Genomic DNA, 55,917 nt, shown 5'->3' with positions numbered 1-55,917 from the left:
TCTCCACGGGCGCGTCGCCGGCGACGAGGTTGTCGTGCACGTCCAGGCACTGGCCCGACCCCTGCCCGACCAGCGAGTGACCGGCGTAGGCCGAACCGCCCGAGACCCGGTAGACGACCGTGCCGTGCGCCGGGACGGTAGCGCTGATCGTCCCCGAAGTTGTGGTGGTGCTGCCGCTCCACAGGTCGCGCAGGGTGTAGCTGCCGGCGGCGTTCATCCCTGCCTGGGCCGCACTGGTGCTGATGGTCGTGGCGCTGCCGTTCTCGTTGAAGAGCGCCACCGCACGATCGCCGTTGGCGAGGACCTTGCTGAAGACCCACTGCCCGCCGGAGTTGCGCACGACGTAGGCCGCCTTGCCCAGCGGATCCTGGTCGATCGCGATGACGGCGGTGTTGGTCAGGATGCTCAGCGTCGAAGCGGAGGCCGTGCGCAGATCGGAGCCGATCAGCAACGGCGCGGACATCATCGACCACAGCGAGAAGTGCGTCCGATATTCGGTGTCGGTCATTCCCCCGTTGCCGACCTCCAGCATGTCGGGGTCGTTCCAGAAACCCGGCTTCGCGTACGCGGCCAGCACACTGTTCTGCCGGATGATGTTCAGCACCGAGCCCCAGTTGTCCTCGATGTCACCCGTGGTCCGCCACAGGTTGCCGACGGCACCGGCCCAGCGCCACGGCTGGTTCTCACCCCACTCGCACAGCGCAAGGATGATCGGCCGGCCGGTGGCGGCGAGCGCGTCGCGCATCCGGGTGTACCGCTGCACGGCGTCGCGGCCCTGGTTGTTGCAGTTGTCGTACTTGAGGTAGTCGACGCCGTACGAGGCGAACAGCCGGGCGTCCTGGTCCTCGTGATCGAGGCCGCCGGGGAAGCCCTCCGGCGCACACGTCGCCGTCCCGGCGCTGGTGTAGATCCCGAACTTCAGGCCCTTGCCGTGGACGTAATCAGCGAGCGCCTTGATGCCGTTGGGAAAGCGGGTCAGGTCCGGCACGAGGTTGCCCTGCGCATCGCGCTGCCGCTGCGCCCAGCAGTCGTCGAGGTTGACGTACTGGTAGCCGGCGGCCTTCAGGCCCTTGTCGACGAAGAGGTCGGCGATCCCCTTGATCATCGCCTCGTTGAACTCGGCCCGGCACCACGTCGAGTTCCAGTTGTTGAAACCCATCGGTGGTGTCCGGGCGAGGCCGTTGTCGATGGCGGCGGCCGGTGACTGCAGCGCCGGGACGGCCGCGACCACGAGCAGCAGGGACAGGACGATCCGGCGTATCCGCATGCAAGACCTCCATCAAAAGCTATTGATGAAGATCTATCTATTTGGGTCAGTTGTCAACAGTGTTGCCAATGGCCGGTTCGCAGCCGTGGCAGTGGCGCCAGCGCCAGCCGTCCGGGGCCGGCTCGAGCAGACCGGAGATCCGGTACGCGAACGGAATCGTCTCGCCCGCGTCGGTGTGCGCGACGGCATCCGCTTCCGCGATCAGGTAGGCGCAGTCGCCGTACTCGCGGACCGACGCTGTGGTCACCTGCCAGGAATACGCCTCGTCGCGGCTGAAGACGTCCTTGAACAACACGGTCAGGACATCGCGGCCGGTGGCCGACTCCGAGTGCTCCGATCCCACATACGAGATGTCGTCGTCGGCCACAAAACAGGCCAGGGCCGCGGTGACGTCGCGGGCCGCGAAGGCCGCGCTGAGCTCCGCCACCGCGGCCAGGACCGCGCTCACGCCGCCGCTCCGACCGGAACGCGGGCCTCGTCGGCCGGTACGGGTGCTTCCGGCGCCCGCATACCCGGCAGGAACAGGAAACCGAACGTCACGATCGCGCCCAGCACACCGGCACCCACCAGGGTGTTGCGGACGCCGATCCACGACGCGACCGGCGCCGCGAGGGCGTACGACAGCGGGAGCAGGGCAGTCGAGACGAACCAGTCCACACTGGAGACGCGGCCGAGCAGGCGCCCGGGGACCAGCCGCTGTTTGGCCGTCGCCCACGCCACCGTGCCGGCCGCCTCGAGCCCGTTGACCAGCACACACGCGGCCGCGAGCTGCCAGGTCGCCGTGGCCAGCCCGTAGCCCGCCACCGCAAGCGTGGCGATCGCCCAGGTGCCGTACATGAAGGTCATGAACCGGCGCGGGATGCCCGCCCAGCCGACGCTGATCGCGGCGACGATCGCACCCAGGCCGCCCGAGGTCAGGATCAGGCCCAGGGCGGTCGCGCTGCCACCCAGTTCGGTCTTCACCACGTACGGGAGCAGCACCTCGGTCGGGCCGACGAACAACAGGTACGTGAAGGTGGCCGACAGGAACGTGCCCCAGAGCCAGACGTGGCTGCGGACGTACCGGATGCCCTCGCGCAACTCGGTCCAGAGCGACTCCGCGGACCCCTGATCGGCCACGACCGCGGGCGCGGCGATGCGGCGCATGGCCAGCAGGCACGCGACCGAGATCACAAACGTGGCCGCGTCGGCCGCGAAGGCCCAGCCAGCGCCGCCGATCGCGATGACCGCGCCGCCGAGCATCGGGCCGAAGATCTGCATGCCCGCGGGCCGGATGAACTGGTCCAGCGCGTTGGCCGCGACCAGGTCCTCCTCCGCCACGATCTGCGGCACCAGCGCGTCGAATGCCGGACCGAAGAAGCCGGCCGCGGCGCCGTACACGGCGGTCAGGGTGATGATCTGCCACAGCTGGATCGCGCCGGTGATGCTCAAGGCGGCGAGGGCGGCCATCACCGCCGCACGGACGAGATCCGAGAACAGCATGACCCGCCGCGGATCGAAGCGGTCGCTGACCACTCCCCCGATCAGCAGCGTCACGACCTGCGGGAGCGACAACGCCACGCCGACGGCGGACATGGCGGCGGGCAGGCCCGACAGGTCGTAGACCTGCCAGGCCAGCGCCACCAGCAGAATGCCGTTGCCGATCAGCGACGTGGTCATGCCCGTCCACAGCAGCCGGAACTCACGGTTCCGCAGCGGGGCGAGGGCTCCCACGTCAGCCTGCCTTACGCAGCCGCCCGGCCGCCGCCAGCTCGGTGATGACCGCGTTGAGCTCGCCGATCTCCGCGTCCGTGTTGGCCGCGGTGACCTGGGCGCGGAAGCCGACCTGATCCCGCGGGACCAGCGGGTACGCCGCCAGGGTCACGTAGATGCCGCGCTCCCAGAGCAGCTTGCCGACGACGTCGATGTCCTCACCCTCGGCCAGCGGCAGCTCGATGACCGGCGTGCTGCCCACGTTGGGTGTGTAGACGCCCAGTGCGCGGACGTGGTCGAGCACCAGCATGCTCTTGCGGTACAGGTCGGCCCGGATCGCGTCGCCGCGTTTGGCGTTGACCTCCATGCCGGCCAGCACCGTCGCCAGCGAGGCGGTCGGGGCCGGACCCGAGTACAGGTACGGCGGTGCGGAGACCTTGAGGTGGTTCTTCAGCCATGTCGGGAGGGCCAGGAAGGCCAGCAGCGACGAGTACGACTTCGAGAAGCCGCCGACGAGCACGATGTTGTCGTACGTCTCGCCCGCGTACTTCACGATGGCGTTGCCCTTGATGCCGTAGGGGGACATCTCGTTGGCGGCGCGCTCACCCAGGACGCCGAAGCCGTGCGCGTCGTCCACGTAGAGCAGGGCGTCGTACTCGCGGCAGATGCGCGCGAACGTCGCCAGGTCCGGGGCGTTGCCGGTCATGCTGTTGACGCCGTCCATGCAGACGAGCTTCGGCATCCCGGCGGGCGCGTCGCGCAGCATCTCGGCCAGCTGTTCGGCGTCGCCACTGCGGAAGCGCTTGAGGGTCGCGCCCATGCCGCGGGCATAGACGGCACCGTCGTAGATGGTCTTGTGCGCCTGCGAGTCCAGGAGGATCAGGCCCTGGCCGGCCAGGATCGGCAGCACCGACATGTGGATGTGCGTGATGGTCGGCAGGACCAGGGTGTCCGGCGCGTCGAGCAGCTCGGTCAGCTGCTCCTCGATCTGCGGGTACAGCGCGGGGTTGCCGAGCAGCCGCGACCAGCTCGGGTGGGTGCCCCAGCGGCGGACCTGCTCCCCGATCGAGTCCATGATCTCGGGCTCGAGATCAAAACCGAGGTAGTTGCAGGAGGCGAAGTCGGCCAGCCAGTGCTCGCCGACCCGGATGCGGCGGCCGTCGATCTCCTCGATCGTGGCGTCGTACATCGGGTTGCCGCTGCGCAGGCGTTCGAGGTCGGCCCACTTGGCGTTGCCGAGGACGTGATCCATGACTTCCTTTCGGTGGTGCGGGTGAGGGGGACGGCTCAGGAGACGACGGCTTCGGGAGCGAGCCAGGCGGTCACCTGATCCGGGGGAACCGGACGGGAGAAGAGGTAGCCCTGGCCGTACGGGCAGCCGAGGCGGAGCAGCACGTCGTGGTGGTCGCGGTGCTCGATGCCCTCGGCGACGACCGCCAGCTTGAGGGTGCGGGCCAGGCTGACGATCGCCTCGACCAGCGCGAGCTGCTCGTCGCTGTGCAGGATGTCGTCGATGAAGGACTTGTCGATCTTCAGGACGTCGACGGGCATCTGGCGCAGGTAGCTCAGCGAGCTGTACCCGGTGCCGAAGTCGTCGATGGCGATCCGGACACCCCACTCCCGCAGCTCCCGCAGGTCGGCCCAGACCTTCTCGGCGTCGCGCAGCACGAGGCTCTCGGTGATCTCGAGCAGCAGCCACTCGGGACGGGCGCCGGTCTCGGCCAGCGCGTCGCGGACCTGGGCGACAAAGCCGGGCGTACGGAACTGCCGGGCGGAGACGTTGACGCTGACGTACCGCATCGGCCGGTCCGGCGCGGCTTCCCGCCAGCCGACGAACGCCCGCAGGGCCTCCCGGAGCACGGCGTTGCCGATGGCCACGATCGAGCCGTTCTCCTCGGCCAGGTCGATGAACTGGTCCGGGCCGAGCAGGCCCCGGGTCGGGTGTTCCCAGCGCACCAACGCCTCCAGCCCGACGACGTCCTCGCTGCCCAGCTCGACGATCGGCTGGTAGCGGAGGACGAACTGGCCGGCGGCGGCCGCATCGTTGAGCGCGGCGCGCAGCTCCAGCCGCTCGACCACACCGGAGTGCAGGTCGCCGCGGTACCGCTGCCACGTGTTCTTGCCCTCGCCCTTGGCCAGGTACATGGCCAGGTCCGCCTGACGCTGCAACTCGGACGTGCTGCCCGCCTCCGCGGTGGTCGCGACGCCGATGCTGGCGTTGCCGCTGACCACGTGCGTACCGCCGGCGCCGTCACCGACCTCGACCGGGACGCCCAGCGCGGCGACGATCAGACCGGCGAGCTCGTCCACGTCGTCCGGCCCGGCCGCGTGCTCGACCAGGACCGCGAACTCGTCACCACCGGTACGCGCGGCCGTGTTCAGCGGGCCGATCGCGCGGGTGATGCGCTCGCCGACCGCGATCAGCAGCTGGTCGCCGACGGCGTGCCCGAGCGTGTCGTTGACCTCCTTGAAGTCGTCCAGGTCGACGAAGAGCACACCGATCGTCGAGCCGTCGTTCTCGGCCCGGACCGCCGCGTGCTCGAGCCTGTTCTGGAACAGCACGCGGTTGGCCAGACCGGTCAGCCCGTCGTGGAAGGCCTGATGCGTCAGGTCGTTCTCCAGCTGGCGACGCTCGGTGACGTCGCGCATCGTCAGCACGTAACCGTTGACGGTCGGGTCGTCGCGCAGGTCCCGGCAGCCGCTCTCGACCTGCAGGAGGCGGCCGTCGGCGCGGATCGCGGTCAGGTCGATGCCGTCCTGGCGGCCCCGGCCCAGGTGCGCGCGGGAGAGCAGGTCTCGCAGCTCGGCGTGGTCGGTGCCCGCGAACAGCCCGGTCAGCGGGGAGCCGACCAGCTCCGGACGGCCGAAGACGTGCTCGGCCGACGGGCTCGCGTACCGGATCTCCTCGTCGCCGCCGACGATGAGGATCACGTCGGAGGCGCTCTGCACGAGCGTCCGGAAGTAGTCCTCGCTGCTGCGGCGGCTCACCTCGTCGGTGAGGCCGATCCGGCCGATCGCCATGGCGCCCTGCGCCATCAGCGCGTCGAACGACGGGCGCAGCGAGTGCAGCCGGCCCGGCGCGGCGGCCAGGTAGGTCTGCTTGCTGCGGGCCGGGCTCGTCGCGGTGCGGCCGCTGCCGAGCACCGTCGCGTGCAGCGCGAACTCGAACCCCGCGAACTCCGCCGCGAGGGACTCCGGCAGGCTCGCCACCTCGACCATCACGGCCAGGTGCGGCGGCGGGGTGTCACCGAAGAAGTCCTCGGCCACGAAGTGCAGGCGGTACGGCTCGCCGTCCGGCACGAGGTCGTCGACGGCCTGCCGCAGTGCCGCCGCGGCGTCCTTCTCGGTCGACGCGGCAACCAGCAGGGCGCCGGCCTCCCGCAGCGCACGCTCGCGGGCGCCGGCCTCGCGCTGGGCCCGGAGCAGGTCCACCACCCGGGCGATGACCAGCAGGAACATCGAGGCGCAGGCGACGGCGATGACGAGCGCGTCGTGGACCTCGTTGCGCAGGTCCTCGACGAGGAGCATGACCGGCGCGATCAGCGCGGCGAACGACATCAGCGCGATGCGACGGCCGCTGGCGTGGACCGCCACCGGCGCGGTCTGCCGGTCGAGGGTCAGCTGCGTCATCGACGGGTGCAGGGCGCACACGCCGATGGCGGCGTAGAAGAAGACCCAGCCCGCGTCGGTGGGGCCGCCGGTCGCCCAGGTGCCGGCGAGCTGCCGGAGGCCGTACAGGACGTCGGTGACGAGCAGGCCGGAGACGCCCGCGCCGAGCACGGTGATCGCGAGCGGCTTGCGGCCCGGCGCGATCAGCAGGCGCAGCAGCATGGCCAGCGCCAGCACGTCACCCAGCGGGTAGCTGACCGAGGTGAGCTTCTCCATGATCGTGAGATCGGTGTCCCGCACGTACGGGGCGATCAGGAAGACCCACGACAACAGGCCCAGACCGGCCGTCGGCACGAGGGCGTCGAGCAGGGCCGCCCGGTTGCCGCTGCCGGACCGCGCCCGGATGAAGATCAGCAGCGCGGCGGCGAGCAGCGGGTAGGACGCGAGGTAGAAGCCGTCCGCCAGGCAGGGGAACGGGTTCTCCTGGTGGAGGTGGTCGGTGAGGATGTTGTAGGTGGTGTCACCGGCGGTGAAGCTGACCAGCACGCCGGCAAGCAGCCACCACGGCAACCGCCTCGACGGCTTGTGCTTGCGCACGCCGACCAGCACGGCCGCGGCAGCGGACAGCCCGATCGCCGCCCACGTGTACATGCGGTATTCCGGCAGCGCGTAGAACGCCGCGGTGAGCACGAGCATCCCGATCACGAAGCGGGCATGCGCAGTACGCAACAGCATGGCGCTCCGATCTCCAGGACGGCAGGGGGTTGCCGTAGCCCGCCGTATCGGCTCCGGGAGGCCACCACTGAAGGACTTGTGCCGTTTTTCAACGTGCGCGAGGCTGGCGGGATGGCTGACCCACTGCACGACGAGGCCGCCACGGTCGCGGCATTGGCGCAGGTCGGAGCCGCGGCGGGCCCGTACCTCGGCTCGCTCGCCGACCGGCCGGTGCACGACCCGGCAGCGGCCGGCAAGCTGGCCGGTCTGACCGGCCCGCTGCCGGAGGACGGTGAGGGCACGGCCGAGGCGGTCCGGCGGCTCCTCGACATCGGTACGGCCACAGCAACGGCCTCGTCGGGCCCCCGGTTCTTCCACTTCGTGACGGGCGGGGCCACCCCGGCCGCGCTGGCCGCCGACTGGGCCGCGTCGCTGCTGGACCAGAACAGCTTCGCCCGGGTCTCGTCGCCCTTCGCGCACGAGACGGAGACGGTGGCGCTCGACTGGCTGCGGGATCTCTTCGGGCTGCCGGCGGGCTGGGGTGGCGCGCTGGTCGCCGGTGCGACGTTCGCCAACTTCACGTCACTCGGGTGCGCGACGCAGTGGTGGGGCGAGCGGCAGGGTGCCGACACCGTCCGCGACGGCCTCTCGGGGCTGCCCCGGATGCCCGTGCTGTCCGGCGGCTACGTGCACGCGAGCGCCCGCAAGGCGCTGCAGATGCTCGGTCACGGACGCGCCGCGGTCGAGGTCTTCTCCCGCGACGACGTGGGCCGGGTCGACCTCGACGCCCTGGAGGCGCGGCTGGCCGGTCTCGCGGGCGCCCCGGCCGTCATCATCGCGAACGCCGGTGAGGTCAACGCCGGTGACTTCGACCCGGTGGACGCGCTCGCCGGCCTCGCCGAGCGCTACGGCGCGTGGCTGCACGTGGACGGCGCTTTCGGCCTCTTCGCGGCACTGTCACCACGCAGCGCTCCCCTGGTCCGCGGCATCGACCGCGCGCACTCGATCGCCGCGGACGGGCACAAGTGGCTCAACGTGCCCTACGAGAGCGGGTTCGCCCTGATCCGGGAGCCGGCGCGGCTGGGCACGGCGTTCGGGATGCCCGGCGCCGCGTACCTGCCCGGGCCCCAGGACCCGGGTGGTGGTTACGGCCTCTACGGGCCCGAGTCGTCCCGGCGGGCGCGGTCGCTACCCATCTGGGCGACCCTCGCCGCGTACGGGCGGCAGGGCTACCGGGCGATGGTCGAGCGGCACCTCGACCTGGCCCAGCACCTCGCGGCGCGGGTCGACGAGGCGCCCGAGCTCGAACGCCTCGCCGAGGTGCCGCTGTGCATCGTGTGCTTCCGGGTGAGTGCTCCGGGCGTACCGGAGGAGGAGCTGGACCGGTGGAACCGCGCGGTGGGCGAGGCGCTGATCACGGACGGCCGGGTCTTCTGCGGCACGACCGTCTACGGCGGGCGGGTGGCACTGCGGCCCGCGATCGTCAACTGGCGCACCACGGAGACCGACATCGACCTCTTCGTCGACGTGGTCCGCGAGCTCGCCGCCCGCACCCGCCCTCAGCTGCCGTAGGTGCCGAACCGCGCGGGCCCGGCCGGCTCGTAGACCTGGATCGCGAGCCCGCCCGGCGTGGTGTCGTGGCTGGTCAGGCGCAGCCCGGCCGGCTCGCTGCCGGCCGGGAAGAGCCGACGGCCCTGACCGACCACCACGGGCGCGACGACCAGCCGTAGCTCGTCGACCAGACCGGCGGCGAGCATCGCCGCGCCGAGCCGGGCGCTGCCGTGGATCTGGAGCTCCCGGCCGGGCTGCTGCTTGACCTCGGCGACCCGGGCGGCGACGTCACCCGAGAGGATCGTGGTCGGCTCCCAGTCCGCCGCGGTCAGGGTCTGCGAGGCGACGAACTTCGGCCGCCCGTTGAGCTGCGTGGCCACGGCGTCGTCCGGGTCGGTGTTCTTCGGCCAGTCACGGGCGAAGTTCACGTAGGTGTGGCGGCCGAAGAGGAACGCGTCGGCCTCGTTCGTCCAGGCCGTGGCCAGGCGCAGGAAGGCGTCGTCGACGAACGGCACGAACCAGCCGCCACGCTCGAACCCGCCGCTGGTGTCCTCGTCCGGTGCTCCCGGGCCCTGCGAGACGCCGTCCAGGGAGACGAACTGCATCAGTGTCAGCTTCATGGGTGTAACGTACTACCACATGGTTGTAGGTGAGGTCGACCTCGATCAGGTGTTCCACGCCCTGGCCGACGGCACACGACGCGACATCGTGGTGCGCACGCTGCGCGACGAATACTCGGTGTCGGCGCTCTCCCGGCTCTATCCGATGACGTTCGCCGCGGTGCAGAAACACGTCGCCGTGCTCGAACGCGCCCACCTGGTCACCAAACGCCGCAGCGGCCGCGAGCAGCTGGTCACCGGCAACGTCGAGACCATCCGCCACGCGGCCCGCCTGCTCGACCAGCTCGAGATCGTCTGGCGGGACCGCCTGGACCGCTTCGGCGACCTGCTCGCCGAGGAAGACGGAGGAGATCCCGCATGACCGTGCTCAGCGTCCACAAGGACCCCGAGGCCCGCCGGATGACCCTGACCGCGGAGTACGACGCACCCGTCGACCGGGTCTGGCTGCTGTGGTCGGACCCGCGCCGCCTCGAACGCTGGTGGGGCCCGCCGACCCACCCGGCCACCGTGGTCGACCACGACCTGCGGCCCGGCGGCAAGGTCTCGTACTACGTGACCGGCCCCGACGGCGAACGCTCCCCCGGCTGGTGGCACGTCCGGGCGGTGGACGCGCCGCGACGGCTCGACTTCGAGCTGGGTGACGCCGGCATCCCACCGCTGGCCGTCCGTGTCCGGATGGACGACCGCCCCGGCGGGGGAACGCTCATGGTCGTCGAGACCACGTTCCCCACCACCGGGGCGATGGACCAGCTCATCGTGATGGGCTACGAGCAGGGCCTCTCCACCGCGGTCGGCCAGGCCGACGCCGTACTCGCGGCGGACTGACCCGTCACTTCAGCCGTACCGTCTTCTTGGGCTTGTCGAGCTGGTGGAAGTCGGCCTTGGGTGCTGCCTTCGTGCTCTTCGCGGCCGTGCCGGCGGCGAAGGTGTAGACGACCGGGAGATCGAGGTCGTCGACACTCTGGAACGCGATGCCGAAGCTCGCGCCGGACGGGACGTCGTAGGCGAACGTCGTCGGGTCGCTCGCCGCGACGGTCTCCGGGTAGTCCTCCGGCTCCGAGATCTGGACCCAGTCACCGAACTGGCCGCTACCCTGAACGGTCTCGTACGCCAGGTAGATCAGGTTGTCGGTGCCGCGGGCGGCCAGGGCGATCCGGCCCGGGTTGACGTTCATGACCGCCGACGGCGAGCCGACGATCCTGAAGTCGCCGACCGGGGTCCAGTCCGCCGGGAACGCGCCCCCGGCCGCCTGACGCTTGGTGACGACGGTGCCGTCCGCTGCCCGGATGAAGACCGACGAGGTGTAGCCCGGGTTGACCACCGCGGTCGGGGTGCCGGTGAGACCGGACCCGCCGAGGTTGATCCAGTCCGACAGGACGCCGGCCTCGAAGACGGCGCTCATCAGCTGGCCCGTGGTGTTCAGCGCGAAGATGCGGGCGCCGGCACGGGTGATCACGCTGACCGGCGTACCGGTGAGGCCGGTGCCCCCGAGGTTGCGCCAGGCGCCGTACGGGGTCTGCGGGTTGTTCGCCGCCTGCGGGGCGACCCAGAGGGCGCCGCCGACGATCGCGTAGGCCGCCAGACGGCCGTCGTTGACCAGGGGCCCGACCGAGGGCTGCCCGGCGACGGCGCCGCCGAGATCCGCCAGGTCGCCGTACTCGCCGGTGCCGCGGGTGACCTCGTCGGCCAGGACCACGTCGCCGGCCGCCGCATCGTGCGACACGACCTGCACACGGCCGTCCTGCAGCGGCGCCGAGTAGGTACGCCCGGTGTAGCCGTAATCGAAGGTCTGCGCGAAGACCGGCTCCGGCGCGTTCGGGTCGTCGTTGTACGGGTCCGGGTTGCGGTCCGTCAGCATCGTCAGCTGGTTGTCCGCGCTGATGTAGCTGTAGTACACCGGCGCGACCGCTGCACCCGTCGGCGGCACACCCTGGACCACGGAGATCGGCTGCTTGCTCGTGAACGGCCGGTGCACGGCCGTCCGCGACGTCGTCGGCGGCAGGTAGAACTGCTCGTTCGGCGCGGTCTCCGCAGCGGTGCAGCCGTACTGGATCAGCCCGGTGTTGTCGGCGGTCGAGGCGTTCGGGATGTTCAGGCAGCGACCCGAGCCGACCGACACGATACGGATCGTCGGCTGCTCGAGGACCTCGTCGATGCGCCACAGCGCATTGGGTGACATCGCGCAGCCGTACTGGATGATCGCGGCGTTGTTCGCGGTCGAGCCGCCCTTGACGTTGAGACACTTGCCGGAGCCGACACCCTGGATCCAGTAGGTGCCGTTGCCCTTGGGCACGATCCGGAACTTGTCGTTCGTCGCCCCCGCGGAGCAGCCGTACTGCACGATCCGCGCGTTGTCCGCGGTGCTGCCACCGGAGACGTTCAGGCACTTGTTGCTGTGCCCGATCTTGATCTGGATGCCCGCGGCCGGTGTGGTCGCCGCCTGCGCCATCAGTGCCGGCGTCAGGCCCGCGGCCAGAGCAAGGACGGCCAGACCGGCCATGGTGGACAGCTTCCTGCTGCTTACCTTCATCGATTTCCCCCGTTCGGAACCGACACGGTTTCATCGCTCGCGGTCGGCCCGGCGGACACAGGGGAAACAACCGGTGACAAAAAGTAGGACGCCGCTGCGAATTCCACGGGGGAAGAACTCGCAACGGCGTTGAAGCGACCATAGTCGATATCCCCCGGTACGTCCACGCGGGGGCACCCCCGACGGGCGGCCGGATCAGCGGTTCGCGCGTTCGATGCCCCGGCGGACGAGCCCACGGACGCCGCGCAGGGTCATGGCACGGATGGCCAGTTCACCCATCCAGACGTGGAAACGGGTGGGCGGGACGTACTGGGCCATCCCACGGCGGGCGCTCTCCTGGCGTCCGGTGACCTCAGGGCGCAGGCCGGCCTCCCACCGGGCCAGAGCGGCGCCCAGGTCGCCGGGATGGTCGAGCAGGGCGGCGCCGAGCCGGTCGGCGCCGGCCAGGGCGAGGGCCGCTCCGTGACCGGCGAAGAGGGTGACACACCACGCCGCGTCGCCCAGCAGGACAACCCGGCCATTGCTCCAGCGTGGAAGCACCACCTGACTGACCGCATCGAAGTACACGCCGGCCGGCAGGACTTCGAGGGCCTTCGCGACCGGGCCACCCAGGTCTCCGAACGCCGCGGTGAGCGCGTCGGCCGCTCCGCGCCGCAGCTCGGCGGCCGGGTCCGCGCACCGGTAGGTGAAGAAGGCCGCCGCCCTCTTCCCGCCGAAGGTCGCCGCCGTGCGGCCGGGTCCGATGTACGTGGTGGCGGTGTGTTCCGCCGCCGGGCCGGGCAGGGGAAACGCCGCCACGACGTACGGGAGGTCGACCTGCCCACCGGCGCCGAACACGGTCCCGCGGGTGCCGGACCGGACACCGTCCGCGCCGATCAGCAGATCGCCGTGCAGCGTCGTGCCGTCGCTGAGCACCACGCGGACTTCATCGGCGTCCTGGTCGACGGCCGCCACGGTGGTGCCGAAACGGAAGTCGGTGTGGTCGGCGACGGCGTCGTACAGCGTGGACTCGAGGTCACCGCGGAACACCGTGAGCGCCCGCGCGCCGAGGGCGGCCTCGGCCACCGCGGACGGCACGGTGAGCTTGGGACGACCGTCGGCGTGGACCAGCACGGTGGTGAACAGACCCACATCGTGCGACGCGAGCTCGGGGATCAGCCCGAGGCCCTCGGCGGCGTCGTAGCCGGGCCCGAGCAAGTTCACCAGGTAGCCGCCGGTGCGCCGCTGCGCCGCACGTTCCACCACGGTCGTGCGCCAGCCGTCCCGGCCGAGCCGCAGAGCCGCGGCCAGCCCGGCTATCCCCGCGCCGATGATCACCGCGTGTGGCATCGCGACCTCCCGGTAAGAATGAACAGTTGCTCAAAGCAGTATGAGCAGTTGTTCATTCTGATGCAAGGCCGGGCTTAGACTGCGGTCATGCCCCGTGGAGTTGCCATCCCCGAGCTGCGGCAGCAGCTCTTCGCCGCCGTCGAGCGGGTGATCGCCGGAGACGGGCCGGGCCGGCTCACCGGCCGGGCCGTCACCCGCGAGGCCGGTGTCGCCACGGGGCTGCTGCACGCCCACTTCACCACCTTCGAGGACTTCCTGACCGGGTACGCGGTCGACCGCGCCTTCCTGATCTCCGGCGAGGTGGCCGGGCTGCCCGCCCGCGCCGGGACGGGTTCGGTCGCCGGCAACGTGGCCGACGCCCTGCTGGCAGCACCCCCGGCCACCCTCCTGTCGCTGACGCGGCTGCTGGCCTACCGCCCGGAACTGACAGCGGGGATCGAGGCAGTGCTCGGCGACGGCAGCGCCGGTCTGCAGGCGGCCGAACGCGCGATCGCGGCCTATCTCGCCGCCGAACGGGGTCTCGGGAGGCTGCCCGACAACACGGACACGGAGTCCCTGGCGCTGGCCGCAGTGGCCGTTCTGCACCATGTGGCGCTCACGGGCGAGTCGGGTGCCTCCGCGGAGGCTCGCATCCGCCGGGCGACGGCCGCTCTCACCGGCACCACCCGGCTCCCCGAAGAACACCGCTAGAACGCCGGCCCGGGCTTCGCCGGCCGTCACGGTGGCGGAGCCGAGGCTCCCGTCATCGATCGACGGTGTCCAGCGGGGCCATCACCCGCAGGGCGTTGGCGTCCAGCCCGATCCGCATCGGGGTCGAACCGCACGGTTCGCCGTCGACCTCGACCAGCGCCGGCCGGTCGGTCTCCAGCAGCAGCTCACCGACGGCGATGAACGGGTCGTCACCCAGCGTGCGCCGGTCACCGCTGGCGGCGTTCCGGGCCGTCTCCCGCAGCAGGGTCCGGCGTGTCGGACCACCCACCGGGTACGCGACCAGCAGCCGGTCGTCCGCGTCGGCGTCCGCGGTGATCGGGCGCCCGGCGTGGAAACCGCCGTTCGCGACGTACAGCTGGTGGGTCAGGAACTCATGCTCGCGCCCGCCCGCGCGGACCGTCGCCCGCAGCGGCCGATGCCGGGTGAGCAACGCCAGGGCCGTCGCCGGGTACGCCAGCCGCCCGGTGAGCCTCTTCAGCGATCGCGGCGCCTTCCGCATCACCTCCGCGGACAGCCCGACACCGACGTGGTTGGTGAAGAGCATGTCGCCCGCGAGCCCCAGATCGACGTCGACCACCTTGCCGCCCGTCAGCGTCGCGACGGCGTCACCGAGGTCGAGCGGCACGTTGACGGTCCGCGCGAAGTTGTTCGTCGTGCCCAGCGGCAGCAGGCCCATCGCGATGTCCCGGTGGGCCAGCACGCGCGCACCCGTGCTGATCGTGCCGTCGCCGCCTCCGACGACCAGCAGGTCCGGACCCAGCCCGATCCCCCGCTCCAGGGTCCGCTCCAGCTCACCGGGCCGATCCACCGGGTACGCCCCCAGCAGCGTGAACCCGGCTGCCGTGAGCCCGGCGAGGGCAGTGTCGTAGAGCTTGCGACCGCGCCGGGCATGGGCGTTGACCACCAGCACCGCCCGCCGCTCGTTCCGGATGTCGTCGGTGAGCTGCTGCTTCGTACGCATTGCCGCAGACCTTATCGAAACTGGCGTCCGGGGCGCATGCTCGGCACATGGAAACGCCGGACGTCGAATCCCTGGTCCACTCGGCGTCGTCCGGCGACCGCCGAGCCCTCGACACCCTGCTGACCGTGTTACGCCCCGAAGCCCTGCGGTTGTGCGCCCGCTTTCTGCCGTACCGGGAGGACGCGGAGGAGGCCTGCCAGGACACGCTGCTGGCCGTCGCGAACGGCATCGGCCAGTTCCAGGGCCGGTCGTCGTTCCGCACCTGGTTCTACCGTGTCGCCGCCAACCGCTCCCGCTCGACCTACCAGCGCCTGCGCCGCCGCTTCGACGCCGAAGCCGCCGGTGTCCCCCTCCCCGACCACCCGGACCCGCAGCGCACGAGCGTGGTGGCCGGCACTCGCCTGGACCTGCTGGATGCCCTGGAGTCGCTCGCACCGGACCACGCCGAGGCCGTGGTGCTCCGCGACGTGCTCGGCCTGACCTACGGCGAGATCGCCACCCTCCTCGCCGTCCCCGACGGAACGGTGAAATCCCGCATCCACGAAGGACGCCGCCGCCTGCGCGAGAGGCTGACCTGACGTGCGCGGGGTTGTGGCTTTCTGCTCTGCGCTCGCCATCGCCTCACTGGCTGCGTGTGGTGGTGAGGCCCTCGCGCCGCTGCCCGGCCAGCCGGTCGCCGGAGTGACCGCGTCGGCGTCTCCGTCCTCTTCGCCCTCCGCGCCCCCGCTCAGCGCCAGTCCGTCGCCGTCCGCCTCGCCGTCTCCGAAGGCGAGGCGGACCCGCACCTCCCGGCCGCCGCAACCGAAAACCTCGTCGCCGAAACCGACGGACTCGACCGGCAACTGCCTGGGCGCGGTCCGCTACGACCTGAACCTCCAGGACACCGAACTGGCCCTGGTCAGATCGATGTGCTTCCACCTCGGCGGAACGCTGCGCCTGCAGGGCATCGGCCCGGGCCTGGTCACCGCGACACCCGAGTCCCTGGTCTCGCAGTTCTACGAGGCCGGGGTCGTGGACATCCGCTTCGTCCGCCCCGGCACAGTCACCGTGACAATCCCCCAGGACACCCAGACCTACACGATCACCGTCGTCGTGATCACCTAGCCCGCCGAATTCAGGGAACACCTCCAGCGATACCTACATTGGTGACATGACCAGCGGCTCCCCGACGAAGCCCAGCTGCCCCGGCAGCTGAAAGTGCAGGTAGACCAACCGTTGTGCGAGGACAGTCGGTCTCGCCGACTGGTTGGGCGACGTCTGCGGCCGGGTTTGACCGAACGGGGCCCGAGGCTGGACATCATCCGAAAAGTCATCGCCTTGGTGATGGCCCCGGCCGAGCCTGTTGAAGAGTCGAACACCACACCCGAGGTCGACTACTTTTTCCTTCACCGCACGTTTCTGGAACGGTTCGTCGAGGAAGCCATAACCGGGTCTCGACCGGCTGACTTCTCGCGTGACCCTGGTCTTTCGCCGAAGGACCAGAAGCGGGCGTTGCGAGTGCGACGCAAACTCCAACGGGTCTCCGCGGCGATCCGGAACGCCTACGAGCATGTCCGGGCCCGGCGTGAGCGGTTGAATCTGCGGGCGTTCAGCGCGCTGCTGATTCGGTCCGTGACCGAGATTCTCACCAGGACGGCGACCAGCTCGGCGCTCGCTGTCCGGTTGCACGTTGATCATTCGCCTTCGCCGGGCACGCGCGTGAACACCACCCGTCGAAAACTTCGTGGTCCGAGCACTGCCGGCCAGCCATCTGCTGACATCGGCTTGCGGGACCGTCGGCGTGCTTTCAAGGCACGGGACTCCCGCCCCTTCCTGGGAGTTTTCCGTGCTGGACCGGTACCTGCCCTCGTTACCTGACCTGTTCGACCCCACTCCGCTGGTGTGGATCGTCGGCGCCTTTACCCTCTATGTCCTGTTCTTGCTACCCTTTGCCCTGCTCAAGGGTGAGGTCGGGAAGAACGCGCGAGCGATTCTCAAGGACCTGTTCGCGCTCTTTCACGCGCTGCTCGACGTCTTCAAGGGTCGCGGTGGTCAGGCATGAGCCGGCCTCGCGCCTGCTCGGACGACACGTTGCTACTGGTCGTTCAGCTTGTCCGGGCCGGATGGTCGCAGCGCGCGATCAGCGAAGTGCTGAATGGGCTCGATATTCCGACCCCGAACGACTGTTCGCACTGGTACGCCTCGTATGTGTGCCGGCTTCTCCAGACCCGCGACGGAAGGAGGTTGCTCGCCGTGATCAGCTGACGGGTGGGTCCGGGAGCCAGGACAACAGGCGGCCTTTTGACCAGCAGCGGCCGAGGGCTTCGATCTGCCGGGTGGGGCCGTCGAAGAGGGCCACGCCGATGATGCTGTGGCCGGAGGCGGGGCGGTCGCCGTAGGTGGGTACGGATGGTGCGACGCCGACTCCCTCGGCCGACACCCAGGCCACCGGGCGGACGGCTTCCTCGAGGTGGTGCAGGAAGGCCAGGCGTTTTGCGGGCGACAGGCGCGACAGCGCCCACGTCGTCGTCACCACGGGCAGCACGTCGGCGGGGATGCGGCTCAGCGCCTCGGGCAGCAGCGAGACCGGATCACCGCGCAGCAGCACCGGAGGAGCCGATGCCGCGAGCGCGATCTCGGCGTCGTGCGTGGCGGCCAGTTCCGGGGGGAGGCTGGCCCGCAACCATCGGGTGTCCGCTTCGTCGGTCAGGTCCAGCGGATGCCGGTCGACACCGATCCGGGCGACGACCTCGGGCATCACCTGCGCCGGGACCGGCCGCCTCCCTACCAGAGAGGCCTTCACCTGCACCGGGGATGACCGATCGCCGAGCAAGAGTCCGTCGCTGTAGGTGATGCCGGTGCGGTTGACGTTGAGGTTGAGGCCGGCCGGGTTGCCCACGTCGATCAGACCGATGGTCGCCGCGCCGGCCCGGTGGGCTGCTTCGGTGATGGCCGGGTACAGCACGGTGTGGCGTCCGGTCTGGTCGGCCGGGACCTTGCGGCGGGTGGCGAGGGCCATGACCTCGTCGGTCATCCGGGCCAGCGTGTCGATCGCTGCGGCGGCCGCGGCGTCGCCGTCCCGCGCGGCGTACGCGGCGGCCAGGGCCGGGGCGTGGCCGGCGAGGGCGAGATCGTGCAGCGCGGCCAGGATCACGGCGGGACGCTGCTCGAGCAAAGGCGCGGATTCGCTGAGCACGGCGGCGACGCGCTCGTACAGCGGCGAGGAATTGATGGGCAAACTTTAGCGTGCCCGGACACCGGCGAGGAGGGTGTCGGTGAAGGCAGGGCTGTCCGGCGGCGGGGCGATCTGGACGTAGACCAGACCGGGATCGCCGGGGCGGGTGCCGACTGCTTCCACGATCTCCGCGCGGCCGTCGGGGCAGGCGCGGAAGGCCGCGATGTACCAGTCCAGCCCGGCGGCGCGCAGCGTGCGTACCGGAAGGGGTCTGCAGCCCTGGTTGGGGCGTTCGGCGACGAACTGTGACGGTGTGGTGGCGGCGTCGGCCCAGAGCCAGGCGAAGGCGCCGGGGACGGTGGTGTCGGTGGTCCAGCGGGCGGGGTCCGGGGAGATCACCACCACCGGGCCGGGTCGTGTCCAGTGGCCCGACCGGGCGGTCCAGCCCGCGGGGACCGGCAGGGAGAGCCGCCCGGCGGCGTCGACGACCGTGCCGGGGCGTGGGGGCAGGCGGTCGCCGATCGAGTCCGAGGCGAGGGCCACGAGCAGCACCGCCGAGGCCAGGCCGAGCACACCGCGGCCGGCGGCGAGGGCGAGCGGGCTTGCGCGGGAGCGGCCGATCGTGGCGCGGTCCAGGGCGGCGCCGAGCGCGGACGCGTCCGGGTATCGGTTCTCGGGGCGCCGGGCCGTGGCCGTGCGCAGGACCTCGGCGATCTTCGGTGGTGGCGCCGGGAGGAGCCGGAGGCCGAGCCGGCCCAGGCCGTAGACGTCGGCGCGGCGGTCGATGATCGCCAGGGGGTCGTCCTGCTCGGGGGCCATGTAGCCGGGGGTGCCGGCGCGGGCCGTCAGCCCGGAGGCGGCGGCGAGGGCCTTGGCCAGGCCGAGGTCGGCGATGACCGCCCGGCCGCCGGAGAAGAGGATGTTGCCGGGTGTCAGGTCACGGTGGACGATGCCCTGGTCGTGGAGGACGGCGACGCCCTTGCAGATCTCGCGCAGCAGGGTGAGCGCCGGCCCGGCCGGGATCGGATCCCCGGCGAGCCGGTCCCGCAGGCTGCCACCCTCGGCCCAGCCCATGACCAGGTACGGGCGCCCGTCGGGCAGCTCACCCAGCGCGTGGACCCGCACGACACGTTCGTCGTCGAGCCGCCACAGCAGCCGGGCCTCGTCCAGGAACCGTTCGCGGACGCGCAGGTCGTGGCTCCAGTTTTCCGCCAGCACCTTGATCGCCACGTGGGCCCCGAGCACCGTGTCGTGCCCCAGCCAGACGGTCGCGAAGGAGCCGATCCCCAGCAGCCGTTCGATGCGGTACGACCCGATCCGCGCGGGAGAGGTCACCACCGCCTGAGAGTAGCGGCCGGTGTCGTTCCCAGGACAGCACCGAACAAAGCGCGGCAGCGGCAGGACCAATCGGGTGACAGCACCACCCGAGGAAGCGGAGTCCACCATGCACCGATCGTTCGTCCTGGCCACCGCCGCGCTGCTCGCGGGCACCGTCCCCGCCGTTGCCGGAGCCCCGGACACCAGCCCGCCCCGGCTCGTGAGCGTCTCCTTCTCCCGCACGTCCGTCGCGGTCTCCGGGCTGACGCTCGTCCCGGTACGGATCCAGCTCCGGCTCACCGACACCTCGGGGGTCGCGGAGAACGCCACCGGCATGGGCCCGTCGCCACAGATCACGCTCGGTCCCGTCCCGGGTTTTCAGGAACGGCTGCATCCGCGGCTCGCCCTGACCTCCGGGACGGCGAGGGACGGCGTCTGGGGTGCGACCGTCAACGTGCCGTCGACCTGGGACGGCGTCGTGCGCATGACCTCGGTCGACGCCGTGGACACCGCCGGCAACGAGTTGTCCGTGCGGCCGGCGGACGCGGCGCTGCGGGTGATCGGCACGCACCGGCCCGCGCTGACCCTCACGTACACGCTGCTGCCCGGCGGCGGGTTCCGGATCCACGGGCGGGCGTACTTCACCGACACCGGGCGGCCGCTCGCCGGGCAACCGCTGGCGGTCGCGTACGACAGCGGCTGCGATCTCGAGGGCGGCGCGGCCGACTCGATCGTGACCGACGCCCGGGGCCGGTACGAGCAGCGGTGGGACAACGGCGAGCCGGGGGCCGCGGGTTGTGCAGCCCTGACCGGGGCGGCGGCGCCGGGCCAGTTCCGGACGCTGCTCGCGTACCGGCTCGGGGTCACCCGCCCGGGGGACTCGGCTGCGACGCAAGAAAAACTAGTCGGGGAAAACTAGATTTTCTGAACGGCCGTGGCTAACGTATCTCTCGTCGAACAGAGCAGGGAAAGACGCGGACGCGGTGCCCGGCCGTGAGGTCACGACGGGCACAGCAGGAGCCGAGGCGAGGGCCCATGCCCCCGAGGTCCGGCCCGGCTCCGTGGACCTCCGCACGTGACGGGGCCGGGAAATCGGTCGAGGGCTCCGTCGCCGGCGTGAGTGCACGACGCAAGGATCAGCGTTCCGAGGAGAGGGAGGGTTCCGCACCGTTGGATCGCCGCCGGCGGCCTGGAGGTCAGGCCGGGCGGTCATGCCCGCAGTTTCCATCGTACGAGAGGTGGTCACCGGTCACGAGAAAGCGATCCTCGCACCCGAACCCGCCACACGCGGCTGGTGCGGATACGACAACCCGGCGCGACTGCCGGTAGATGGTGTTTCAGACCCGATGACCCTGGGCCCCGGCGCGACCGCGCCGGGGCCCTCGACATGCAGGCACGGGTACCACCGGAAACCGCAGTAGCGTTTCCCTCATGCACCTGCGCCCGTACGGTGAGGCGGATCTGGCGCTCACCGCCGCGCTGGAGATCGACCCGGTGGTCATGCGGCATCTCGGTGGCGCCGCTGGTGACGACCGGGTCCGTGTCGTTCACGAGAAGCGTCTGGCCGGAGTGGCGGCCGGCGACCGGTACAGAACGGTCACACCGGCGGGGGCCGTCTCACCCGTCGGGATCGTGGCGATCTGGCGTACCCGGTGGGAGGAGGAATCGATCTTCGAGCTCGGGGTGATGTTCCTGCCGGCCCACCAGCGGCTCGGTCTGGGCCTGGCGGCGGCGCGGCTGCTCCTCGAGGACTTCTGGACGGCCGGGGTCTCGGACACCGTGCACGCCTTCACCGCCGTCGACAACGTGCCGGCCGGTCAGGCCTGCATCCGTCTCGGCTTCCAGCTCGAGGGCGACTGCGATCTTGATTACGAGGGGCGGCCGCTGCGGTGCCACCACTGGCTGCTGACCTCAGGCGGGCCGCATCGGTGAGCCCGCGTCGGAGAAGTCGTGGTGCAGCCACTTGAGCGTGTCGAGGAGGGCGTCGACCTCGGCGTCGGTGTTGGCCGCGGTGAGCTGGATGCGGAAGCCGACCTCGTCCCGCGGCACACCGGGGTAGGGCGCCAGAGTCACGTAGGCGCCGCGGTCGAGCAGCGCGCGGCCCACCGGCTGGAGCAGCGCCGGGTCGCGCAGCGGGACCTCGATCAGCGGGAAACCGGACTCGTTCGGGGTCTTCACACCGAACGCGTCGAGCTGGTCGAGCACCCGGGCGGTCAGGTGGTGCAGGTGGGCACGCAGGGCGTCACCACGCTCGGCGTTCACGTCGAGCCCGGCGTGGGCCGTGGCCAGCGACGCGGTGGGCACCGGACCGGAGTACAGGTACGGCGGACAGGTGATCTTCAGGTGCCGTTTGACGGCCGGCTCGCACGCGATGAAGGCGAGCAGCGACGAGTACGACTTGGACAGCCCGCCGACCAGCACGATGTTCTCGTACGTCCCGCCGGTGTGCTTGACGACGGCGTTGCCGCGGGCGCCGTACGGGGAGGTCTCGTCGGGGCGGCGCTCGCCGATGACACCCATGCCGTGGGCGTCGTCCACGTAGAGCAGTGCGCCGTGCTCGCGGCAGAGCTCGGCGAACGCGGTCAGGTCGGGGTGGTTGCCGGTCATGCTGTTGACGCCGTCCATGCAGACCAGACGGGGCTGGTCTGCGGGCGCCTGGCGCAGCAGCTCGGCGGCCTGCTCGAGGTCACCGGAGGCGAACCGCTTCACCGTCGCACCCTGCGCGCGGGCGTAGACGCAGCCGTCGTAGATGGTCCGGTGCGCGCGGCTGTCGAGCAGGATGGTGCCGCCCTTGCCGGCCAGGGCCGGGATCGCGGACAGGTGGATCTGACTGATCGTGGGCAGCGTCAGCACGTCGGGCGCCCCGAGCAGCTCGGCGAGGCGCTCCTCGAGCTGCGGGTACAGCCGGGGGCTGCCGAGCATGCGGGACCAGCTCGGGTGCGTCCCCCAGCGGGCGATCTGCTCCCCCACGGACGCCTGGACCTGCGGGTCGAGGTCGAGACCGAGGTAGTTGCAGGAGGCGAAGTCGGTCATCCAGTGGTCACCGACGCGGATGCGCCGGCCGTCGATCTCCTCGATGACCTGGTCCCAGAGACCGGCGTCGTGGAGCTCGGCGATGCCCTGCTGTCCCGGCGAGAGCGCGGGCAGACCACTGAGGAGGATGGGATTCACGTCAGCGAGTATTCAAGCTTCTTTCCTGTGCGCCAAACGTCCTGCGGAGGACGTGGGCGGCATCACGCGGCCGGTGTCACCTGCGTGTCCGAGTGCTCACTGCCTGCCATGTACCCCAGCACGGCGTCCTCGGGCAGGGGCCGGGCGAAAAGATAACCCTGCCCGTACGCGCAACCGCCGTCGATCAGCAGCTCACGGTGCTGGTCCGTCTCGATGCCCTCCGCCACCACGTCCAGCTGGAGTGTCGCGGCGAGCTGGATGATGCCGCGTACCAGGTCGTACTGCTGGGGTGAGGTCGCGATGGTGTCCACGAAGGACTTGTCCAGCTTGAGGGTGTCGACGTCGACGCGGTGCAGGTAGCTCAGGGACGAGTAGCCCGTACCGAAGTCGTCGATGGACACCTTGACCCCCGCGGCCCGCAGCGTCTGCAGCCCGGCGTGGATCTGCTCGTCGTCACCGAGCAGGAGGCTCTCGGTGATCTCGATGGTGAGCAGCTCGGCCGGGAGCCCGGCCCGGGCCAGCTCGGCGAAGACGCGCGAGACGAACCCGGCCGAGCGGAACTGCCGGACCGAGACGTTCACACTCATGTACGGCGCCTGTTCCGGCACGGCCGCCCGGAACTTCGCGGCGGCGTCGACGGCGTGCCGCAGCACCCAGTCGCCGAGCGGCACGATGAGCCCGGACTCCTCCGCGATCTCGATGAACTCCAGCGGCGGCACGAGCCCCCGGGCCGGGTGCTGCCAGCGGACCAGCGCCTCCAGGCCGCGGGTGTGCCCGGTGGCCAGGTCGACGATCGGCTGGAAGTGCAGCACGAACGCGTCGTCGGTGATCGCCTGGCCGAGGTCGGCGCGCAGCTGCATGCGCTGGAGCATCCGGGCGTGCATGGACTCCTCGTAGCGCCGCCAGCGCGGGGTGCCGCGCTTGGCGCTGCCCAGGGCCACGTCGGCCTGGGTGAGCAGGTCGTGGACGTCACCGGCGTCGGCGGTCGTGGCGACGCCGATGCTGGGCTGGATCGAGACGATGCTGCCGGCCGAGCCGCCGAGGAGGAACGGCTCGGTGCCCACGGTGAGGATGTGGACGGCGAGCGCCTCGATCTCGCTGACGTCCCCGACCGAGGTGACCACCACACCGAACTCGTCGGCGCCGAGACGGGCCACCGTGCCGTACGCGGCCGCGGCCGTGACCAGCCGCCGGCCGAACTCGTTCAGCAGCTCGTCGCCGATCTCGTGACCCATGGTGTCGTTGACGGTCCGGAAGTCGTCGATGTTGACCAGCAGGATCCCGGCGGTCCGGCCCGTCATGCCGGAGCTGGTGACGGCCGCCTGCGCCGCGTCCTGGAACCGCAGGCGGTTGCCCAGACCGGTCAGCGGGTCCCGGTACGCCCGCTCGAGCAGCTCACGTTCGAGCCGGCGGCGCTCGGTCACGTCGCGCAGGGTCAGCACCCGCCCGGCGACCGTCGGCTCGTCCCGGAGATCGCGGATGGTCACCTCGACCTCGGCGGGCTCGTGGCCGGCCCGGTGGGCCAGGTAGAGCGCGGTGGTCTCCTCGGGAGCGAGGGGGCTGGACAGCGGCTCGATGAGGTCCTCGAGGGCGCTGCCGACGACCGAGCCGGAGCGGAACAGCCACTGGGCCGATGGGCTGGCGTAGCCGACCCGGTCGTCGCCGTCGACGATGAGGATGACGTCGGTCGCGTTGAGGACCAGGGTGCGGAAGTACGCCTCGCTGTCCCGCTTGTTGATCTCGCGGTTCAGGGCGATACGGTCGATCATGCTGGCAGCCTGCCCGGCGAGGACCCGCGCCGCTTCGTGCAGCCAGACGAGCTCGAGCTCACCGGCGCCGACGTAGAGGTCACCGACCCGGGCGCCCCCGACCGCCAGCGGGCAGTGCAGCGCCAGCTCGAAACCGTCCAGCTGACCGGCGAGGCCGGGCGGCAGGGTGGTGACGTAGCGGAGGTCGCCGTCGCCGGTGGTGTCACCACCGGGCCGGCCGCCGTGCAGGATCAGGACCGTGCGGTGCGGGGTGCCCGGTCGCAGCAGGGCGGACACGGCACCGCGGACGACACGTTCGACCTCGTCCACGTCGGCCGCCCCGAGGAGCGTCTCGCAGGCCAGCCGCAGCTCGCGTTCGCGCACCACGGTCCGGCGCAGACCGGCGGCCACGACCGACATCCGGCCCAGCGACAGCAGGATCAGCACGGCCGAGACGACCGCGATCAGCACACCGTTGTGGACCGGGTTCCGAAGCGCTTCGACGAACAGCACCGTCGGCGCGATCAGGGAAGCGACCGTGAGGACGGCCCGCCGGGCGCGGAACTCGGTGGGCTGCATCACCACGCGGGGCTCGGTCAGCGCCACCATGGACGGGTGCAGCGCGGCCAGGCCGCCGGCCATGAAGAAGATGACCCAGCCGACGTCGATCGGGCCGCCCATGCTCCACTGCCCGTTGAGCCGTTCCAGGCTGAACGCGATGTCCGAGACGAGCAGCGCGCCGCCCGAGGTCACCAGGAACAGCACACTCCACCGGCGCTGGGCACCCAGCGCCAGCCGGACGAGGATGGCCAGCAGCAGCACGTCCCCGAGCGGGTACGCGACCGAGACCGCCTTCTGCAGCACGGTGAGATCGGGACTCGTCAGGTACGGGTTGATCAGGTAGACCCAGGCCAGGAAGCCGGCGCCGGCGGTCAGGATCAAAGAGTCGATCATGCTGGCGCGGTCCCGGGAGGGAGCACCCGTGCGGCTGAGCGCCAGCATGGCCGCCAGGAGCAGCGGGAAGGTCAGCCCGAGCGACACCGCGTCGGCGAGCGACGGGAACGACTCGTCCTTCAGCATCTCGGTCTGCACGACGGCGATCACCGAGCCGACGGAGAAGGCGAAGGTGCCGGCCGCGAGGAGCCACCACGGCAGGCGGCGGCGCGGTCGCAGGCGGCGGACGCCGTAGAGGATCGCGGCCACCGTGGTGACCACCATGCCGGCGAAGGCACCTCCGGCCGCTTCCGGCACAGTCAGGTAGATAGCGGACAAAACCAGGCCGACGGCGACATACCACCAGCTCAGGTGCCTGGTCATCCGCCCTCCTCCGTCGTCCGCCGATCAGTGTGTCGTCAACACCGCCGCATAGCGAGGTCTGCAGCGGACGCGTTCGCCGCTCCCGATCGGCAACCGGGCCGGAGAACTGAGTTCATTCACGTCTGGCAGGGTTTCCCCATGGCCCCGCACTGGCTCGAAGTGACCACGCTGTCCCAGCGACCGGACAGGGTGCCGCTCGCGGGACAGCTCGAGGATCCGGCCGTGGCGCCCTTCCTCTACCAGGACCCCGTCTCGGCGGCGCTCTTCCTCGATCTGGTCGGCCGCCACCCGGAGTACACACTGCTCGCGGTCGAGCGCAAAACCGGCCGTCCGGCCGCGATGGTCTGCACCCTGCCGTTCACCGAGACCGGCGGCCCTCCGCCGGGCGGTTACGACGCGGTGCTGCTGAGCGCGGCCGCCGACACGCTCGCCGGGCGCAAGGGCGCCTCGGTGTCGGCGCTGTTCGCGACCGTCCGGACCGATCTGCGCGGCCGCGGGGTGTCGGCCCTGATGGTGGACGCGGCCCGGCGCAACGCCGCCGGCCTGGGTCACACCGAGCTCCTCGCCCCGGTACGCCCGACCCACAAGCACGAGCACGTGGGCATGTCCATGGCCGAGTACGTGGCGTGGCGCCGCCCCGACGGCACCGCGGCGGACCCCTGGATCCGGGTGCACGAGCGGGCCGGCGGCCGCTTCGTCGCGGTCGCGCCGCACTCGATGACCATCACGGCCGGGCTGGCCGGCTGGCGCGAGTGGACCGGGTTGCCGTTCGACACCGCCGGACCGGTCGTCGTGCCCGGCGGCGCGGTGCCGGTGCTCTGCGATCCGGACCGGGACGTCGCGACCTACGTGGAGCCGAACGCCTGGTTCGCCCACGACCTGCGCGGCCTGTGAGCTGGTCGGGAAGCCCCGGGCGACGTCCTGCCGACCGGGAGGCGGGTGCCGTCGGCGAGAATCCGGTATGACGCTTTCACCGACGCCCGACCTTCTCGCCGCCCGGCAGAGCGTCTCGCTGACACCCGATCCGAGCCGGGTCATCGTCAAGCTCTTCGTCCCGGGTGAGGACGCGGCCGTCGTCCGCACCCGCGCCCAGGCCCTCATCGACCGCATCGCCGGACTGCCCGGTGACGAGGTCGACCGCCTGCTCGGGGAGACCGTGGCGCTCTTCGCGGACCGGCACCGCGATCTGGAGAGCACCTTCCTGCACCACTTCGAGCTGGTCCGGCACCGAGTGGAGCACGCCGCCGATCTCTCACCGCAGCGCCGGCTGCTGGTCGGCGCCTACTTCACCAACGAGTACGCCGTGGAGGCCGCTGCCCTCTGCAACCCCTCGGCTGTCGAGCACCCCGACCAGACCGGGCTCGGCGCCGGGCAGCTGCGGGTGGCCCTGAGCGTGCGGCAGATCGGCGAGGGACACCTGTCGTCGATCGGCTTCGCCACGGCGGTCGTCGGACCCGGCACCGAGCTGACGGTTGCCGGCCGCACCGGCCCGCTGGTCACCGGCAGCCGCGTCCCGGCCCGGCACCGGCGCGACCTGCTCGCGGCCGGCCTGGCCGACGACGGCTGGGACAACGAGGTGGCGGCGGCGCTGCTCGGGTCGCTGCCCGAGCACTTCGACGACGCGACGTTCGAGAGTGTCCTCGGGACACTGCCGGACGGCCTCCACAGTCGCGAGAACGCCCAGCGCACCCTCGAGCAGCTGCGCCGCACCAACGCCGCCGGTTATGCGACCGCCTTCCCGGAGGACACCCACCTGCACCAGCGGGTGCTGTGGCCGGCGACCCCGGCGGAGAGCAACGGCATGGAGGACGCGCGCTTCGTCCGGTTCGTCGGCGACGACGGGGTGGCGGACTACTGGGCCACCTACACGGCGTACGACGGGCGGGAGATCGCGGCCCGGACGATCAGCTCACCGGACCTGCGGCAGTTCCACATCGAGCCGATGCGAGGGCCCGGCGTCCGCAACAAGGGTGTTGCGCTCTTCCCGCGTACCGTGGGCGGGCGCCGGCTGGCGCTGTCCCGGGCCGACGGGGAGACCATCGGGTTGACCGAGCTCGACGACCAGGCCCGGTGGCGGACGCCGGTGCCGCTGCACGCCCCCGGGCGCGGCTGGGAGCTGATCCAGACCGGCAACTGCGGCTCACCCCTGGAGACCTCCGCGGGGTGGCTCGTGCTCACCCACGGTGTCGGGACGATGCGCCGGTACGCGATCGGGGCGATCCTGCTCGACCTGGACCACCCCGAACGCGTGCTGGCCGAGCTCCCCGGCCCCCTGCTGTCCCCCGACGCGACCGAACGCGACGGTTACGTGCCCAACGTCCTCTACTCCTGCGGCGGACTGATCCACGACGGGGTGCTGTGGCTTCCCTACGGCGCGAGCGACGCCCGGATCGGCTTCGCCACGGTCGAGGTCGAGGCGCTGCTCGCGGCCATGGTCAGGGCAGATCGATGACGCCGCCGAAACCCTCCGGCCGCTCGCAGGTCGTGCTCACGGTGACGGAGGTGCCGGTGCGGGCGCTCTCCAGCATCGACTCCATGACGTCGAGCACGTGCAGCGCGACGTCGGCGCCCGTGCGGTGGGGGCGGTCCTCCGACAGGGCATCGGCCAGGTCGAGCAGACCCACACCACGACCCGCTCCGGCGTACCCGGAGGTGGGTGGGAGGGTGACCCACTCCGGCGCGACGGCGGTGGAGAGCCGCACGTCCCCGGCGAAGTGGTTGGGGTCCGGCACCGACAGCGAGCCCGACGAGCCGTAGACCTCGATGAACGGCAGGTTGGTCGCCCACACGTCGAAGCTCATGATCAGCGTGGTCAGGGCGCCACCGGTGTGCTCCAGGACCCCGGTGATGTGCGTGTCGACCTCGACGGGGAACGTCGTACCGGCGCGCGGGCCGTCCCCGATGCTGCGTTCGCTGCGCGGGCGCGACGACATGCCCGCCACGCGGCGTACCGGTCCGAGCAGGTGGATCAGGGTGGTCAGGTAGTAGGGGCCCATGTCGAGCAGCGGGCCACCACCGGGCTGGTAGTAGAACTCCGGGTCGGGGTGCCACCGCTCGTGACCCGGCACGGTCATGAAGGCGGTCGCCGTGTGGGGGACGCCGATCAGCCCGGAGTCGACGGCGGCCCGGGCGGTCTGCACGCCGGTCCCGAGCACGGTGTCGGGTGCGCAGGCGGCCCGTAGACCGGCGCCGGCGGCCGCGGCGGCGATCGCCCGGCCGTCGGCGCTCACCGCGGCCAGGGGCTTCTCGCCGTAGACGTGCTTGCCGGCGGCGAGAGCGGCCAGAGCCACGGGTGCGTGCCCGGCCGGGGTGGTGAGGTTGAGGACCACGTCGACGTCCTCGGCGGCGTACAGGTCCGGCAGGCCGAGGACGCGGGCACCGGGATGCTGATCGGCCAGGAGCTGGGCGCGTCCGGCGTCGAGGTCGGCGACCACGGTCACCGGCAACCGGTCGGCCAGCCGGGCGAGCGTGGCGCTGTACTGAGCACTGATCTTGCCGGCGCCGACGACGCCGATCCTCAGCGGGCTGCCCACAGCAGTCCCCTCTCGACGATGGTCCGGACGTTCGGGTCCTGCAGGATGTCGGTCTTGTGGCCGGGCGTGGCGACGAAGACGCGCCCCTGCCCCCACCGGCGCGTCCACACGGCGGGCGCGGTGACGGGCCGGCTCCACGGCTCCCACGGGCGTACGGCGGTGGTCGTGGTGGCGAGGACGTCGTTGTAGTCGTCGGTCAGCACCCAGTACTGCTCGGTCTCGAGGTCGAAGTCGGCCAGGCCCTCGGTGATCGGGTGGCCGGCCGCGGCGGCCGTCAGGGTGATGCGGTGCGGCACGTAGTTGTCGGACTGCTCACCGGCGCGCTCCCCCGGCGCGGTCCGGGCGGCGTGCGCGGCGAACTGCCCGCCGACGAGCTGCAGGTAATCGGCGCTGGCACGGTAGGAGTCGACGATGCCGCCGTGCCAGCCGGCCAGACCCGTACCGGCGGCGACCGCGGCGACCAGGCCGGCGACCTCCTCGCGCTCGATCGAGGACATGGTCATGCACTGGAGGACCAGGTCGGTCCGGGCCATCAGCTCCGCATCCGCGTAGGGCGCCGGGGAGTCCGCCACCTCGACGGTGAAGCCCTGCTCCCGCAGATAGGGAATGAACAGATCGGTGGCCGCGACGGGTTCGTGCCCGTCCCAGCCCCCGCGAACAATCAGCGCCCGGCGCTCGAGTGTCATCAGCTCCCCCTCGGGTCCATCCTTACAGTGATGGTCATCTTCGCAGCTCGCACCGGGGTGTGGCGCAAAGACGACATGGCACCACCTGGACACGGCCCGGTTCCGCGGGCAATTACCGTCATTTGTCCCAGGCAGCGCTGCATTTTCATTGATTGCCATTGATACGGTGGCCACAAATGGGATATCCGGGCAGGACACCGGGGTCCTTCGGGGCGGAAATGGTTAACCGCGGTGTGACAATGCGGCATTATCGTCAGGCATCGATTGATCAACTTCACCTAGGCCAGACCGGAGATCGTGGGGATCCGGAAAGGGTGGCACATGTGGGACATGCTGGGGAGTCCGGTTGCGTCGTTGGCCATCGGCATCGCCTCCTCACCGGATGATCGCAAGAAACTCGCCCAGCTGCTCGGCGGCACCGAGGCGTTCCTGATCGTGTCGAGCGTCGACCAGGCCCGGCAGTTCCTGAACGTCGTGGAGACCTCGGCCGTCGCGGCGACGGCCGCACCGGTGGCCGGGCCGCCGGTCGCCGAGCCCGTGACCACCGCACCGGCGTCGGCGGCGCTGAGCGTCGACTCCGACCGGCGTGTGCTGCGCTGGCACGACCGCGAGGTCGGGCTGACCCCGCTGGAGCACGACTTCCTGCACTGCCTGGTCGCGACGCCCGGCCAGGTCTGGACCTACCAGCGGCTGCACCTCGAGGTGTGGGGCAACGAGCACCTCGGCCGCGGCTCCGACATCCACTCGGTCGTCCGCCGTGTCCGGACCAAGCTCGCCCTGCTCGACGCCGCCGCCACCATCCACGCCGTCCGCGGCGTGGGCTACCGGCTCGCGGCGACCGGCTGACCGAGCCGCCCCGCCTCCGGCCAGGGCCGTCCCGCTTCCCGAGCCGTCCCGCTTCCCGAGCCGCCCCGCCTCCCGACGAACCGGCCCGCCTGCTGATTCCAGCAGGCGGGCCGGCTCTCTGTCAGGACCCCGTCAGGTCAGCAGCGGACCGGCAGCAGAGCGAAGTCCTCCACCGCCGGTGTGCTGGTGTTGATCTTCGTCGACCGGGTCTGCGGCTTGAAGCCGTCCTTGGCGACGATCATCGTGAGCGGGTTGTTGCGCTTGTCCATCCAGTAGGCGTACTTGCCCGCGGCGTCGGTGGTGAAGGTGAACGACATCGCCCACGAGTCCACCTGGACCGTCGCACCGGACAGCGGTGCGCTGGTGCCGGAACAGGTCTTCCCGGACACCGTGCCGAGCAGCTTGCCCCACGTCGTCGGCGGCTGCGCGGTCAGCGTGACGTCGACCGGCGGGACCGAGTACGGCGTGTTCTCCTTGATCGCGACGCCACCGGAGTAGGTGCCCGGCTGGTCGACGTTCGCGGTCATACCGACCGTGACCTTGACCTTGGCGCCCGGAGCCAGCGTGGCCTCCGTCTTGTCGATGCTCAGCCAGCTGACGTCGGCGCCACCCGCGGCACACTCCTCGAGCCCGGGCAGTGCCTCGCTGTCGGCCGTCGCGGTGAAGCCACCGGACGCGCCACCGACCTTGTAGAAGCCGCACGCCGCGCCGCCGCGGTACCGGGCGGTGTTGGCGTTCGGCAGGTTCGCCCACGAGTTCGACGCCGGGTCGTAGGCAAAACCGGCGTTCGAGATCGCACCGGCCTGCGAACCACCGACGACCAGCAGGGTGCCGTTGGCGACGGCGAACGAGCTGGCCCAGTTGTCGGACGGCGCGTCGGCGATGGCGGCCCAGGTGCCCGCGGACGGGTCGAAGGTGTACCCGGCCTTCTGGGACACCGAACCGTCGTTGCCACCGGTGCAGTAGACCGCACCGTCGATGCCACCACAGGCGGCGAAGGCGAGCGCCTTCGGGTAGTCCGCCACGGTCTCCCAGGCGTCGGCGTCCGGGTCGTACCGGACGACGTCGTTGGACATCGGGAGACAGCTGGAGGTCGTGCAGCCGCCGATGGCGTACAGCTTGCCGTCGACGACGGCCTGGCCGGCCGCGGAGCGCGGCGCGGGGTTGTCGGCCTTCTTGGTCCAGGCGTCCGCCGCCGGGTCGTACGACCAGGTGGTGGCGTCGGGACCGGCCGCGGCCCAGCCGCCGGTAGCGATGATCTTGCCGTCGAGCACACCGACGGTCATGGCGCTGCGGGCGCCCGGAAGGTCGGCGATCGGCGCCCAGGTCTGCGCGACCGGGTCGAAGACGAAGCTCTTCGCCGTCGAGGCCGTGCCGTCGGTGCCACCGATGGAGTAGACCTTGCCATCGACGTTCACCACGCGGTTGTCCATCACCGTGGCCGGGTAGTCCGAGATGTCCGACCAGGGTGCCGCCTGCGGACCCTGAACGGCCGGGGCAACCGCGGCGATGCCCTTGCCGGGCTTGGCCGCGAACGACGTCGGAGCGGTGATGCGCTGCTCCGGCGCGCCCTCGGAATTGAGGATCTGCTGCTTGGTCAGCTTGGAGCCGTCGGCGCGCAGCAGCTCGAAGCCGTTGTCACGCTCGCTGAACTCGACGTCGACCGGCGCCTTGCCGGTGTTGGTCACCGTGAACGACTTGCTGACCTTGCCCGAGGGCATCCGTGCGGTGCCCGCGAGCGCCGTCGGCGAGACCGAGAGCTGACCGGCGGCCAGCTCGAAGTTCGCCTGGGTGGCCCAGTCCGCCTCGACGTCGACCGTCTTGGTCTGCGAGACGTAGTTGCCGGCCTTGGCCGTGAACTTGTGCGAGCCGGTCTTCGACGAGAACATCCAGTAGAAGCCGTCCGCGAGCCCGGTGTCGTCCGGGGTCGCCATGCTCGTGGCCTTCTCGCCCGGAGCGTCGTCGCTGGTGACCGTCGCGCCGTTGACGTACGTGCCGGTGTTCTCGTCCTTGACGTTGCCGAGGACCAGACCGCCGTCGACCGGCTCACAGGTCCGGGCGCTGCCGATCAGGACGTCGTCGACCTCCCACCACCACTCGTACGTGGCGTCGTAGTAGTGGAAGCGGACCTGCACCGCCGACTTGCCGGCGGCCTGCGGGAGCGGCACCTCGGTCGTGCGCGGACCGCGGGCGTCGGCCGACTGCCGGAGCACGTTGGTCCAGGTGGTACCGCCGTCGACGGTGACGTCGACGTCGGCCTTGTCGGTGCCCAGCCAGTCGTAGTCCTGGTTGAACCGGACCACCGGGGTGGCGACGCCGCTCAGGTCGATGACGGGGCTGACCAGCGAGGTGTCCTGACGGCCACCCGCGCCGTAGTCGTCACTGTCGATGATGGCGAAGTTGCCGGTACCGCCGGTGAGGTTGCCGCGTGCACCACTGTCGGTGAACTTCCACACCTGGCCGTTGCCCGCGTTGTCCACGACGGACCAGCCCGCCGGAGCGGTGGACCCGTCGAAGGTCTCGTACTCACCGTCGGACTTGTACGCGTACCCGGGCGCCGTGGTGCACGCCTCGAGGTCGACCGGCACCGCGACGTTGTTGGTGACGTTGCGCGTACCGACGACCAGGTCCTTGGTGACGGTCTCGTAACCCGGGTACTCCGGGTCGACCGTGATCGCGTACGTGGCGCCGGCCGGCAGGCTGAAGCTGTAACGACCGTTCGCCGGGGTGGTGTAGTCGGACACGCCCGACGGGCCCGCGACGCTGACCTTCGCGTACAGGGGCCAGCCGTGGCCGGAACCGTCCGTGACCGCACCGCTGACGGTGACACTCGGAACCGCGGCCAGCGCGAAGTTGACCGTGGTGGTCGCTCCGGTGGTGACCGTGGCCGACGCCGTCTTGCCGGCGTAACCGAACGCCGTCACGGCGACCTGGTACTCACCGGCCGGCAGCAGCGACGAGAACTTCCCGTCCGCTCCCGTGGTGAGGTCGCGTGCCGCGGCACCCGTCAGGGTCACCGTGGCGTTGGGGATCGGGGCACCGGTCGCCTCCGCCGTGACCGTGCCGTTCAGGGTGCCGGTGTCGCCGATCGGGGCGGCGTTGAGCAGGGCCAGCGCGTCGAGGCGGCCCTCACCGAAGACGTTGTTGTCGTCGGTGGTGCCACCGCACTGCGTGTCGGCCTTGTCGATCGCCGTGTTGTCCAGCAACGCCCGCGTCGCCGCGACGTCACCGACCAGGGCGGGAGCCGCCGACCACAGCAACGCGATCGCGCCCGCCAGGTGCGGCGCGGCCATCGACGTGCCGTTGAAGCTGGCGTACCCGCTGCCCCGGACGCTCGAGCGCACGTTCACGCCGGGCGCCGAGATGTTCGGCTTGATCTCGCCGTTCTGGCCCGCACCGCGGCTGGAGAAGCTCGCGATGTTGTTGTTGATGTCGTAGGCGCCCGACGAGAAGTTGCTGACCGAACTGCCCGGCGAGCCGGAGGTGTTGCAGCCCGAGCCGCTGTTGCCGTTGGACCAGGTCCCGAAGATGCCCGAGGCGGTCCACGCCAGCGTCACATCCTCCATGAACGGGTCGTTCGACGGCAGCGTCGTGCCCCAGGAGTTGTTGATGATGTTCGGCCGCTTGCTCGCGTCCGGGTTCGCACCCGCGAGGTCGGTCGGCTCCAGCATCCACTGCCCGGACTCGATCAGGGCGGCGTCGGAGGGGCAGCAGCCGTTGGCCGCGATCCACTTGACGCCCGGCGCGACACCGATCTGGTTGGCGCCGTCCGAGCCCGCCATCGTGCCCATGGTGTGCGAGCCGTGGTTGTTGGTGTCGCAGGGCGCGCCGTTGCAGGAGTCGGCCACGTCGAACCAGTTGTAGTTGTGGTCGAACGTGCCGTCGCCCTTGTTGCCGCGGTACGACTTCACCAGCGCCGGGTGGTCGAACTGGACACCGGTGTCGATGTTCGCCACCGTGATGCCCTCGCCCGTGACCCCGTACTGGTCCCAGACGTCATCGGCGTTGATGTTGGCGATGCCCCACTCGAGGGCGTTCACCGTCTTTTCCGTGGCGCCCTTGGTGACCTCGGGAACCTTGTACTCGCGGGTCGGGTAGAGACCCTGGACCTCGGCGTGCGCGGCGAAGCTCTGCACCATCGCCTGCGAACCGCCGGTGACCTTGATCGCGTTGCTGGCCCAGAACGTCTGGTACTTGGTGCCCGTACCGTCGAGCTCGGCCTTGATGCCCGCCTGGCTGTCGGCCGCGGTCTTGCGAAGTGCGTCGGCAACCGCCTTGCCGCGCTTGTCCCAGTCCTTGATCGCACTGGCCGCGCTCAGATCCGCCTTGGCGCCGAACCGGATCCAGAAGTCCCCCGCGTTCTTGTCCTTCAGTTGTGCGGTCAGCTCCGGACGGATCTTGTCGTCTTTGGACGCGGCCGGCGCCGCCGAGGCGGGCGTCGCCGAGCCGATGGCCACGAGGCCTGCGGCAAGAATGCCGGCCATGCCCGCGGCGACCAGGGATCTGGCGCCGCGTCTCCTGCTTGGACGTCTTGACACTGTTGCTGTCTCCTTCAGGACGACCCCGGGTAGGAACGAGCGATGGAGTGGGTGAGGGGTCTGCGCTGACCGTTGGGATGAGACCGGTCAGCGGGAACCCGCGCCCAGACGCCGGGCGGGTCACGCCGGCTGCCCGGTTGGACACTATGATCGGTATGAATGGATGATCAAGCCATTAGGTGAGCAACTCGTCACTATCGGTTGGTAAGCGAAACAAGGCACCTCGGGTGCAGACCGGGCAGACATGCCCTCGTTCCAGGCAGGTGCCGTGGCCGAACTCGACGAAGGTGCCGGAGCGGAAGCCGGGCGTGCCGACGAGTTGCTTCCTTTGCTCATCGCGGTGGCGCCGTCGGCCGCCGACCGGATCCGCCTCGCCGAACGTCTCGAGGGCATCGCCCCGCTGTTGCTGGTGTCCGATCTCGACGAGCTCCGCCGGCTGATCGCCAACGCTCCGTCCCGGCCCGCGGACGACGCCGCCCCCGACGAGTTGCTGATCGACACGGCCCGGCCCGCGGTCCGCCACGGCGACCGGGAAGTGGGCCTGACCAGGCTCGAGCTGGCCCTGCTGGCCTGTCTGCGCACCGAACCGGTCCGGGCCTGGAGTTACCGGGAGCTGCACCGGGCGGTGTGGCAGGACGAGGGCCTGGAACGCAAGGCCGACGTGCAGTCGCTGGTCAAACGACTGCGCCGCAAGCTGAGCCGCATCGGCACCGGGGTGACCATCGACGCCGTCCGGGGTGTCGGTTTCCGGCTCACGGACCACCGGCAGCCGCGCGTCAGCAGCGACGTGCCGGCCGCCTGACGACAAGTTGATTGTTTTGGGCAGCCTCGTGCGCGCCGGCCCACCCTGGGTAGCGTGCTGACTCATGAATGGTGACGTAGCACTGGCCGCTCCGCATCCCGAGGCCGTGGCAGCGGGCCGGGCCGTCGTCGCCGCGGGCGGCAACGCCCTGGACGCCGCACTGGCCGCGGCAGCCGCGCTCACGGTCGTCTACCCGCACCAGTGCTCGATCGGCGGTGACCTGACCGCGATCGTCCGGCCCGCCGGTGGCCGGCCCCGCCGCGGTGCTGTCACTCGGCGCCGCGGCCGCAGCCGCCGACCCGGACGCTCTGCGGGCGGCCGGCACCACCGTCATGCCCGACACCGGCCCGCTGACCATCACCGTCCCCGGCCTGGTGGCGGGGTGGGCGGCGGTCGCAAGCCTCGGCGCCCGGCTCGGCTGGGCCGACCGACTCGCCCCGGCGATCGCCCTGGCCGCCGGGGGTGCCGCGGTCAGCCCCGGTCTCGGCCGGGCACTGCGCGAGGGCCGGGACACCATCAGCGCCGACCCCGGCCTGCGTGCGGTGTTCGGCGACGCCGGCGAGGGCACCGTCGTGCGCCAGCCCGCCCTGGCCGCGTCCCTGACCGAGCTGGCCGGGGACTGGACGACCTTCTACCGCGGCCCCCTGGGGCAGCGCCTCGCCGCCGGGCTCACCCGCCTCGGCAGCCCGCTGACCGCCGCCGACCTGGCCGCCCACCGCGCCGAGATCACCGACCCCCTCCTCCGGTACGCCCACGGCGCCGAGTGGGCCGCGGCTCCGCCGCCGAGCCAGGGCGCGACGTTCCTCGCCCTGGTCGGCTCCGGCCGGCTGCTGACCGACGCCCGGCGCGCCCAGGCGGCCCGGGACGCCCTGCTCGGCGATCCGCGTACCGGGCCGGTCGACCTGCCCGGCCTGCTGCTGGACGCCCCGCGGCCCGCGGCCGGTGCCGCAACCGGCCCGATCCCGACCGGTGACACCGTCGCCGTGACCGCGGTGGACGCCGACGGCACCGCGGTGTCGCTGATCCAGAGCCTGTTCCACAGCTTCGGGTCCGGTCTGCTCGAACCGGACACCGGCATCGTGCTGCACAACCGGGGCTCGATGTTCAGCCTCGACCCGCGGCACCCCGGCCGGCTCGTCCCCGGATCCCGTCCCCCGCACACCCTGTGTCCGGTGGTGGCGATCGATGGCGACACCGTTCTGGCGCTGGGCTGCCAGGGCGGGCGTTCCCAGCCGTGGATCCTGGCCCAGCTGGCCGCGGACGCACTCCGCGGCGAGGACCCGCAGGCGATCGTCGACCGGCCACGCTGGATCATCGGCCCGGGCGGCCTGGTGCTGGAGCCCGGCACACCGGGCGCCGGCGACCTGACCGCCGCCGCCGGCGATCTCCCGGTCACCACCACGGCGGCCCTGCACGACAGCGGCGGCCACGTGCAGCTGGCGCGCTTGCGCGGCACGACATTGGACGCGGCCAGCGACCCCCGGGCCGACGGCGTCGCCGCGGTGCTCGGAACGCTTGGCACGTAAAGGGGAGCAGTACCGTCGCCCGTCCTCCTAGCGTCTACGGGGACGGACACGGCACTGCTGGAGGAGAACCCCGATGCGCACGACACTGCTGATGGCCGGCGTGGTGGGTCTGCTCCTGAGCACCGCCGCCTGCGGTTCCACCTCGACCGAAGCCGGCGAGCTCACCACGGCGACGTCGCTGCTGCCCGCGTCGTCCACCGAGTACACGTTTGTCGTCCCGGACGAGGGCGCCGACTTCGTCGACCCCGCCACCGGCGAACCGCCCACCCCGTGCCGCACCGGCGAACTCCGCATCACCGGTGGCGACCAGGCCCTGATCTTCGAGAACATCACCGGCCACGCCTGCTCGCTCCACGGCCACCCGGCGATCGGTTCGCTGACCCCCGCCGGCGACAAGACCCAGGCCATCCTCCTGTCACCCGGCGACCGGGTCCAGGCGGTGCTCCGGCCGGCCACCAAGGCCTGTGATCCCGTACGGGTAAAGGGTTTGAAGGTCTCCGCCCCCGAGGACCCGGCCACAGTGGTCGTCGACGCGCCGGACACCTGCGCCTCCGCCGTCGAGGCCTTCACCCCGATCGCCGAGTGACCCGCCGCCGGTCCTGCGCCGAGGGCGGAAACAAAGGGAAGGCAGCGGACGGGCGAATCCTCCTATAGTTGGCGGATGCCACAAAGGAGACCGACGCTGGCCGATGTCGCTGCCGGGGCGGGGGTGTCGAAGGCCGCCGTCTCACGGGTGATCAACGATGCGCCAGGGGTGGCACCGCACACGCGGGCGCGGGTCCGGGAGGTCATCGACCGGCTCGGCTACCGGCCCGATCCGGTGGCACGGGCGCTTGCTTCGGGGCACGGCGACGTCATCGAGCTGGTGGTGGTCGACGACGCCACCGTCTTCGGGAGCAGCCCCTATTACGGGCGGGTCACCGCGGGGATCCTGCAGGAGCTGGCCGGGACTAACTCGCAGCTGAGCGTTCATGTGGTGGAGAAGCCGGACGCAGCCGCCCTGCTGACGCGGATCGCCGACACGGTGAGCGCCGGGGTCGTGCTCGTCAATGTCGCGCCGGCGCTGGCCGCGGAGTTCCACGCCCGGTGCGAGCGGGTGGTGGCGATGAGCCCGTCGGCTCCGGGCGTCCCGTTCGTCGGTGTGGAGAACGCCGAGGGGGCGTACGCCGCGATGGTGCACCTGCACGAGACCGGCCGCAAGCGCATCGCCGCGCTGCACGGGCAGGAGGGAAATCCCTGCGCCGAGGGCCGGCGGAAGGGGCATCAGCGGGCCGTCCGGGATCTCGGGATCCCCGACGTCGCCGCAGCCGGGAAGTTCCGGCGGGAGGCGGGGTACGAGCTGACCCAGCGCTTGCTCGCCGAGGAGCCGGAGCTGGATGCCATCTTCGTCGCGTGCGATCTGATGGCGACCGGTGCGATGCAGGCGCTCGCCGACGCCGGGCGGCGCATTCCGGAGGATGTGGCGGTGGTCGGCTTCGACGACAGCGTGATCGCGGCCTGTTCCACACCGCCGATGTCGTCGGTGCACCAGCCGGTCGAGCAGATGGCGGCCGCCGCGACGCGAGCACTGGTACGCCGCCAGGTCGCCCCGCACTGGCAGCGTGTCTTCCCGGCCGAGCTGAGGGTGCGCCGGAGCTCGGCCGCCTGATCGACAGAACCTCCTCACGACGGTTACAATGCAGTCGTATTGCAAAACGAGGAGGCGACATGAAGGCGCTGCTGCGGGCCGAGGCTGCGATGTGGCGCAGCATGTTCGTGCTGATCCGGCGCCGGCCCCTCGACCTGGGGCCCGGCGAGACGCCCTTCGGGTACCTCGGCGTCGTCAAGCCGATCCTCTTCGTTCTCATCGGGCTGTCGGTCGTCGAGATCCCCATCCTCGACCTGATCATCAAGAACGTCGTCCCGTGGCCGCCCGCCCGGTGGATCATGCTGGTGATCAGCATCTGGGGACTGCTCTGGATGATCGGCTTCTACGCGAGCATGAAGATCCACCCCCACGTGACCGGGCCGGCCGGCCTCCGGGTGCGCGTGGGCGCCGGCCTCGACGTCACCGTGCCGTGGGAGGACGTCGAGTCGGTCGGCAAGCACTACCGCTCGCTGCCGTCGAGCAAGTCGGTGCAGTTCGAGGACGACGGTGACCGGCGGGTGCTCGCCGTCGTCGCCGCGGGCCAGACCAGCGTCGACGTCCGGCTCCGCCGCCCGACGACCTTCACCCTGCCCAAGGGGCCGAGCGAGCCGGTCCAGGAGCTCCGCCTGTACGCCGATGAGCCCGCCGGCCTGGTCAGCGCGGCGCGCGAATGGCTGGCACCGGCAGAGCCCTCAACTCGCCCGTGACGGATCCGATACGGAGGGGGTACCTCGACCACCCTCCGTGAGGATCACCATGACCACCGCAACACGCGAACTCCCGGCGTCCACCGCACCGGACCGGCACACCGGGCGCTGGTGGGCCCTCGTGGTCCTGGCCATGGCCCAGCTGATGGTGGTGCTCGACGCCACGATCGTGAACATCGCACTGCCCACCGCGCAGCGCGACCTGGCCTTCTCCGACGCCGGCCGGCAGTGGGTCGTCACCGGGTACGCCCTCGCCTTCGGCAGCCTGCTGCTGCTCGGCGGGCGCCTGTCGGACAACGTGGGCCGCAGGAAGATGTTCCTCATCGGCCTGATCGGCTTCGCACTGGCCTCGGCCCTCGGCGGCGCCGCGCAGGGCATCGAGATGCTGATCGTCGCCCGGGTGCTCCAGGGCGCGTTCGGCGCGGCCCTCGCCCCGGCGGCGCTGTCGCTGCTGTCGACGACCTTCACCGACCCGGCCGAACGCGGCAAGGCCTTCGGCATCTTCGGCGCGATCTCCGGCGCCGGTGGCGCGGTCGGCCTGCTGCTCGGCGGAGTCCTGACCGAGTACGCCTCCTGGCGCTGGTGCCTCTACGTCAACCTGCTCTTCGCCGTCGCCGCGGTCGTCGGCGCGACCTTCAAGCTGCGCGACGAGCCCGTCCGCAACCGTGCCCGCCTCGACTGGCCGGGTGTCGTCACCGCAGTCGGCGGCCTGGTGGCGCTCGTCTACGGTCTCGGCAACGCGGAGACCGACGGCTGGGACGACCCGATGACCTACGGCTTCATCATCGCCGGCGCCCTGATCCTGATCGCCTTCGTCATCATCGAACGCCGCGTCGCCAACCCGCTGCTCCCCCTGCGAGTGGTGATCGACCGCAACCGCGGCGGTGCCTACGCCGCCGTCGCCATCGCCGGTGCGGGCATGTTCGGCGTGATGCTCTTCCTGACCTACTACCTCACCAACACCCTCGGCTTCACGCCGATCCAGTCGGGCCTGGCGTTCCTGCCGCTGCTGGCCGGCGTCATGCTGACGGCCACCACGGTCGGATCCACACTCACCCCGAAGATCGGCCCGCGCCCGCTGGTCCCGCTCGGCGCCCTGATCGCCGCGGGCGGCATGGTCCTCCTGACCCGCCTGGACCTGGACTCGAGCTACGTCACCGGTGTCCTGCCGGGCCTGGTCCTGATCGGCCTCGGCATGGGCCTGATCTTCGCCCCGACCCAGAACACCGCCACCTCCGGCGTCCAGCACCAGGACGCGGGCGTCGCCTCAGCGATGATCAACACCGCCCAGCAGATCGGCGGTTCCATCGGTACGGCCCTGCTCAGCGGTTTCGCCGCAACTGCTGCCACGAACGCCATGGTGGGCCGGGCCCCTGGACCCGAGACCGCCGCCCTGGCCGCGATCTCGAGCTACCACACGGTCTTCTGGTGGTCGGCCGGCTTCTTCCTCGTCTGCGCCGTCGTCGCCGCCGTGGTCTTCCGGACCGGCCCGCTCGAGGTCGACCCGGACGCGGCCCCCGTCATCGCCCACTGACCCACCCGCGTTGCCCGACCGCCCCGGCCTCCCGGCCGGGGCGGTTCTGCTTGTGCCGGGCGGTCCTGCCTACGCCCGGCGGTCCTGCTCGTGCCGGACGGTCCTGCTCGTGCCGGACGGTCCGCTCACCCGGGCGGTCCTGCTCGGCCAGGCGGTCCTGCTCGGCCGGGCGGTCCTGCTTACGCCGGGCGGTCCTGCTCGTGCCGGACGGTCCTGCTCGTGCCGGACGGTCCGCTCACCCGGGCGGTCCTGCTCGGCCGGGCGGTCCTGCTCACCCGAACGCTCCCGCTCACCCGGGCGGTCCCGCTCGTGCCGGGCGGTGCCGCTCGCCCGAACGCTCCCGCTCACCCGGCGGTCCCGCTCGTGCCGGGCGGCGCCGCTCACACGAACGGGACCGCTTACGCCGAAGTGGAGCGCTTTCAGGGGCGGGCGATTCTTGGCGGAAATCGGGGATTGCTCAGAGGCGGGCGATTGCTGAGGCGGGGTCCTCGATGGCGTCGGCGACGCTGCGCATGAAGCCGGCGGCGGTGCCGCCGTCGCAGACGCGGTGGTCGAAGACGAAGCTCATCTGCGTGATCTTGCGGACGCAGACCTCGCCGCCGACGACCCATGGGCGGTCGATGATGCGGCCGAAGCCGAGGATCGCCACCTGCGGATGGTTGATGATCGCCGCGCTGCCGTCGACGTTGAAGCTGCCGTAGTTGTTCAGCGTGAACGTCCCGGCGGACAGCTCCTGGGCGGTGGCCCGCCCCTCGCGGGCGCTCGCGGTGACCCGGCGGATCTCCTCGTCCAGCTGCGCGGTGGTCCGGTTCCCGGCGTCCATGACCGCGGGGACGACCAGACCACGCTCACCCTGCACCGCGATGCCGAGGTTCACCCGCTCGAACTCGACGATCTCCTGCCGCTCGGTGTCCACCCGCGCGTTGAGCATCGGGTACTGCCGCAGCCCCGCCACGACGAACCGCGCGATATAGGCCAGCAGTCCGGGGCCTCCGGGTGTGCTCGCGCGCAGCTCCCACAGCGGTGTCGCGTCCACGTCGACCCAGACCGTGGCCTCGGGGATCTCGGCCCGGCTGCGTGTCAGCGCCGCCGAGACCGCCTTCCGGAACCCGCTCAGCGCGATCCGCCGCTCCCCCGCCACCGCGGGCGCGGCCGCCACGGAACCAGCGGCTTGCGCCGGAGCCGCGAACGCGGTCGACCCAAGACCAGCGGCTTGCGCCGAAGCTACGGACGCGGTCGATCGGAGATCAGCGGCTTGCGCCGGGGACGCGGACGCGGCCGCCGCAAAATCATCGGCTTGCGCCGGAGCCCAGGCCCTGGTCGACCCGGATTCAGCGGCTTGCGGGGACGCGGATGGGCGGGTGAGGGCGCGGTCGACGTCGGCGCGGGTGATGATGCCACCGGGGCCGCTGGGCGTGACGGATCGCAGGTCGAGGCCGCCCTCGCGGGCCAGGCGGCGGACCAGCGGTGAGATGACCAGGGGCGCCCGTCCGGCCGCCGGGGCAGCCGGCTGCAGCGCGGCCCGCGGGCGACGGCGACGTGACGTGGCCGACGCGCCCGTGGTCCCGTACCCGATGAGGACGTTGCCTGATCCGGCCTGTTCCTCCTCGCGGTAGGTCTCCGCCGCGGGGACGAGCGCCGCGACGGTCAGCAGCGGTTTGCCGACCTCGAGCGTCGCGCCCTCGGGGGCGTGCCGGGTGGCGATGCGGCCGGCGTACGGTGTCGGGACCTCGACCAGGGACTTGGCCGTCTCGACCTCGACCACCGGCTGGTCGACGGCCACCGTGTCACCCTCGGTGACGAGCCAGCGCACGACCTCCGCCTCGGTCAGTCCTTCGCCGAGGTCCGGGAGGAGGAAGGTCCGGTCGCTCATCGGTCCTCCCACTGCAGGTCGTCGACGGCGTCGAGCACGCGGTCGACGCCCGGCAGCTGGAAGTGTTCCAGCTTCGGCGGCGGGTACGGGATGTCGAAGCCGGTCACGCGCCGGATCGGGGCGTGCAGGGAGTGGAAGCAGCGTTCGGTGACGCGGGCGACGATCTCCGAGGAGACGCTGGCGAAGCCGGAGGACTCGGCGACGACCACGGCGCGGCCGGTGGATCGCACCGCCGCGCAGACGGTCTCGTCGTCGAACGGCACGATCGAGCGCAGGTCGACGACCTGCAGGCTGCGCCCCTCCTGCGCCGCGACGGCCGCGGCTTCGAGGGCGACCGGCACCGTCGGCCCGTACGCGATGAGGGTCGCGTCGGTGCCTTCCCGGCGCACGACCGCGCGGCCGATGCCGGGCACGGGCGCCGCGAGCTCGACCTCCTCCTTGCTCCAGTAGAGCTTCTTCGGCTCCAGGAACACGACCGGGTCCGGCGAGGCGATCGCCTCCCGCAGCAGCGCGTACGCGTCAGCCGGCGTCGCCGGTGCGACCACGTGCAGTCCCGGTGTGTGGGCGTAGTACGCCTCCGAGGAGTCGCAGTGGTGCTCGACGCCGCCGATGCCACCCGCGTACGGGATCCGGATGACCATGGGGAGCGTGACGCGACCGCGGGTGCGGTTCCGCATCTTGGCGACGTGGCTGACGATCTGCTCGAACGCGGGGTAGGCGAACGCGTCGAACTGCATCTCGACGACCGGGCGGAGGCCGTTCATGGCCATGCCGACGGCGACGCCGACGATGCCGGACTCGGCCAGGGGTGTGTCGAAGCAGCGGTCCTCGCCGAACTCGGCGGTGAGGCCGTCGGTGATCCGGAAGACGCCGCCGAGCGCGCCGACGTCCTCACCGAAGACCACCACGGTCGGATCCGCGGCCAGGGAGTCTCGCAGCGCGCGGTTGAGGGCCTGCGCCATCGTCAGTTTGACGTGTTCGGTGGCGGTGGCGGTCATCGCAGCGCTCCTTCGCGGTCCAGTTCGTCGGCGACCAGCGCCGCCTGCTCGCGCAGCTGCGGGGTCGGCTCGGCGTAGATGTGGTCGAACAGCTTCGCCGGGTCGGGCTCGATGTCGCGGTGCAGCCCGTCGCGGACGTGAGCGGCGAGCTGCTCGGCTGTGGCCGCGAAGCCCGCGAGCTGCTCGTCGTCGACCAGACCGCGCTCGCGGAGGTGGCGTTCCAGGCGGGTGATCGGGTCTCGCTCGACCCAGGCCGCGACCTCGTCGTCCTTGCGGTACCGCGTGGCGTCGTCGGCATTGGTATGGGCCTGCATCCGGTACGTGTGCGCCTCGATCAGCTGCGGTCCGCCGCCGGCGCGAGCCCGCTCGACAGCGGCACCCAGCACCGCGAGCAGCGCGGCCAGGTCGTTGCCGTCGACACGCTCCCCCGGTACGCCGTACCCGATGCCCTTGTGGGCCAGCGACGGCGCCGCGGTCTGCCGGGCGAGGGGGACGCTGATGGCGTACTCGTTGTTCTGCACGAAGAAGACGACCGGGGCCTTGAGGACCGCGGCGAAGTTGAGCGCCTCGTGGAAGTCGCCCTCGCTGGTGCCGCCGTCGCCGCACATGGCCATGACCACGGTCGGCTCGCCGCGCAGGCGGGCCGCGTGCGCGACACCGACCGCGTGCGGCAGCTGGGTCGCCAGCGGAGTGGCGTGCGGGGCGACCTTGTGGTCGTACGGGTCGTAACCGCAGTGCCAGTCGCCCTTGAGCAGCGTCAGCGCCTCGACGGGGTCGACACCCCGGCCGACGGCGGCGACCGTGTCGCGGTAGGTCGGGAACAGCCAGTCGTCGCCGGTCAGGACCTGCGCGGCGGCGACCTGGCAGGCCTCCTGGCCGTGCGAGGAGGGGTAGACCGCCAGCCGGCCCTGCCGGACCAGCGCGTACGCCTGGTCGTTGAGCCGCCGGGCGGTGATCAGGGCGGCGAGGCCCCGGACCAGTTCGGTGTCGTCGGGAACGGCATGGCCGGGATCGCCGGTCGCCTGCCCGTCGACGCCGATCAGCGTGACGGGCTCCGGCGACGGCAAAAGGTGGTGCGCGTCACCTGTCATGCAGACATGGTCGTATCCCGGCCATTCGGTTTCCACAAGCCGCCGGAAACCGAGAAAAGGTACGCTCGGACCGGCCTTTCCGACGCCAGATGTCCAGCCGCGGCGGTTCGCGGGCGAGGGGGACGAGACAAGTGGCCAGCGCGCTGGACGACATCGACCGGCAGATCCTCGCCGAGCTCACCCGTGACGGCCGGATGTCCATGCGCACCCTCGCGGAGACCTTGCACATCTCCCGCGCCAACGCGTACGCACGGGTCGAACGCCTCCGCGCCGCGAACGTCATCAGGGGCTTCCGCGCCGACATCGATCCCGTCGCGGCCGGTCTCGGCACCTCGGCCTACGTCACGGTGAACCTGCACCAGGCGGAGTGGCGGGTCGTCGGCGAGCAGCTGCGGGCCCTGCCCGGGGTGGTGCACATCGCCCTGGTCGGCGGGGAGTTCGACGCGATCCTGCTGGTCCGGGCCAAGGACAACGCCGACCTCGGCCGCCTCGTCCTGAACGTCATCCAGGGCATGCCCGGGGTGATCAACACCCGCACGCTGCTGGTCTTCGAGGAGACCGAGGCGCCGATGGGCGCGGTGACCACCCTCAGCCGATGATCACGGTCTGCAGCTCGGTGAACGTCTCCATCGGCGACGCTCCGCCGACCCGGCCGAGCCCGCTGTCGGTGCCGGCGCGCCCGCCGAACGGCAGGTGGCTCTCCCAGTAGTTCGTCGACTCGTTGATGTTGACCCAGCCGGTGCGGACGGCGTCGGCGAAGGCCAGCCCGGCGTTGAGGTCAGCCGTGTAGACCGCGGCGAGCAGGCCGTACCGGGAGGCGTTGGTCAGCTCGATCGCCTCGTCGAGCGAGCCGATCCCGACGATCGGCGCGATCGGGCCGAACGTCTCGTCGGTGGCGGCCAGCGCATCCGCGGGCACACCGGTCAGCACGGTCGCCGGCCAGTAGAGGTCGGTGGCAAAACCGGTCGCGCGGGCGCCGCCGGTCAGGACCTTCGCACCGCGCTGCACGGCGTCGGCGACGTGCTCGTCCATCTTGGCCGCGACACCGGCGTTGTTCAGCGGGCCCATCGTGGTGGCGTCGTCGAGCGGGTCACCGAGCCGGATCCGGTCCTGCACCGCGCGCGCCAGCCGGTCGGCGAAGTCGTCCCGGACCGCGTCGTGGACCAGCAGCCGCTCACCGGCGGTGCAGCTCTGCCCGGCGCACAGGAAGCAGGCCAGCAGCGCGCCCTCGACCGCACGGTCGAGGTCGGCGTCCGCCAGCACCACGATCGGGCCGTTGCCACCCATCTCCAGCAGCGTCGCCTTGCCCGCGGCGGCACTCGCCACGGAACGTCCCGTGGCGGTCGAGCCGATGAAGGCGACCACGTCCGTACCCGGGTTGCGGGCGATCTCGTCACCCACCACCGGGCCGGGACCGGTGACCAGGTTGACCACACCCGGCGGCAGATCAGCCTCGGCGAGACACGCGGCCAGCGCGGCCGCGGACACCGCCGTCGACGGCGCCGGCGTCCAGACGACCGTGTTGCCGCTGGCCAGCGCGGGGGCGATCAGCTCGGCCGGCATCGTGTAGGGCCAGTTCCACGGCGTGATCACCCCGACGACTCCGCGCGGGCGGCGGATCAGCAGGGCCCGTTTGCCCGTACTCGCGGAGTTGGGCAGCAGGCCGCCCAGCCGCTTGCCGTCCTCCGCCGCCATGCGCCAGTAGGTGACCAGTTCGTCCACTTCGTCGTACGCCTCGGCGCGCAGCGGCTTGCCCTGGTCCAGGGTCAGCGTGCGGGCCAGCTCGTGCCGGCGGCCCTCGATCACGTCCGCGACCCGGTGCATCAGCGCGGCCCGCTCGAACGCGGACAGCCGCGCCCACCCGGGAGCGGCCCGGCGCGCCGCCGCGATCGCCGCACGCGCGTCCTCCCGATCACCCTCCGGGACCGTACCCAGGTCCTCGCCGGTCGCCGGGCTGGTCGCCACGGTGGTGGCGGAGGAGAGCGCGCCGGTCCAGGCGCCGTTCACGAACATCTGAGGCATGCCCGCCATGATCCCGTGGACTACGCCCGTGGCGAAAGGGCTGGGAGGTGCGCGCCACTCGATGGTTGGGTGGGGAATGGAGATTCTGATTCTGGGCGGCACGGCCTGGCTCGGCCGCGAGATCGCCCGGCAGGCAGTGGAACGCGGCCACTCGGTGACCTGCCTGGCCCGCGGTGAGAGTGGCGGCGTCGCCGAGGGCAGCACCCTGATCACGGCGGACCGGCGCAGCCCCGCGGCCTACGACGCGCTGACCAGCCGCGACTGGGACGAGGTGGTCGAGGTCTCCTGGCAACCCGGGTTCGTCCGCTCGGCGCTGCACGCCCTGGCCGGCCGGGCGCGGCACTGGACGTACGTGTCGTCGGTCAGCGCGTACGCCTCCCACGGCGACATCGGCGCCGACGAGTCCGCGGCGCTGCTGCCGGCGACCGACCGGGACGAAGTGGACCGTGACCTGTACGGCGAGGCCAAGGTGACCTGCGAGGCCCTGTCGTCCGAAGCAGCCGGTGACCGCCTCCTGATCGCCCGCGCCGGACTCATCGGCGGCCCCGGCGACCACACGGGACGGTCCGGATACTGGGTCTCCCGCGCTGCCCGTGACCCGCAGGGACCGATGCTGGTCCCCGGCTCCCCCGGCATCCCGACGCAGGTCATCGACGTCAGGGACCTCTCCGGCTGGCTGCTCGACGCTGCCGCGGCCCGCACCACGGGGACGTTCAACACCCTGGGACCGATCGTGCCGTTCGGGGAGTGGGTCGAGCTGTGCCGCCGGATCGGCGGTCACACCGGACCTGTCGTCGAGGCCTCACCCGGGTGGCTGCTCGAGCACGCCGTGAAGGAGTACATGGGCCCGGAGTCCCTGGCGATGTGGCTCGTCGAACCGGGCTGGGAGGGCTGGTCGGCCCGCAGCGGCGATGCGGCCCTCGCCGCGGGCCTGCACCACCGGCCCCGCGCCGAACTGGTCACCGACGTGCTGGCCTGGGAACGCCGAACCGGCCTGGACCGTCCCCGCAACGCCGGTCTCAGTGCTCAGCGGGAACGCGACCTGCTCGCCCTGCTGACCTGACAGGTCAGGCGCGCTCGTTGCGGTCGAGGCCGACGAACATCGGCACCTCCCGGCGCAGGCGCTCGTTCATCGCCTCGATCTCCTCCGGCGAGGCCTCCCGCAGCGCCGGCGGCAGCCCGCGCAGGACCGTCTCGAGGTCGACCGCCCGGTTGGCGTTGTGGTGGTAGTACCGCAGCTGAGCGACGAAGTCGGCGATCAGCATCGTCGCCTTGACCGGGTTGTCCCGCCACAACCAGGTGAAGACGGCACCGAAGGAATCGCTGACGAGCGCCGCCCCGCCCGGCTCGAAGTGCCCGAGAGTCAGCTCGGCCTCGTAGAACACCAGGCCGACGAGCAGCTGGTCCAGAATGTGATCCGGTATCTCTCGAGTGCTCACCCTCGCATCCTCGCCGCTCCCGCCCCGTCAGGCGACCCTGGAGCCCCGGTAGCATCTGGCGGCTCGCCGACAGAGAGGGTGCCCGCCATGGTCAGTGCCAGCGATTTCCGCCGCGGCGACAGGCTGCTGCTGTCCTGCGAACCCTGCACCGTCGAGGTGACCGGAAGCGATCGGTTCTTCGTCTACGTGCGCTGGCCGTGGGGTGAGCCCGACCCCGGGTCGGAGCACCCTGGGGAGCAGTCCCGGGCGTTCGCCCGCGACCCCGCGAGCGAGGACTTCCAGGATCAGGTGTGGCGGCTGGACCCGCCGCCGGCCGACCTGACCACGGGAGACGTCTGCACGCTCTTCGCCCCGCCCACCAAGGTCATCGTCAGGGCGATCTCGCGCTTCGACCCGCCCCTGGACATCGGACGGCTCCCCCGCCCGTCCGCGGCCCTGCACTTCAGGCCCGCCGGCCGGTGGCGGTGGTACGCGGACACCGGGGACACGATCTACCTCGACCTCGTCGAACCGCTGGTCATCGAGCACGTCGGGCGGCTGCGTAAATGGATCGACCGGGTGTCCGGGCGGCGGTTATCGTCGCGGTCGCACACCTAGGAGGTCATCATGTACAGCGACCGTGACGCCGAGGCGTCCTTTTGAGCGCACCAGCAAGCGCCGCCGGGGGTTCCCTCTAGCGAGACACAGGTCAAGCGGGGCGACCGCGTGGTCGGTGGTGGCAAGGAGCTGATCGAGAAGCTCGGCGGCAACGACCCCTGCCCGTGCGGCTCCGGGCGGCGGTTTCCGCCGGTGCTGCCGCAGCGGCGGACGGTACGACGACGCCAACGGCCACTACTACGTCCGTGACTGAAGCGACGCACCCGGCCGGTGTCAGGGCAACCTGCGCCGGCCGGCGAACCCCAGGTCGAGCCGGTGGTACCACTCCAGCGCGGCCTCGCCCTCCAGCCAGCACAGCAGGACCGGCACCCCGTCGAGGTCGGCCGGGAAGTCGACGAGCAGCGGCGCGATGCCCTTGAGCTCAACACCGGTCTGCTGAACCTCGGTCATCAGCTCGTTGAGCCGGGCCTCGGCGGCCTTGCGCTCCGGCAAACCCCCGAGACTGCTCTGCGGCCCGCCCGGCGTCAGCGCCGCGGTCAGCTCGACCACGTCGGCGCGCACCACGACGATCTCGTCCAGCAGCGGCATGAGCTGCGCGAGCTCGGCCCGCGCCTCGTCGATCGTGAACAGCCCCATGACGTCCGAGTCTGTCACCTCCGCCGCCGCGGACGGTGCCGGGAGGGGTGTCCGCGCATCGGGCGACTACCGCCGGGTAACTTGATGGCTCAAGGACGGTACGAGGGAAGGTGTCACGATGCGGTACGTGGCGGTCGGTGACAGCTTCACCGAGGGAATGGGCGACGAGCTTCCGGACGGGTCCGTGCGCGGGTGGGCCGATCTGGTCGCCGCCGGGCTGGCGTCGGCCGAGCCCGGCTCGGTGCAGTACGCCAACCTGGCGATCCGCGGGCGCCTGCTCGACCCCATCGTGAACGACCAGCTCGAGGCCGCGATGGCGCTGTCGCCCGCGCCGACGCTGGTCACGCTCAACGGCGGCGGCAACGACATGATGCGCCGCGGCACCGACATCGAACGCCTCGTCGGCCTGCTCGACCGCGCGATCCGCCGCTGCGTCGACGCCGGCATCCGCATGGTGGTCCTCAGCGGCGCCGACCCGTCGGAGCGGCTCCCGTTCGGCGGTGTCATCCAGCGCCGGGCCGAGATCCTCACCACCCGCACGCGGGAGCTGGTGGAGAAGTACGACATCGAACTGGTCGACGTCTTCCACGACGTCGAGATCCGCAAGGCGCCGTACTGGTCGGCGGACCGCCTGCACCTCAACGCCGCCGGTCACCAGCGGGTCGCCGGTCTGGTCCTCACCCAGCTGGGCCACGACCACGCCGCGCACGTCGTCGACCCGGGGCCCGGCGAGAGCCGCCGGGTGCTGGCCGAGGCCCGCTACTACCGCGAGCACGTCCTGCCCTGGGTGACCCGCCGCCTCCGGGGCCGTTCCTCCGGTGACGACCGCACGGGGAAATACCTCGACTGGGTGCCGGTCGAGACCGCGTGAGAGTCTGCTGTCCGTGAAGGAACCGACCGAGCTGGAACAGCTGGTCTCTCTGGTGGCGCGGAACCCCGGGGAGGCCGCGCGGCGCCTGCGGGAGCGCAGCGATCGGACTCCGGGCACCGGCCCGCTCAGCCATCTCGCGATGCTGCGTTTCGACGCCGCACGGCACGGCGTGACCGGGCCGCTGACGGGCGCGGGCGCCCTCGCGCGGACCCTGATCGAGTCCGGCACCCCGGTGGACGGCCTGCCGGAGGACCCGGAGACACCGCTGATCACCGCGGCGAGCTACGGCGACGCCGAGGTCGCCCGGGTTCTCCTCGATGCAGGCGCCGACCTGGATTCGACCGCCTCACCCGACGCCGGTGGTGTGCGGGGCGGCACCGCTCTGCTGCACGCGGCTGTCTTCGGTATGACGGCCGTCCTGGACCTGTTGCTCGCCGCGGGCGCGCGCGTCGGCAGCCTCAGCGAAGCCGCCGCGGCCGGCACGGTGACCGGGTGGCTGACCGCGGACACTCCCCCGCTCGACCGTGTCCGGGCCCTGGCGATGGCGGCCGACCACGAGCGCCTGGCGGTGATCGACCAGCTGCTCGAGGCCCGGACGCCGATCGACGCCGAGGACACGCACTACCGGCGGCAGGCCCTGCGCCTGGCCGCGACACGCGGCCGCACCCGCAGCGTCGCGCACCTGCTCAGCCGCGGAGCCGATCCGCAGCACCGCGATCCGTTCACCCACCGCACCGCCCTGGAGTGGTGCCGCGAGCTCGGCGGCGGCACCGCCGTCGAGGCGCTGCTGACCGCGTGACCCGAGCTTGATCGCAGTCCGGCGCCGGTGGTTGGCTGAGCCGCATGACCGATCTCGGACCCGTCGCCTGGCCGCCCGATCCGATCCGGACCGAGCGGCTCGTCCTGCGTGAATCGCAGGCCCGTGACCGCCCGGTGTTCCTCGAGCTGCTGACGTGTCCCGAGGTGAACACCTACCTCGGCGGCCCGCAATCAGGTGAAGATCTCCCCGCGGTGCCGGAGAGCCGGCCCGGCAGTTTTGTCGTCGAGCTCGACGGCGCGATGATCGGCCACGTCCTGCTGCGGAGGGCGACCGGCCACCGCCGCCCGGCCGCTGCGGGCCGGGCCGACCTCGGCTACCTGTTCGTGCCAAGGGCGTGGGGGTCCGGCTACGCCACCGAGGCGTGCGCGGCGGCCCTCGCCTGGCTCGACGACGCCCTTCCCGATGAGCCGGTCGTCCTCACCACCCAGACCGCCAACATTGCCTCGATGCGCCTCGCGGCCAGGCTGGGCTTCACCGAGGTGGAGCGCTTCGAGGCCTGGGACGCCGAACAGTGGCTCGGCCTGCGCTCCCCGGTCAGGGGACGCGGCGGAAGCTCCAGATGATGGCGGCCGGGGTGTTCTCGCAGGCGGCGTCCACCGCGCCGGCTGCCCAGGTCCGGGCGAAAGGGCCTCCCTGGTGGGGAGACGGTGGCCACGACGGCTCGTGGCACTGGCGGATCTCCAGGCCGGCGGACAGTGCCGCGGTGATGTAGTCGCTGGGCCGGAACCGCCCGGCCGGCAGGCGCGCTTCGAGGCCGCTGTCGTCCACGACGGCGGCGATACCGCCGAGGTAGAGGGACTGCCAGTGGATGTCGGACGTGACGAGATGCCCGCCCGGCTTCAGGACACGGGCCAGTTCCGCGAACGCGGGTCCGAGCGCCGGCAGGTGAGCCAGGGCGAGACCGCACGTCACGATGTCGAAGCTGCTGTCGGGCAAGGGCAAGCGGCGCAGATCGCCGAGCGCAAAAACGCCGGACCGGACCTTGTCGTGCGCTCGCCCGAGCATGTCCTCGGAGCTGTCGACGCCCACCACGGTGCATCCGCGGTCGGCCAGCAGGGCGGAAAATCGGCCGGTACCGCAGGCCGCGTCCAGCGCGTGACCGGGTGGCAGCCCGGCGAGGATGTCCCGCACCAGGGGTTCGTCGACCGCGATGAGCGGGTTACCGGGTTCGTCGTAGGTCCTCGACCAGTGCCGGTAACCCGCAACGGTGTCGATCTCGCCCACGTGGTCCACGGTCCCGAGTTCACCCCGGTCCCACGCGGCGACCATGGCGCGTATCTCGTCGAGCCGCGCCTCGACGAACCGGGCGCCGAACTCGCCGGCGTACGCGCGGTGCAGAGCCAGTCCTTCGTATCCGAGCAGAAACGCGAGGGGATGCCGGTAGGCCATCTCAGCGCAGGGCTTTCCGGATCTCGGCCAGGAGGACCTCGTCGGTGGCCAGGTCGGGCGCCAGCAGGGTGAGGACGTCGCGGGCCGAGCCGGCCCTTTCCCGGTACGCCGCAGCGCCGGCGTCTTTCACGGGTGCGCCGATGCCGCGCAGGTGGTCGATCCAGGCGGCGAGGATGCGGACTCCCCCGACCGGCACACGTCCGGCCGCGCGTTCGCCGCGCACCACCGGCAGCGCGCGGATCGGGACCTTCTGCGAGCCGTCGGCGGCGATCTGCGCCAGCGTGTGCCGGATCCGGGGGTTGGCAAACCTTTCCAGCAGGGCCTTCCGGTACGCGAGCACGTCGCCGGCGGGCAGCGGCACGTACCGGGCCGCCTCGTCCCACCAGTCGTCGAGCCAGCCGCGGCAGACCGGGTCGGCGACCGCGGCGGCGATGGTCTCGTGGCCCCGGGCGCTGCCCGCGTACGCGAGGAGGCTGTGCCCGCCGTTGAGCAGCAGCAGTTTGCGGGTCTCGTACGGGTGCACGTCGTCGACGAAGCGGGCGTCCCACGCGGGGCGCCCGGCCGGGAAGTCGCCGCTGAGCACCCACTCGGTGAACGGTTCGGTGACGACCGGGACGGCGTCCGCCCAGCCCGTCTCGGCCAGGACGACTTCCACGTCCTCCGGCCTCGTCCGCGGCGTGATGCGGTCGACCATGGTGTCCACGAAGGACACACTGTCGCGGATCCAGGGCGCCAGGGCCGGATCGGTCGAGGCGGCCAGCGCGGTCACGACGTCGGCGGTCCGCGAGCCGTTGCGGGGCAGGTTGTCGCAGGACACCACCGCCAGGGGTCCGGCGCCGGCGGCCCGGCGTGCGGCGAGCCCGTCGACGAGACGCCGCGCGACCACGCCGCCCTCGGCGTACGCCGACTCGGTGACGGTCAGCGTCACCACGGCCACCTCGGGCAGGGCGAGGTGAGCACTCCACGCTGCTGTGTCCGTACCGGGAAGGGCTTTGACGACCGCCTCCTGGACCGCCATCTCGTCGTGCGAAGGGCCGCGGACGATCAGGGTGTAGCGGCCGTCCTGGCGGGCGAGGTCGTCGGCGAGGCCGCGGGACCGGCCGGTGAACGCGGCGATCCCCCACCGGCCGGCGTCCGGCGCCGCGCCGGTGTACCAGGCCTGGTGGGCGCGGAAGAAGCCGCCGAGTCCGAGGTGGACGATGCGGACGGGTGCCCTCACAGCTTGAAGACCTTCCTGGGCTGCTCGGTGACGAGCATCGTGATGGTGTCGAGGGCCTCGTCCTCGTCCAGGCGGTGGGCCGCGACGAGGCCGGCGAGGAAGCCGGCGTCGAGGCGGCGGGACATGTCGTGGCGGGCCGGGATCGAGCAGAACGCGCGGGTGTCGTCGATGAAGCCGGACATGCGCCCGAAGCCGGCGATCTCGCTGACGGACTCCTGATAGCGGCGGATCAGGGCCGGGTTGTCGAGGAACCACCACGGCGCCCCGGCGTAGACCGACGGGTAGAAGCCGGCCAGCGGGGCGACCTCGCGGGCGAAGACGTCGGGGTCCACGGTGAAGAGCACCAGGTGGAAGCCGGGATGGGTGCCGTACCGGCCGAGCAGCGGGCGCAGCGCGTCGGTGTATTCGACGGCCAGGGGGATGTCGGCGCCGGTGTCCGGGCCGTAGCGCACGAGCGTGTCCGGGTGGTGGTTGCGGCGCACGCCCGGGTGCAGCGTCATGACCAGGCCGTCGTCGCAGGACATCCGGGCCATCTCCAGGATCATGTGCCGCCGGAAGGCGGTCGCCTCGGCCTCCGAGACCTGCCCGGCCAGGGCCCAGCGGTAGATGCGCTCGGCCTCGGCGCGGTCCAGCGGCGTGGTGATCGTGTCGGTGTGGCTGTGGTCGGCCGAGACCGCGCCGTGGTCGACGAAGTAGCGGCGGCGGCGTTCCAGCGCGGCCACGTAACCGGCGTAGTCGCCGACCTCGGTCTCCGCGACCGCGCCCAGCCGCTTGACCGCTTCGGCCCAGCCCGGCGCGGCCGGTTCGAGGTAGCGGTCGGGCCGGAACGTCGGCGTGATCCGCGCCTTGATCCCCGGGTCGGCCGCGAGGGCGGCGTGCACCTCGAGATCGTCGGCCGGGTCGTCGGTCGTCGCGAGCACCTCGATCCCGAAACGCTCCAGCAGCGCGCGGGGCCGGTGACCCTCGCCGGCCAGCTGCCCGGCGATCCGGTCGTAGAGGTCGTCGGCGTTGCCCGCGTCGGGCCGCTGCGTGATGCCGAAGATCTCGGCGAGTTCGCTGTCGAACCAGTACCGCACCGGGGTGCCGCGCAGCAGGTGCCAGTTGGTGCAGAGCAGGCGCCAGACCTCCCGGGCCTTGTCCTCGGTCAGCGGCCCCTCGCCGACACCGAGGCGGTCGAGCTGTACGCCACCCGCGTGCAGCAACCGCGTCACGTAGTGGTCCGGCTGGATGAGCAGGCTCGCCGGGTCCGCGAACGGGGTGTCGTCCAGCAGGATCCGCGGATCGACGTGACCGTGCGGCGAGATGATCGGCAGTTCCCGGACCGCGGCGTACAGCCGGCGGGCGATGTCGCGTACCCCGGGATCGGCGGGCAGGAGCCGGTCGGGGTGCACAGTCAAGGTGGCCATGGCCCGAGCGTCGCGGGGTGGACGGGCGCGGGCAAGGTGTTGCCACCTGTTGCCCGCGCGGGGCAG

The 55,917-nt window shown here is 71.6% G+C and carries 51 protein-coding genes and 1 pseudogene (1 of these 52 only partly in view); 26 read left to right on the top strand and 26 right to left on the bottom strand.

The features are described from left to right. The 5 genes in view from AFR_RS17240 to AFR_RS17220 are tightly spaced (at most 46 nt apart) and all read right to left on the bottom strand, a layout consistent with a single transcriptional unit that may run on beyond the window. Positions 1-1,267: the 5' portion of a glycoside hydrolase family 27 protein gene (locus tag AFR_RS17240; RefSeq protein ID WP_023361873.1), read on the bottom strand. 305 nt of this gene lie to the left of the window's left edge; 1,267 of the gene's 1,572 nt are visible here — the first part of the coding sequence; its start codon is at positions 1,265-1,267; its stop codon lies off the left edge, out of view. Positions 1,268-1,313: 46 nt separating this feature from the next. Next, positions 1,314-1,715 (bottom strand): nuclear transport factor 2 family protein, encoded by a 402-nt coding sequence (locus AFR_RS45125; protein ID WP_023361871.1) that lies wholly within the window; start codon positions 1,713-1,715, stop codon positions 1,314-1,316. Next, positions 1,712-2,980 carry an MFS transporter gene (locus AFR_RS17230; protein ID WP_023361869.1) on the bottom strand — a complete coding sequence of 423 codons (1,269 nt, stop codon included), beginning with the start codon at positions 2,978-2,980 and terminating at the stop codon, positions 1,712-1,714. Before AFR_RS17230 ends, AFR_RS45125 begins: the two co-directional genes overlap by 4 nt. Position 2,981: 1 nt before the next feature. After that, positions 2,982-4,211: an aminotransferase class I/II-fold pyridoxal phosphate-dependent enzyme gene (locus AFR_RS17225; protein WP_023361867.1), complete on the bottom strand. Its 1,230-nt coding sequence runs from the start codon at positions 4,209-4,211 to the stop codon at positions 2,982-2,984. Positions 4,212-4,246: 35 nt separating this feature from the next. Then, positions 4,247-7,303 (bottom strand): putative bifunctional diguanylate cyclase/phosphodiesterase, encoded by a 3,057-nt coding sequence (locus tag AFR_RS17220; RefSeq protein WP_023361865.1) that lies wholly within the window; start codon positions 7,301-7,303, stop codon positions 4,247-4,249. A gap of 111 nt (positions 7,304-7,414) precedes the next feature. On the opposite strand from AFR_RS17220, the gene AFR_RS17215 reads away from it, so the two are divergent. After that, a complete protein-coding gene (locus AFR_RS17215; RefSeq protein ID WP_041842321.1) occupies positions 7,415-8,854 on the top strand; it encodes a pyridoxal phosphate-dependent decarboxylase family protein in 1,440 nt (479 codons plus the stop codon). Here the strand turns inward: AFR_RS17215 and AFR_RS17210 are convergent. Then, a complete protein-coding gene (locus tag AFR_RS17210; RefSeq protein ID WP_023361861.1) occupies positions 8,842-9,453 on the bottom strand; it encodes a dihydrofolate reductase family protein in 612 nt (203 codons plus the stop codon). The two genes, AFR_RS17215 and AFR_RS17210, sit on opposite strands and share 13 nt — an antisense overlap. Here AFR_RS17210 and AFR_RS17205 point away from each other — a divergent pair. Beyond that, positions 9,452-9,814, top strand: a complete 363-nt coding sequence (locus AFR_RS17205) for an ArsR/SmtB family transcription factor (protein WP_023361859.1) — start codon at positions 9,452-9,454, stop codon at positions 9,812-9,814. The genes AFR_RS17210 and AFR_RS17205 overlap by 2 nt on opposite strands. Beyond that, on the top strand, positions 9,811-10,278 hold the full coding sequence (locus AFR_RS17200) for an SRPBCC family protein (RefSeq protein ID WP_023361857.1): 468 nt from the start codon (positions 9,811-9,813) through the stop codon (positions 10,276-10,278). Before AFR_RS17205 ends, AFR_RS17200 begins: the two co-directional genes overlap by 4 nt. 4 nt (positions 10,279-10,282) lie before the next feature. On the opposite strand, the gene AFR_RS17195 is transcribed toward AFR_RS17200, so the two are convergent. Continuing rightward, positions 10,283-11,983, bottom strand: coding sequence for an RICIN domain-containing protein (locus AFR_RS17195; RefSeq protein ID WP_084298061.1), 1,701 nt, complete (start codon positions 11,981-11,983; stop codon positions 10,283-10,285). 195 nt (positions 11,984-12,178) lie between these two features. Then, positions 12,179-13,312, bottom strand: a complete 1,134-nt coding sequence (locus tag AFR_RS17190; RefSeq protein WP_023361853.1) for an FAD-dependent oxidoreductase — start codon at positions 13,310-13,312, stop codon at positions 12,179-12,181. An 87-nt stretch (positions 13,313-13,399) separates the two neighbouring features. Here AFR_RS17190 and AFR_RS17185 point away from each other — a divergent pair, with 87 nt between their 5' ends. Next, positions 13,400-14,002 (top strand): hypothetical protein, encoded by a 603-nt coding sequence (locus AFR_RS17185; RefSeq protein WP_023361851.1) that lies wholly within the window; start codon positions 13,400-13,402, stop codon positions 14,000-14,002. Between the two features lie 52 nt (positions 14,003-14,054). Here AFR_RS17185 and AFR_RS17180 read toward each other — a convergent pair whose 3' ends face one another. Beyond that, positions 14,055-14,984 (bottom strand): diacylglycerol/lipid kinase family protein, encoded by a 930-nt coding sequence (locus tag AFR_RS17180; protein ID WP_023361849.1) that lies wholly within the window; start codon positions 14,982-14,984, stop codon positions 14,055-14,057. A 47-nt stretch (positions 14,985-15,031) separates the two neighbouring features. Here AFR_RS17180 and AFR_RS17175 point away from each other — a divergent pair, with 47 nt between their 5' ends. The 3 genes from AFR_RS17175 to AFR_RS17165 all read left to right on the top strand — a co-directional run bounded on the left by AFR_RS17175 (position 15,032) and on the right by AFR_RS17165 (position 17,025). Beyond that, on the top strand, positions 15,032-15,562 hold the full coding sequence (locus AFR_RS17175) for an RNA polymerase sigma factor (protein WP_023361847.1): 531 nt from the start codon (positions 15,032-15,034) through the stop codon (positions 15,560-15,562). A gap of 1 nt (position 15,563) precedes the next feature. Further along, positions 15,564-16,088, top strand: coding sequence for a hypothetical protein (locus AFR_RS17170; protein WP_041840930.1), 525 nt, complete (start codon positions 15,564-15,566; stop codon positions 16,086-16,088). Between the two features lie 721 nt (positions 16,089-16,809). Next, positions 16,810-17,025 (top strand): hypothetical protein, encoded by a 216-nt coding sequence (locus tag AFR_RS17165; protein ID WP_023361843.1) that lies wholly within the window; start codon positions 16,810-16,812, stop codon positions 17,023-17,025. A gap of 195 nt (positions 17,026-17,220) precedes the next feature. On the opposite strand, the gene AFR_RS17155 is transcribed toward AFR_RS17165, so the two are convergent. Together AFR_RS17155 and AFR_RS17150 are read right to left on the bottom strand one after the other, a co-directional pair. Continuing rightward, entirely contained in the window at positions 17,221-18,201 is a 981-nt protein-coding gene (locus AFR_RS17155; RefSeq protein WP_023361839.1) for a DUF2332 domain-containing protein, read from the bottom strand. 3 nt (positions 18,202-18,204) lie between these two features. Further along, complete coding sequence (locus AFR_RS17150; protein ID WP_023361837.1) at positions 18,205-19,476, bottom strand: serine/threonine-protein kinase; 1,272 nt, start codon at positions 19,474-19,476, stop codon at positions 18,205-18,207. A gap of 106 nt (positions 19,477-19,582) precedes the next feature. Here AFR_RS17150 and AFR_RS17145 point away from each other — a divergent pair, with 106 nt between their 5' ends. Together AFR_RS17145 and AFR_RS17140 are read left to right on the top strand one after the other, a co-directional pair. Then, complete coding sequence (locus AFR_RS17145) at positions 19,583-20,374, top strand: hypothetical protein (protein WP_023361835.1); 792 nt, start codon at positions 19,583-19,585, stop codon at positions 20,372-20,374. 512 nt (positions 20,375-20,886) lie between these two features. Further along, positions 20,887-21,387 (top strand): GNAT family N-acetyltransferase, encoded by a 501-nt coding sequence (locus AFR_RS17140; RefSeq protein ID WP_023361833.1) that lies wholly within the window; start codon positions 20,887-20,889, stop codon positions 21,385-21,387. On the opposite strand, the gene AFR_RS17135 is transcribed toward AFR_RS17140, so the two are convergent. Together AFR_RS17135 and AFR_RS17130 are read right to left on the bottom strand one after the other, a co-directional pair. Continuing rightward, positions 21,367-22,626, bottom strand: a complete 1,260-nt coding sequence (locus tag AFR_RS17135; protein ID WP_023361831.1) for an aminotransferase class I/II-fold pyridoxal phosphate-dependent enzyme — start codon at positions 22,624-22,626, stop codon at positions 21,367-21,369. The genes AFR_RS17140 and AFR_RS17135 overlap by 21 nt on opposite strands. 62 nt (positions 22,627-22,688) lie before the next feature. Next, positions 22,689-25,691, bottom strand: coding sequence for a putative bifunctional diguanylate cyclase/phosphodiesterase (locus tag AFR_RS17130; RefSeq protein ID WP_023361829.1), 3,003 nt, complete (start codon positions 25,689-25,691; stop codon positions 22,689-22,691). A gap of 138 nt (positions 25,692-25,829) precedes the next feature. Between AFR_RS17130 and AFR_RS17125 the strand changes: the two genes are divergently transcribed. Together AFR_RS17125 and AFR_RS17120 are read left to right on the top strand one after the other, a co-directional pair. Beyond that, positions 25,830-26,585 carry a hypothetical protein gene (locus tag AFR_RS17125; RefSeq protein WP_023361827.1) on the top strand — a complete coding sequence of 252 codons (756 nt, stop codon included), beginning with the start codon at positions 25,830-25,832 and terminating at the stop codon, positions 26,583-26,585. A 67-nt stretch (positions 26,586-26,652) separates the two neighbouring features. Continuing rightward, positions 26,653-28,143: a glycoside hydrolase family 130 protein gene (locus tag AFR_RS17120; RefSeq protein ID WP_023361825.1), complete on the top strand. Its 1,491-nt coding sequence runs from the start codon at positions 26,653-26,655 to the stop codon at positions 28,141-28,143. On the opposite strand, the gene AFR_RS17115 is transcribed toward AFR_RS17120, so the two are convergent. Then, positions 28,127-29,224: a Gfo/Idh/MocA family protein gene (locus tag AFR_RS17115; RefSeq protein WP_023361823.1), complete on the bottom strand. Its 1,098-nt coding sequence runs from the start codon at positions 29,222-29,224 to the stop codon at positions 28,127-28,129. The genes AFR_RS17120 and AFR_RS17115 overlap by 17 nt on opposite strands. Next, positions 29,209-29,910 (bottom strand): ThuA domain-containing protein, encoded by a 702-nt coding sequence (locus tag AFR_RS17110; RefSeq protein ID WP_023361821.1) that lies wholly within the window; start codon positions 29,908-29,910, stop codon positions 29,209-29,211. The genes AFR_RS17115 and AFR_RS17110 overlap by 16 nt, the downstream gene beginning before the upstream one ends. Before the next feature lie 330 nt (positions 29,911-30,240). Here AFR_RS17110 and AFR_RS17105 point away from each other — a divergent pair, with 330 nt between their 5' ends. After that, complete coding sequence (locus tag AFR_RS17105) at positions 30,241-30,756, top strand: winged helix-turn-helix domain-containing protein (protein WP_041842314.1); 516 nt, start codon at positions 30,241-30,243, stop codon at positions 30,754-30,756. Positions 30,757-30,893: 137 nt separating this feature from the next. Here AFR_RS17105 and AFR_RS17100 read toward each other — a convergent pair whose 3' ends face one another. Then, entirely contained in the window at positions 30,894-35,294 is a 4,401-nt protein-coding gene (locus AFR_RS17100; protein ID WP_041840929.1) for a S8 family serine peptidase, read from the bottom strand. A 268-nt stretch (positions 35,295-35,562) separates the two neighbouring features. Between AFR_RS17100 and AFR_RS17095 the strand changes: the two genes are divergently transcribed. The 7 genes and pseudogenes from AFR_RS17095 to AFR_RS17070 all read left to right on the top strand — a co-directional run bounded on the left by AFR_RS17095 (position 35,563) and on the right by AFR_RS17070 (position 41,490). Next, positions 35,563-36,096, top strand: a complete 534-nt coding sequence (locus AFR_RS17095; RefSeq protein ID WP_041842313.1) for a winged helix-turn-helix domain-containing protein — start codon at positions 35,563-35,565, stop codon at positions 36,094-36,096. Positions 36,097-36,160: 64 nt separating this feature from the next. Beyond that, positions 36,161-36,277: pseudogene (locus tag AFR_RS48410) on the top strand (hypothetical protein); the annotation flags it as partial. 64 nt (positions 36,278-36,341) lie between these two features. Continuing rightward, positions 36,342-37,622 carry a gamma-glutamyltransferase gene (locus AFR_RS48405; RefSeq protein WP_023361813.1) on the top strand — a complete coding sequence of 427 codons (1,281 nt, stop codon included), beginning with the start codon at positions 36,342-36,344 and terminating at the stop codon, positions 37,620-37,622. A 73-nt stretch (positions 37,623-37,695) separates the two neighbouring features. Beyond that, the gene (locus AFR_RS17085) at positions 37,696-38,208 is read left to right on the top strand and encodes a DUF4232 domain-containing protein (RefSeq protein WP_023361811.1); all 513 of its coding nucleotides are present in this window, start codon (positions 37,696-37,698) and stop codon (positions 38,206-38,208) included. A gap of 75 nt (positions 38,209-38,283) precedes the next feature. Continuing rightward, positions 38,284-39,270: a LacI family DNA-binding transcriptional regulator gene (locus AFR_RS17080; protein ID WP_041840928.1), complete on the top strand. Its 987-nt coding sequence runs from the start codon at positions 38,284-38,286 to the stop codon at positions 39,268-39,270. A gap of 59 nt (positions 39,271-39,329) precedes the next feature. Then, positions 39,330-39,956 (top strand): hypothetical protein, encoded by a 627-nt coding sequence (locus tag AFR_RS17075; RefSeq protein ID WP_023361807.1) that lies wholly within the window; start codon positions 39,330-39,332, stop codon positions 39,954-39,956. A 49-nt stretch (positions 39,957-40,005) separates the two neighbouring features. Further along, entirely contained in the window at positions 40,006-41,490 is a 1,485-nt protein-coding gene (locus AFR_RS17070; RefSeq protein ID WP_023361805.1) for an MFS transporter, read from the top strand. Positions 41,491-41,559: 69 nt separating this feature from the next. Here AFR_RS17070 and AFR_RS46110 read toward each other — a convergent pair whose 3' ends face one another. The 4 genes from AFR_RS46110 to pdhA form a co-directional block, all read right to left on the bottom strand. After that, a complete protein-coding gene (locus AFR_RS46110) occupies positions 41,560-41,838 on the bottom strand; it encodes a hypothetical protein (protein WP_148307984.1) in 279 nt (92 codons plus the stop codon). Positions 41,839-41,947: 109 nt separating this feature from the next. Then, positions 41,948-43,363 (bottom strand): dihydrolipoamide acetyltransferase family protein, encoded by a 1,416-nt coding sequence (locus tag AFR_RS17065; RefSeq protein WP_023361803.1) that lies wholly within the window; start codon positions 43,361-43,363, stop codon positions 41,948-41,950. After that, positions 43,360-44,361 (bottom strand): alpha-ketoacid dehydrogenase subunit beta, encoded by a 1,002-nt coding sequence (locus tag AFR_RS17060; RefSeq protein ID WP_023361801.1) that lies wholly within the window; start codon positions 44,359-44,361, stop codon positions 43,360-43,362. Before AFR_RS17060 ends, AFR_RS17065 begins: the two co-directional genes overlap by 4 nt. After that, on the bottom strand, positions 44,358-45,452 hold the full coding sequence (gene pdhA / locus AFR_RS17055; RefSeq protein WP_041840927.1) for a pyruvate dehydrogenase (acetyl-transferring) E1 component subunit alpha: 1,095 nt from the start codon (positions 45,450-45,452) through the stop codon (positions 44,358-44,360). The genes AFR_RS17060 and pdhA overlap by 4 nt, the downstream gene beginning before the upstream one ends. 89 nt (positions 45,453-45,541) lie before the next feature. On the opposite strand from pdhA, the gene AFR_RS17050 reads away from it, so the two are divergent. Further along, positions 45,542-46,051, top strand: a complete 510-nt coding sequence (locus tag AFR_RS17050; RefSeq protein WP_052359404.1) for an Lrp/AsnC family transcriptional regulator — start codon at positions 45,542-45,544, stop codon at positions 46,049-46,051. Here the strand turns inward: AFR_RS17050 and AFR_RS17045 are convergent. After that, positions 46,041-47,474 carry an aldehyde dehydrogenase family protein gene (locus tag AFR_RS17045; protein WP_023361796.1) on the bottom strand — a complete coding sequence of 478 codons (1,434 nt, stop codon included), beginning with the start codon at positions 47,472-47,474 and terminating at the stop codon, positions 46,041-46,043. The genes AFR_RS17050 and AFR_RS17045 overlap by 11 nt on opposite strands. 76 nt (positions 47,475-47,550) lie before the next feature. Between AFR_RS17045 and AFR_RS17040 the strand changes: the two genes are divergently transcribed. Further along, the gene (locus AFR_RS17040; RefSeq protein WP_023361794.1) at positions 47,551-48,537 is read left to right on the top strand and encodes a Rossmann-fold NAD(P)-binding domain-containing protein; all 987 of its coding nucleotides are present in this window, start codon (positions 47,551-47,553) and stop codon (positions 48,535-48,537) included. A 4-nt stretch (positions 48,538-48,541) separates the two neighbouring features. On the opposite strand, the gene AFR_RS17035 is transcribed toward AFR_RS17040, so the two are convergent. Further along, positions 48,542-48,913, bottom strand: a complete 372-nt coding sequence (locus tag AFR_RS17035; protein ID WP_023361792.1) for a hypothetical protein — start codon at positions 48,911-48,913, stop codon at positions 48,542-48,544. Positions 48,914-49,000: 87 nt separating this feature from the next. Here AFR_RS17035 and AFR_RS17030 point away from each other — a divergent pair, with 87 nt between their 5' ends. Together AFR_RS17030 and AFR_RS48705 are read left to right on the top strand one after the other, a co-directional pair. Next, on the top strand, positions 49,001-49,510 hold the full coding sequence (locus AFR_RS17030) for a hypothetical protein (protein WP_023361790.1): 510 nt from the start codon (positions 49,001-49,003) through the stop codon (positions 49,508-49,510). A 108-nt stretch (positions 49,511-49,618) separates the two neighbouring features. Continuing rightward, the gene (locus AFR_RS48705) at positions 49,619-49,759 is read left to right on the top strand and encodes an SEC-C metal-binding domain-containing protein (RefSeq protein ID WP_202964003.1); all 141 of its coding nucleotides are present in this window, start codon (positions 49,619-49,621) and stop codon (positions 49,757-49,759) included. A 24-nt stretch (positions 49,760-49,783) separates the two neighbouring features. Here AFR_RS48705 and AFR_RS17025 read toward each other — a convergent pair whose 3' ends face one another. After that, the gene (locus AFR_RS17025; protein WP_023361788.1) at positions 49,784-50,146 is read right to left on the bottom strand and encodes a DUF2203 domain-containing protein; all 363 of its coding nucleotides are present in this window, start codon (positions 50,144-50,146) and stop codon (positions 49,784-49,786) included. Positions 50,147-50,264: 118 nt separating this feature from the next. On the opposite strand from AFR_RS17025, the gene AFR_RS17020 reads away from it, so the two are divergent. The 3 genes from AFR_RS17020 to AFR_RS17010 are packed head-to-tail and all read left to right on the top strand — an operon-like array spanning position 50,265 to position 52,400. Further along, on the top strand, positions 50,265-51,017 hold the full coding sequence (locus tag AFR_RS17020) for an SGNH/GDSL hydrolase family protein (protein WP_023361786.1): 753 nt from the start codon (positions 50,265-50,267) through the stop codon (positions 51,015-51,017). Between the two features lie 13 nt (positions 51,018-51,030). Beyond that, positions 51,031-51,816: an ankyrin repeat domain-containing protein gene (locus AFR_RS43690; protein ID WP_023361784.1), complete on the top strand. Its 786-nt coding sequence runs from the start codon at positions 51,031-51,033 to the stop codon at positions 51,814-51,816. Positions 51,817-51,860: 44 nt separating this feature from the next. Further along, the gene (locus AFR_RS17010; RefSeq protein WP_023361782.1) at positions 51,861-52,400 is read left to right on the top strand and encodes a GNAT family N-acetyltransferase; all 540 of its coding nucleotides are present in this window, start codon (positions 51,861-51,863) and stop codon (positions 52,398-52,400) included. Here AFR_RS17010 and AFR_RS17005 read toward each other — a convergent pair. From AFR_RS17005 to uxaC, 3 genes are read right to left on the bottom strand one after another with little or no spacing between them, the layout of a single operon-like run. Beyond that, positions 52,372-53,226 (bottom strand): class I SAM-dependent methyltransferase, encoded by an 855-nt coding sequence (locus tag AFR_RS17005; protein ID WP_023361780.1) that lies wholly within the window; start codon positions 53,224-53,226, stop codon positions 52,372-52,374. The two genes, AFR_RS17010 and AFR_RS17005, sit on opposite strands and share 29 nt — an antisense overlap. A 1-nt stretch (position 53,227) precedes the next feature. Then, positions 53,228-54,445: a mannitol dehydrogenase family protein gene (locus AFR_RS17000; protein ID WP_023361775.1), complete on the bottom strand. Its 1,218-nt coding sequence runs from the start codon at positions 54,443-54,445 to the stop codon at positions 53,228-53,230. Then, positions 54,442-55,851, bottom strand: coding sequence for a glucuronate isomerase (gene uxaC, locus AFR_RS16995; RefSeq protein WP_023361773.1), 1,410 nt, complete (start codon positions 55,849-55,851; stop codon positions 54,442-54,444). Before uxaC ends, AFR_RS17000 begins: the two co-directional genes overlap by 4 nt. Positions 55,852-55,917 lie beyond the last annotated feature (66 nt).

It is taken from the genome of Amorphoplanes friuliensis DSM 7358 (assembly GCF_000494755.1).
Classification (GTDB): domain Bacteria; phylum Actinomycetota; class Actinomycetes; order Mycobacteriales; family Micromonosporaceae; genus Actinoplanes; species Actinoplanes friuliensis.
This window is presented reverse-complemented; position numbering and strand designations above follow the sequence as displayed.

Excerpts from the sequence above, each read along its gene's own strand:
- uxaC (WP_023361773.1), bottom strand. The coding sequence starts at position 55,851 with ATGGCCACCTTGACTGTGCACCCCGACCGGCTCCTGCCCGCCGATCCC.
- AFR_RS17140 (WP_023361833.1), top strand. The coding sequence starts at position 20,887 with ATGCACCTGCGCCCGTACGGTGAGGCGGATCTGGCGCTCACCGCCGCG.
- AFR_RS17025 (WP_023361788.1), bottom strand. The coding sequence starts at position 50,146 with ATGGGGCTGTTCACGATCGACGAGGCGCGGGCCGAGCTCGCGCAGCTC.
- AFR_RS17190 (WP_023361853.1), bottom strand. The coding sequence starts at position 13,312 with ATGCCACACGCGGTGATCATCGGCGCGGGGATAGCCGGGCTGGCCGCG.
- AFR_RS17130 (WP_023361829.1), bottom strand. The coding sequence starts at position 25,691 with ATGACCAGGCACCTGAGCTGGTGGTATGTCGCCGTCGGCCTGGTTTTG.
- AFR_RS17110 (WP_023361821.1), bottom strand. The coding sequence starts at position 29,910 with ATGACACTCGAGCGCCGGGCGCTGATTGTTCGCGGGGGCTGGGACGGG.
- AFR_RS17205 (WP_023361859.1), top strand. The coding sequence starts at position 9,452 with ATGGGTGTAACGTACTACCACATGGTTGTAGGTGAGGTCGACCTCGAT.
- AFR_RS17185 (WP_023361851.1), top strand. The coding sequence starts at position 13,400 with ATGCCCCGTGGAGTTGCCATCCCCGAGCTGCGGCAGCAGCTCTTCGCC.
- AFR_RS17065 (WP_023361803.1), bottom strand. The coding sequence starts at position 43,363 with ATGAGCGACCGGACCTTCCTCCTCCCGGACCTCGGCGAAGGACTGACC.
- AFR_RS17145 (WP_023361835.1), top strand. The coding sequence starts at position 19,583 with ATGCACCGATCGTTCGTCCTGGCCACCGCCGCGCTGCTCGCGGGCACC.
- AFR_RS17210 (WP_023361861.1), bottom strand. The coding sequence starts at position 9,453 with ATGAAGCTGACACTGATGCAGTTCGTCTCCCTGGACGGCGTCTCGCAG.
- AFR_RS17045 (WP_023361796.1), bottom strand. The coding sequence starts at position 47,474 with ATGCCTCAGATGTTCGTGAACGGCGCCTGGACCGGCGCGCTCTCCTCC.
- AFR_RS17125 (WP_023361827.1), top strand. The coding sequence starts at position 25,830 with ATGGCCCCGCACTGGCTCGAAGTGACCACGCTGTCCCAGCGACCGGAC.
- AFR_RS17075 (WP_023361807.1), top strand. The coding sequence starts at position 39,330 with ATGAAGGCGCTGCTGCGGGCCGAGGCTGCGATGTGGCGCAGCATGTTC.
- AFR_RS17195 (WP_084298061.1), bottom strand. The coding sequence starts at position 11,983 with ATGAAGGTAAGCAGCAGGAAGCTGTCCACCATGGCCGGTCTGGCCGTC.
- AFR_RS17225 (WP_023361867.1), bottom strand. The coding sequence starts at position 4,211 with ATGGATCACGTCCTCGGCAACGCCAAGTGGGCCGACCTCGAACGCCTG.
- AFR_RS17120 (WP_023361825.1), top strand. The coding sequence starts at position 26,653 with ATGACGCTTTCACCGACGCCCGACCTTCTCGCCGCCCGGCAGAGCGTC.
- AFR_RS17080 (WP_041840928.1), top strand. The coding sequence starts at position 38,284 with ATGCCACAAAGGAGACCGACGCTGGCCGATGTCGCTGCCGGGGCGGGG.
- AFR_RS17010 (WP_023361782.1), top strand. The coding sequence starts at position 51,861 with ATGACCGATCTCGGACCCGTCGCCTGGCCGCCCGATCCGATCCGGACC.
- AFR_RS17060 (WP_023361801.1), bottom strand. The coding sequence starts at position 44,361 with ATGACCGCCACCGCCACCGAACACGTCAAACTGACGATGGCGCAGGCC.
- AFR_RS17085 (WP_023361811.1), top strand. The coding sequence starts at position 37,696 with ATGCGCACGACACTGCTGATGGCCGGCGTGGTGGGTCTGCTCCTGAGC.
- AFR_RS17105 (WP_041842314.1), top strand. The coding sequence starts at position 30,241 with ATGCTGGGGAGTCCGGTTGCGTCGTTGGCCATCGGCATCGCCTCCTCA.
- AFR_RS17180 (WP_023361849.1), bottom strand. The coding sequence starts at position 14,984 with ATGCGTACGAAGCAGCAGCTCACCGACGACATCCGGAACGAGCGGCGG.
- AFR_RS17175 (WP_023361847.1), top strand. The coding sequence starts at position 15,032 with ATGGAAACGCCGGACGTCGAATCCCTGGTCCACTCGGCGTCGTCCGGC.
- AFR_RS17050 (WP_052359404.1), top strand. The coding sequence starts at position 45,542 with ATGTCCAGCCGCGGCGGTTCGCGGGCGAGGGGGACGAGACAAGTGGCC.
- AFR_RS17020 (WP_023361786.1), top strand. The coding sequence starts at position 50,265 with ATGCGGTACGTGGCGGTCGGTGACAGCTTCACCGAGGGAATGGGCGAC.
- AFR_RS17215 (WP_041842321.1), top strand. The coding sequence starts at position 7,415 with ATGGCTGACCCACTGCACGACGAGGCCGCCACGGTCGCGGCATTGGCG.
- AFR_RS17005 (WP_023361780.1), bottom strand. The coding sequence starts at position 53,226 with ATGGCCTACCGGCATCCCCTCGCGTTTCTGCTCGGATACGAAGGACTG.
- AFR_RS17030 (WP_023361790.1), top strand. The coding sequence starts at position 49,001 with ATGGTCAGTGCCAGCGATTTCCGCCGCGGCGACAGGCTGCTGCTGTCC.
- AFR_RS17070 (WP_023361805.1), top strand. The coding sequence starts at position 40,006 with ATGACCACCGCAACACGCGAACTCCCGGCGTCCACCGCACCGGACCGG.
- AFR_RS17040 (WP_023361794.1), top strand. The coding sequence starts at position 47,551 with ATGGAGATTCTGATTCTGGGCGGCACGGCCTGGCTCGGCCGCGAGATC.
- AFR_RS17220 (WP_023361865.1), bottom strand. The coding sequence starts at position 7,303 with ATGCTGTTGCGTACTGCGCATGCCCGCTTCGTGATCGGGATGCTCGTG.
- AFR_RS17200 (WP_023361857.1), top strand. The coding sequence starts at position 9,811 with ATGACCGTGCTCAGCGTCCACAAGGACCCCGAGGCCCGCCGGATGACC.
- pdhA (WP_041840927.1), bottom strand. The coding sequence starts at position 45,452 with ATGACAGGTGACGCGCACCACCTTTTGCCGTCGCCGGAGCCCGTCACG.